The organism is Peribacillus sp. R9-11, assembly GCF_031345095.1.
GTDB lineage: Bacteria > Bacillota > Bacilli > Bacillales > DSM-1321 > Peribacillus > Peribacillus butanolivorans.
This window is the reverse complement of sequence record NZ_CP133763.1, coordinates 5,568,195-5,625,865: the sequence shown is the minus strand read 5'-3', so window position 1 is coordinate 5,625,865 and position 57,671 is coordinate 5,568,195. Positions and strand designations below refer to the sequence as shown.

Annotated in this window: 56 protein-coding genes, 1 tRNA gene, 2 pseudogenes and 1 riboswitch (2 of these 60 cut by a window edge); of the genes and pseudogenes, 35 read left to right on the top strand and 24 right to left on the bottom strand. The window is 38.9% G+C overall.

Features of this window, described 5'->3' with window-relative positions; genetic code table 11:
* The 9 genes from RE409_RS27350 to RE409_RS27310 form a co-directional block, all read left to right on the top strand.
* On the top strand, nucleotides 1-675 hold the 3' portion of the coding sequence (locus RE409_RS27350) for an efflux RND transporter periplasmic adaptor subunit (RefSeq protein ID WP_201187679.1). Its footprint begins 306 nt before the window's first position; 675 of the gene's 981 nt are visible here — the last part of the coding sequence; its start codon lies beyond the left edge, outside the window; its stop codon occupies nucleotides 673-675.
* A gap of 1 nt (nucleotide 676) precedes the next feature.
* Nucleotides 677-1,417: an ABC transporter ATP-binding protein gene (locus RE409_RS27345; protein WP_057216221.1), complete on the top strand. Its 741-nt coding sequence runs from the start codon at nucleotides 677-679 to the stop codon at nucleotides 1,415-1,417.
* The gene (locus tag RE409_RS27340; RefSeq protein WP_309558342.1) at nucleotides 1,365-2,537 is read left to right on the top strand and encodes an ABC transporter permease; all 1,173 of its coding nucleotides are present in this window, start codon (nucleotides 1,365-1,367) and stop codon (nucleotides 2,535-2,537) included. Before RE409_RS27345 ends, RE409_RS27340 begins: the two co-directional genes overlap by 53 nt.
* A gap of 108 nt (nucleotides 2,538-2,645) precedes the next feature.
* On the top strand, nucleotides 2,646-3,317 hold the full coding sequence (locus RE409_RS27335; protein WP_201187677.1) for a response regulator transcription factor: 672 nt from the start codon (nucleotides 2,646-2,648) through the stop codon (nucleotides 3,315-3,317).
* A 10-nt stretch (nucleotides 3,318-3,327) separates the two neighbouring features.
* Nucleotides 3,328-4,566, top strand: a complete 1,239-nt coding sequence (locus RE409_RS27330; protein ID WP_201187661.1) for a sensor histidine kinase — start codon at nucleotides 3,328-3,330, stop codon at nucleotides 4,564-4,566.
* A gap of 167 nt (nucleotides 4,567-4,733) precedes the next feature.
* Nucleotides 4,734-5,216, top strand: coding sequence for a hypothetical protein (locus RE409_RS27325; protein ID WP_309558341.1), 483 nt, complete (start codon nucleotides 4,734-4,736; stop codon nucleotides 5,214-5,216).
* Between the two features lie 417 nt (nucleotides 5,217-5,633).
* Nucleotides 5,634-6,818: a NupC/NupG family nucleoside CNT transporter gene (locus RE409_RS27320; RefSeq protein WP_201187656.1), complete on the top strand. Its 1,185-nt coding sequence runs from the start codon at nucleotides 5,634-5,636 to the stop codon at nucleotides 6,816-6,818.
* Between the two features lie 182 nt (nucleotides 6,819-7,000).
* A complete protein-coding gene (gene msrB / locus RE409_RS27315; RefSeq protein WP_201187653.1) occupies nucleotides 7,001-7,960 on the top strand; it encodes a peptide-methionine (R)-S-oxide reductase MsrB in 960 nt (319 codons plus the stop codon).
* 23 nt (nucleotides 7,961-7,983) lie between these two features.
* Nucleotides 7,984-8,841 carry an STAS domain-containing protein gene (locus RE409_RS27310; protein ID WP_201187650.1) on the top strand — a complete coding sequence of 286 codons (858 nt, stop codon included), beginning with the start codon at nucleotides 7,984-7,986 and terminating at the stop codon, nucleotides 8,839-8,841.
* Between the two features lie 65 nt (nucleotides 8,842-8,906).
* On the opposite strand, the gene RE409_RS27305 is transcribed toward RE409_RS27310, so the two are convergent.
* The 4 genes from RE409_RS27305 to RE409_RS27290 form a co-directional block, all read right to left on the bottom strand.
* Nucleotides 8,907-10,559 (bottom strand): glutamine--tRNA ligase/YqeY domain fusion protein, encoded by a 1,653-nt coding sequence (locus RE409_RS27305; RefSeq protein ID WP_057216200.1) that lies wholly within the window; start codon nucleotides 10,557-10,559, stop codon nucleotides 8,907-8,909.
* A gap of 311 nt (nucleotides 10,560-10,870) precedes the next feature.
* A complete protein-coding gene (locus tag RE409_RS27300) occupies nucleotides 10,871-11,611 on the bottom strand; it encodes an amino acid ABC transporter ATP-binding protein (RefSeq protein WP_056522118.1) in 741 nt (246 codons plus the stop codon).
* A gap of 11 nt (nucleotides 11,612-11,622) precedes the next feature.
* Nucleotides 11,623-12,288 (bottom strand): amino acid ABC transporter permease, encoded by a 666-nt coding sequence (locus RE409_RS27295; RefSeq protein ID WP_053348376.1) that lies wholly within the window; start codon nucleotides 12,286-12,288, stop codon nucleotides 11,623-11,625.
* 26 nt (nucleotides 12,289-12,314) lie between these two features.
* Nucleotides 12,315-13,094 carry a transporter substrate-binding domain-containing protein gene (locus tag RE409_RS27290; RefSeq protein WP_309558340.1) on the bottom strand — a complete coding sequence of 260 codons (780 nt, stop codon included), beginning with the start codon at nucleotides 13,092-13,094 and terminating at the stop codon, nucleotides 12,315-12,317.
* Between the two features lie 817 nt (nucleotides 13,095-13,911).
* Between RE409_RS27290 and RE409_RS27285 the strand changes: the two genes are divergently transcribed.
* Nucleotides 13,912-14,253: a hypothetical protein gene (locus RE409_RS27285; protein WP_201187641.1), complete on the top strand. Its 342-nt coding sequence runs from the start codon at nucleotides 13,912-13,914 to the stop codon at nucleotides 14,251-14,253.
* A gap of 163 nt (nucleotides 14,254-14,416) precedes the next feature.
* Nucleotides 14,417-15,316, top strand: a complete 900-nt coding sequence (gene purU / locus RE409_RS27280; protein WP_056527664.1) for a formyltetrahydrofolate deformylase — start codon at nucleotides 14,417-14,419, stop codon at nucleotides 15,314-15,316.
* Between the two features lie 64 nt (nucleotides 15,317-15,380).
* On the opposite strand, the gene RE409_RS27275 is transcribed toward purU, so the two are convergent.
* From RE409_RS27275 to RE409_RS27265, 3 genes are all read right to left on the bottom strand, one after another.
* Complete coding sequence (locus tag RE409_RS27275) at nucleotides 15,381-16,040, bottom strand: SIMPL domain-containing protein (protein ID WP_201222528.1); 660 nt, start codon at nucleotides 16,038-16,040, stop codon at nucleotides 15,381-15,383.
* 207 nt (nucleotides 16,041-16,247) lie between these two features.
* Complete coding sequence (locus tag RE409_RS27270; protein ID WP_053348380.1) at nucleotides 16,248-16,442, bottom strand: YwbE family protein; 195 nt, start codon at nucleotides 16,440-16,442, stop codon at nucleotides 16,248-16,250.
* A 110-nt stretch (nucleotides 16,443-16,552) separates the two neighbouring features.
* Nucleotides 16,553-18,070, bottom strand: coding sequence for an FAD-dependent oxidoreductase (locus tag RE409_RS27265; protein ID WP_201222530.1), 1,518 nt, complete (start codon nucleotides 18,068-18,070; stop codon nucleotides 16,553-16,555).
* A 364-nt stretch (nucleotides 18,071-18,434) separates the two neighbouring features.
* Between RE409_RS27265 and RE409_RS27260 the strand changes: the two are divergent.
* Nucleotides 18,435-18,687: pseudogene (locus tag RE409_RS27260) on the top strand (hypothetical protein); the annotation flags it as partial.
* A gap of 84 nt (nucleotides 18,688-18,771) precedes the next feature.
* Here RE409_RS27260 and RE409_RS27255 read toward each other — a convergent pair.
* Nucleotides 18,772-18,990, bottom strand: coding sequence for an FAD-dependent oxidoreductase (locus tag RE409_RS27255; protein ID WP_201254132.1), 219 nt, complete (start codon nucleotides 18,988-18,990; stop codon nucleotides 18,772-18,774).
* 428 nt (nucleotides 18,991-19,418) lie between these two features.
* Here RE409_RS27255 and RE409_RS27250 point away from each other — a divergent pair, with 428 nt between their 5' ends.
* Together RE409_RS27250 and RE409_RS27245 are read left to right on the top strand one after the other, a co-directional pair.
* On the top strand, nucleotides 19,419-20,612 hold the full coding sequence (locus RE409_RS27250) for a ParM/StbA family protein (protein WP_201187630.1): 1,194 nt from the start codon (nucleotides 19,419-19,421) through the stop codon (nucleotides 20,610-20,612).
* Nucleotides 20,613-20,620: 8 nt separating this feature from the next.
* Entirely contained in the window at nucleotides 20,621-21,169 is a 549-nt protein-coding gene (locus RE409_RS27245; protein WP_201187628.1) for a hypothetical protein, read from the top strand.
* A gap of 99 nt (nucleotides 21,170-21,268) precedes the next feature.
* Here RE409_RS27245 and RE409_RS27240 read toward each other — a convergent pair whose 3' ends face one another.
* Nucleotides 21,269-22,561 carry an NCS2 family permease gene (locus RE409_RS27240; protein WP_201187626.1) on the bottom strand — a complete coding sequence of 431 codons (1,293 nt, stop codon included), beginning with the start codon at nucleotides 22,559-22,561 and terminating at the stop codon, nucleotides 21,269-21,271.
* Nucleotides 22,562-22,891: 330 nt separating this feature from the next.
* Here RE409_RS27240 and RE409_RS27235 point away from each other — a divergent pair, with 330 nt between their 5' ends.
* The 4 genes and pseudogenes from RE409_RS27235 (at nucleotide 22,892) to RE409_RS27220 (ending at nucleotide 27,608) form a co-directional block, all read left to right on the top strand.
* Nucleotides 22,892-24,406 (top strand): DEAD/DEAH box helicase, encoded by a 1,515-nt coding sequence (locus RE409_RS27235; RefSeq protein WP_309558339.1) that lies wholly within the window; start codon nucleotides 22,892-22,894, stop codon nucleotides 24,404-24,406.
* A gap of 15 nt (nucleotides 24,407-24,421) precedes the next feature.
* A complete protein-coding gene (locus tag RE409_RS27230; RefSeq protein ID WP_201222537.1) occupies nucleotides 24,422-25,330 on the top strand; it encodes a phosphotransferase in 909 nt (302 codons plus the stop codon).
* A 33-nt stretch (nucleotides 25,331-25,363) separates the two neighbouring features.
* Entirely contained in the window at nucleotides 25,364-26,551 is a 1,188-nt protein-coding gene (locus tag RE409_RS27225) for a class I SAM-dependent methyltransferase (protein ID WP_242485352.1), read from the top strand.
* 104 nt (nucleotides 26,552-26,655) lie between these two features.
* Nucleotides 26,656-27,608, top strand: a pseudogene (locus tag RE409_RS27220) (RimK family alpha-L-glutamate ligase).
* A 103-nt stretch (nucleotides 27,609-27,711) separates the two neighbouring features.
* Here the strand turns inward: RE409_RS27220 and RE409_RS27215 are convergent.
* Nucleotides 27,712-29,262 carry an ABC-F family ATP-binding cassette domain-containing protein gene (locus RE409_RS27215; protein WP_201187617.1) on the bottom strand — a complete coding sequence of 517 codons (1,551 nt, stop codon included), beginning with the start codon at nucleotides 29,260-29,262 and terminating at the stop codon, nucleotides 27,712-27,714.
* Nucleotides 29,263-29,620: 358 nt separating this feature from the next.
* Here RE409_RS27215 and RE409_RS27210 point away from each other — a divergent pair, with 358 nt between their 5' ends.
* Nucleotides 29,621-31,813, top strand: a complete 2,193-nt coding sequence (locus RE409_RS27210; protein ID WP_201187616.1) for a DNA topoisomerase III — start codon at nucleotides 29,621-29,623, stop codon at nucleotides 31,811-31,813.
* Nucleotides 31,814-31,867: 54 nt separating this feature from the next.
* On the opposite strand, the gene RE409_RS27205 is transcribed toward RE409_RS27210, so the two are convergent.
* The 3 genes from RE409_RS27205 to RE409_RS27195 all read right to left on the bottom strand — a co-directional run bounded on the left by RE409_RS27205 (nucleotide 31,868) and on the right by RE409_RS27195 (nucleotide 33,618).
* Nucleotides 31,868-32,035 (bottom strand): hypothetical protein, encoded by a 168-nt coding sequence (locus RE409_RS27205; RefSeq protein ID WP_201222539.1) that lies wholly within the window; start codon nucleotides 32,033-32,035, stop codon nucleotides 31,868-31,870.
* Between the two features lie 305 nt (nucleotides 32,036-32,340).
* Complete coding sequence (locus RE409_RS27200; protein ID WP_201187590.1) at nucleotides 32,341-32,817, bottom strand: GNAT family N-acetyltransferase; 477 nt, start codon at nucleotides 32,815-32,817, stop codon at nucleotides 32,341-32,343.
* Between the two features lie 444 nt (nucleotides 32,818-33,261).
* Nucleotides 33,262-33,618: a hypothetical protein gene (locus tag RE409_RS27195; protein WP_201254130.1), complete on the bottom strand. Its 357-nt coding sequence runs from the start codon at nucleotides 33,616-33,618 to the stop codon at nucleotides 33,262-33,264.
* Nucleotides 33,619-33,914: 296 nt separating this feature from the next.
* Between RE409_RS27195 and RE409_RS27190 the strand changes: the two genes are divergently transcribed.
* Nucleotides 33,915-34,574, top strand: coding sequence for a DUF2971 domain-containing protein (locus RE409_RS27190; protein ID WP_242486083.1), 660 nt, complete (start codon nucleotides 33,915-33,917; stop codon nucleotides 34,572-34,574).
* A 148-nt stretch (nucleotides 34,575-34,722) separates the two neighbouring features.
* Here the strand turns inward: RE409_RS27190 and RE409_RS27185 are convergent, their stop codons facing one another.
* Genes RE409_RS27185 through RE409_RS27160 form a run of 6 tightly spaced genes read right to left on the bottom strand, consistent with a single transcriptional unit; the run spans nucleotide 34,723 to nucleotide 37,370 of the window.
* Nucleotides 34,723-35,331 carry a hypothetical protein gene (locus tag RE409_RS27185; RefSeq protein WP_201254129.1) on the bottom strand — a complete coding sequence of 203 codons (609 nt, stop codon included), beginning with the start codon at nucleotides 35,329-35,331 and terminating at the stop codon, nucleotides 34,723-34,725.
* On the bottom strand, nucleotides 35,274-35,960 hold the full coding sequence (locus RE409_RS27180) for a hypothetical protein (protein ID WP_309558338.1): 687 nt from the start codon (nucleotides 35,958-35,960) through the stop codon (nucleotides 35,274-35,276). Before RE409_RS27180 ends, RE409_RS27185 begins: the two co-directional genes overlap by 58 nt.
* A 33-nt stretch (nucleotides 35,961-35,993) precedes the next feature.
* Complete coding sequence (locus tag RE409_RS27175) at nucleotides 35,994-36,251, bottom strand: hypothetical protein (RefSeq protein WP_309558337.1); 258 nt, start codon at nucleotides 36,249-36,251, stop codon at nucleotides 35,994-35,996.
* A gap of 20 nt (nucleotides 36,252-36,271) precedes the next feature.
* Nucleotides 36,272-36,709, bottom strand: a complete 438-nt coding sequence (locus RE409_RS27170; protein ID WP_309558336.1) for a hypothetical protein — start codon at nucleotides 36,707-36,709, stop codon at nucleotides 36,272-36,274.
* An 18-nt stretch (nucleotides 36,710-36,727) separates the two neighbouring features.
* On the bottom strand, nucleotides 36,728-37,132 hold the full coding sequence (locus RE409_RS27165) for a hypothetical protein (RefSeq protein WP_201254125.1): 405 nt from the start codon (nucleotides 37,130-37,132) through the stop codon (nucleotides 36,728-36,730).
* On the bottom strand, nucleotides 37,098-37,370 hold the full coding sequence (locus tag RE409_RS27160; RefSeq protein WP_309558335.1) for a helix-turn-helix domain-containing protein: 273 nt from the start codon (nucleotides 37,368-37,370) through the stop codon (nucleotides 37,098-37,100). The genes RE409_RS27165 and RE409_RS27160 overlap by 35 nt, the downstream gene beginning before the upstream one ends.
* A 375-nt stretch (nucleotides 37,371-37,745) precedes the next feature.
* Here RE409_RS27160 and RE409_RS27155 point away from each other — a divergent pair, with 375 nt between their 5' ends.
* Complete coding sequence (locus RE409_RS27155) at nucleotides 37,746-37,883, top strand: hypothetical protein (RefSeq protein ID WP_309558334.1); 138 nt, start codon at nucleotides 37,746-37,748, stop codon at nucleotides 37,881-37,883.
* Nucleotides 37,884-38,563: 680 nt separating this feature from the next.
* Complete coding sequence (locus RE409_RS27150) at nucleotides 38,564-39,133, top strand: recombinase family protein (protein WP_309558333.1); 570 nt, start codon at nucleotides 38,564-38,566, stop codon at nucleotides 39,131-39,133.
* Nucleotides 39,134-39,734: 601 nt separating this feature from the next.
* Here the strand turns inward: RE409_RS27150 and RE409_RS27145 are convergent.
* Nucleotides 39,735-39,971, bottom strand: coding sequence for a hypothetical protein (locus tag RE409_RS27145; RefSeq protein ID WP_309558332.1), 237 nt, complete (start codon nucleotides 39,969-39,971; stop codon nucleotides 39,735-39,737).
* Nucleotides 39,972-40,139: 168 nt separating this feature from the next.
* Between RE409_RS27145 and RE409_RS27140 the strand changes: the two genes are divergently transcribed.
* Nucleotides 40,140-41,111, top strand: coding sequence for a hypothetical protein (locus RE409_RS27140; RefSeq protein WP_309558331.1), 972 nt, complete (start codon nucleotides 40,140-40,142; stop codon nucleotides 41,109-41,111).
* Between the two features lie 250 nt (nucleotides 41,112-41,361).
* Here the strand turns inward: RE409_RS27140 and RE409_RS27135 are convergent, their stop codons facing one another.
* On the bottom strand, nucleotides 41,362-41,727 hold the full coding sequence (locus RE409_RS27135) for a replication initiation and membrane attachment family protein (protein ID WP_309558330.1): 366 nt from the start codon (nucleotides 41,725-41,727) through the stop codon (nucleotides 41,362-41,364).
* Between the two features lie 269 nt (nucleotides 41,728-41,996).
* On the opposite strand from RE409_RS27135, the gene RE409_RS27130 reads away from it, so the two are divergent.
* Nucleotides 41,997-42,806, top strand: a complete 810-nt coding sequence (locus RE409_RS27130; RefSeq protein ID WP_309558329.1) for a Shedu anti-phage system protein SduA domain-containing protein — start codon at nucleotides 41,997-41,999, stop codon at nucleotides 42,804-42,806.
* Nucleotides 42,807-42,864: 58 nt separating this feature from the next.
* On the opposite strand, the gene RE409_RS27125 is transcribed toward RE409_RS27130, so the two are convergent.
* The 3 genes from RE409_RS27125 to RE409_RS27115 all read right to left on the bottom strand — a co-directional run bounded on the left by RE409_RS27125 (nucleotide 42,865) and on the right by RE409_RS27115 (nucleotide 46,755).
* Nucleotides 42,865-44,745, bottom strand: coding sequence for an ATP-binding protein (locus RE409_RS27125; RefSeq protein ID WP_309558328.1), 1,881 nt, complete (start codon nucleotides 44,743-44,745; stop codon nucleotides 42,865-42,867).
* Nucleotides 44,746-45,458: 713 nt separating this feature from the next.
* Nucleotides 45,459-46,502: a tyrosine-type recombinase/integrase gene (locus RE409_RS27120; RefSeq protein WP_309558327.1), complete on the bottom strand. Its 1,044-nt coding sequence runs from the start codon at nucleotides 46,500-46,502 to the stop codon at nucleotides 45,459-45,461.
* A gap of 179 nt (nucleotides 46,503-46,681) precedes the next feature.
* Nucleotides 46,682-46,755 (bottom strand) — tRNA-Arg (locus RE409_RS27115).
* A gap of 399 nt (nucleotides 46,756-47,154) precedes the next feature.
* On the opposite strand from RE409_RS27115, the gene RE409_RS27110 reads away from it, so the two are divergent.
* From RE409_RS27110 to cobD, 11 genes are all read left to right on the top strand, one after another.
* Nucleotides 47,155-47,772: a hypothetical protein gene (locus tag RE409_RS27110; RefSeq protein ID WP_201222541.1), complete on the top strand. Its 618-nt coding sequence runs from the start codon at nucleotides 47,155-47,157 to the stop codon at nucleotides 47,770-47,772.
* Nucleotides 47,769-48,383 (top strand): hypothetical protein, encoded by a 615-nt coding sequence (locus RE409_RS27105; RefSeq protein WP_201222543.1) that lies wholly within the window; start codon nucleotides 47,769-47,771, stop codon nucleotides 48,381-48,383. Before RE409_RS27110 ends, RE409_RS27105 begins: the two co-directional genes overlap by 4 nt.
* The gene (locus RE409_RS27100; protein ID WP_201222544.1) at nucleotides 48,380-49,510 is read left to right on the top strand and encodes an ABC transporter substrate-binding protein; all 1,131 of its coding nucleotides are present in this window, start codon (nucleotides 48,380-48,382) and stop codon (nucleotides 49,508-49,510) included. Before RE409_RS27105 ends, RE409_RS27100 begins: the two co-directional genes overlap by 4 nt.
* A 14-nt stretch (nucleotides 49,511-49,524) precedes the next feature.
* Nucleotides 49,525-50,523: a FecCD family ABC transporter permease gene (locus RE409_RS27095; RefSeq protein ID WP_201222545.1), complete on the top strand. Its 999-nt coding sequence runs from the start codon at nucleotides 49,525-49,527 to the stop codon at nucleotides 50,521-50,523.
* The gene (locus RE409_RS27090) at nucleotides 50,520-51,362 is read left to right on the top strand and encodes an ABC transporter ATP-binding protein (RefSeq protein ID WP_201250208.1); all 843 of its coding nucleotides are present in this window, start codon (nucleotides 50,520-50,522) and stop codon (nucleotides 51,360-51,362) included. Before RE409_RS27095 ends, RE409_RS27090 begins: the two co-directional genes overlap by 4 nt.
* 127 nt (nucleotides 51,363-51,489) lie before the next feature.
* Nucleotides 51,490-52,353 carry a polysaccharide deacetylase family protein gene (locus RE409_RS27085; RefSeq protein ID WP_201188156.1) on the top strand — a complete coding sequence of 288 codons (864 nt, stop codon included), beginning with the start codon at nucleotides 51,490-51,492 and terminating at the stop codon, nucleotides 52,351-52,353.
* Between the two features lie 87 nt (nucleotides 52,354-52,440).
* Nucleotides 52,441-52,618: riboswitch (cobalamin riboswitch) on the top strand.
* Between the two features lie 177 nt (nucleotides 52,619-52,795).
* Nucleotides 52,796-53,764, top strand: coding sequence for an ABC transporter substrate-binding protein (locus RE409_RS27080; protein WP_201222547.1), 969 nt, complete (start codon nucleotides 52,796-52,798; stop codon nucleotides 53,762-53,764).
* Nucleotides 53,727-54,782, top strand: a complete 1,056-nt coding sequence (locus RE409_RS27075; protein WP_242485353.1) for a FecCD family ABC transporter permease — start codon at nucleotides 53,727-53,729, stop codon at nucleotides 54,780-54,782. The genes RE409_RS27080 and RE409_RS27075 overlap by 38 nt, the downstream gene beginning before the upstream one ends.
* 5 nt (nucleotides 54,783-54,787) lie before the next feature.
* The gene (locus RE409_RS27070; RefSeq protein WP_309558325.1) at nucleotides 54,788-56,260 is read left to right on the top strand and encodes a heme ABC transporter ATP-binding protein; all 1,473 of its coding nucleotides are present in this window, start codon (nucleotides 54,788-54,790) and stop codon (nucleotides 56,258-56,260) included.
* On the top strand, nucleotides 56,257-57,222 hold the full coding sequence (gene cbiB / locus RE409_RS27065; RefSeq protein WP_201250211.1) for an adenosylcobinamide-phosphate synthase CbiB: 966 nt from the start codon (nucleotides 56,257-56,259) through the stop codon (nucleotides 57,220-57,222). Before RE409_RS27070 ends, cbiB begins: the two co-directional genes overlap by 4 nt.
* A protein-coding gene (gene cobD, locus RE409_RS27060) for a threonine-phosphate decarboxylase CobD (protein ID WP_201222549.1) crosses the window boundary here: on the top strand, nucleotides 57,197-57,671 show its 5' portion. Its footprint extends 599 nt past the window's final position; only the first 475 of its 1,074 coding nucleotides appear in the window; the start codon lies at nucleotides 57,197-57,199; the stop codon falls past the right edge of the window. The genes cbiB and cobD overlap by 26 nt, the downstream gene beginning before the upstream one ends.

Sequence of the window (57,671 nt, the reverse complement as noted above, 5' to 3'; positions counted from 1 at the left end):
GGAACAGTAACTACGTTGGATGTAGAAGAAGGGGATCGTGTTTCAAGTAGTGAAGTGGTTGCCCATGTGACGGATTATAAAAAATTAAAAACAACGATCAGTGTTGATGAATTAGATGTTTCAAGTGTTAAGAAAGGACAAACAGTTGAAATTACAGCTAGTGCTTTTGAAGATGAAACATTCACAGGGAAAGTAACAAGTGTAGCAAAGGAAGGTACATATGAGAATGGTGTTTCTTCTTTCGATGTAACGATTAAAATTGACAAACCAGGAGATATAAAAATTGGGATGTCGACAGAAGTGAGTATTGTGACGAATAGTGTAAAAGATGTTCTTTATGTTCCAATTGAAGCAGTCCAAATCGATGGAGAAGAGAAGTATGTGAATATCCAACAATCCGCTTCAACAGAAGATGCAACAACTAATACTACAAAGACAGTGGTTAAGACGGGTATTAGTAATGATAAGTATATCGAAATAACATCTGGACTTGAAGAAGGTCAGTATGTTTCCTTGCCTATTACCATTTCCAATGAAAGCTCTACAGGTGGCGGTGGAATGGGAGGAGGCCAAGGCGGTGGTGGAATTGGAATGCCGAGCGGTGGCGGAATGCCGGGTGGCAATGAAATGCCAAGCAGTGGTGGAATGCCAAGCGGCGGCAGGGGAGGTCAGTAACATGACGACACCCATCATTGAAATTAAAAACATGTCCAAATCGTATGAATTGGGCGGTGAAACCGTCAAGGCGCTGCAAGAAGTATGTCTTACAATAAATAAAGGGGATTTCGTTTCTATCATTGGACCCTCTGGTTCAGGGAAATCTACGTTTATGAATATGATTGGCTGTCTCGACAAGCCCGACACAGGTGAATATCTTTTGGATGGAAAAGAAGTAGAAAAGATGAAAGATAATGAGCTAGCCGCCATTCGAAACATAAAAATTGGCTTTATCTTTCAAAACTTTAACCTGTTAGCGAAATTGACGGCGCTGGAAAATGTCGAACTTCCCCTTGTTTACCGAGGTGTAAGTGTAAAGGAAAGAAAAGAAGTTGCCAATGCCTGTCTAGATAAGGTCGGCCTCAATGACCGGATGAACCATTTACCAACCCAACTTTCAGGTGGACAGCAGCAAAGGGTTGCGATTGCCCGTGCCCTTGCAGGTAACCCTCCTGTTTTATTGGCAGATGAGCCGACGGGAGCTCTTGATAGTAAAACAAGTAAGGAAGTACTGCAAATGCTGAAGAATCTTAATGAAAAGGGACAAACAATCATTTTGATTACCCATGACTTGGAAGTTGCAAAAGAGGCAACACGGGTCGTTCGGATACATGATGGTCAGTTATTTGAAAACGGAGGTGATTGGATTGAGTCTGAGCGAATCAATGAAGATGGCTATACGCAGTATCAAAACCAATAAAGTCCGTGCTTTTTTAACTATGCTTGGAATTATTATTGGAGTGGCCTCCGTGATTGTTCTTGTTTCGATTGGGCAGGGATCTTCACAGTCCGTTCAGGAGGAGATCAATAGCTTGGGGACTAACCTGTTAACGGTCAGTGTCTCAGATACAGATTCTGTAGAGCTGACGGATGACACAATTGAACAGTTTAAAGACCTGAGCGGGATATCAGAAGTTGCACCTGTGGTCACAGGCCGTGTTTATGCTAAAAACGGTGAAAATTCTACACAGGTTTCAATGACCGGTACGACGTCCTCCTATATTTCAGTGAGGGATTTAGAGCTTAGCCAAGGCCGTTTTTTAACGGATATGGAAACAGAATTACGCTCTAAGGTGGTTGTCTTAGGGTCTGATACGGCTGACACGCTTTTTGAAAATCAAAAAAAAGCGGTGGATCAAAACGTTCTTATTGGCGGTGTTTCCTATCGAGTAATCGGCGTGTTGAAATCAGTAGGTACCTCGATGGGATCAAGCGGTGATGATGTAATCATTGCACCAATCACAACTGCAAAGCGTGCTACGAGTAGCACGACCATCGGAACAGTGTATTTAAAAGCAGAGAACGAGAATATTGTAGAGCGTGCGATGTATCAAGTACAAGGTACAATGACGACATTATTCCCAGGCCAGAGTGATAACTATTCCGTGTCCAATCAAGAGGATTTAATGGATACAATGAGCTCGGTGTCAGATACGTTTACGCTCATGCTTGGTGGTATCGCAAGTATTTCATTACTTGTAGGTGGAATTGGAATTATGAATATAATGCTGGTATCCGTTTCAGAACGGACGAAAGAGATTGGAATCAGAAAGGCTATTGGGGCGAACCGGAAATCCATTCTACTTCAATTTTTAATTGAAGCGGTTGTCTTGAGCTGCTTAGGTGGGTTATTAGGAGTAGGAATTGGGCTTGGAATCGCTAAATTGGTTTCAGTTGTTTCAAGCTTAACAATCAGTTATTCGTGGTCGGTGACCATAATGGCCTTCCTATTCTCCATATTTATCGGTGTTGTCTTTGGGGTATTTCCTGCGAATAAGGCATCCAAGCTAAATCCAATCCAAGCACTGCGTCACGAATGAACATACAATTTGAGAGAAAGCAGGCGATTAAAAGCCCGCTTTCTTTTGCATATGAAAAAGGATAAAATCAACATATATCACAATTGAAGCGGTTGGGAGGTACCCTGTATGAAGGTTTTGGTGGTAGAAGATAATGTTTCATTATTAGAATCGATCCGACAAATTTTGACGGATGAATATGAAGTCGATACAGCAGATAATGGGGAAGATGGTCTATTCATGGCCAAGCAAAGTATATACGATATCATCATTTTGGATGTAATGCTTCCGGGAATCGATGGATTTGAAATCGTACGGAAAATCAGGGATGCAAAAATAGATACAAGTGTCTTGTTTTTGACGGCAAAAGATGCGCTTGAGGATCGTGTCAGAGGATTGGAAATGGGTGGCGATGATTATTTAGTCAAGCCGTTTCAGGCACCGGAACTTAAGGCCAGGATTCGTGCCCTGCTTCGAAGGAGTGGCATTATATCGCTTGAGCAGCATGTGAAATACCGTAATATTGAACTGTTGGAAAAGGAAAAGGATATTTTGGTTGATGGAAAGGTCATTAAAATGACCTTGAAACAGTTTGAATTATTGGAGTACCTAATTCAAAATAATGGGAAAATATTGACCCGTGAGCAGATTTTCGACCGCATTTGGGGGTTTGATTCAGATACGACGATTGCCATTGTGGAAGTGTTCATCCATCACCTTAGAAAAAAATTGGAACCTTTCAATTATCATAAAGATATTCAAACTGTTCGGGGTATTGGTTATATGCTAAAACAACCATAAGGGGATCATTATGTTCCAAAAAACGCGGCTTCAACTAACATTATTGAATTCTGTCGTCTTTATTGTCTTAATAGCCATATTAAGCAGAACGATTTATTTCTATACTGAAAATCAGATCTATAAGGATGTCAATGATTCACTTAAAAAGGATTACAGGGATTTCAATAATGGAGGAATGCCAGGCGGACGTCCGCAAGGTGAGTTTCTCTTAGGACCGGGACCGAGTGTCATCGTTTGGGGACCGGATGAAACGATCATTGAGCCAAGACTGAGTGAGGATCATTTTTTTAAGGTCAATGAACAACAATTTTTCCCTGAAATTTTTGATGAGATTGAAGAAATATCGGTGAATGGATACACGTATCGGGCTCTTTCCACCAAGGTCGATACGGAGTATGGAGAGATGGCCGTACAATTCATCAGGAATGTGGATACAGAAAAGGAAATGCTCGATCGCTTGTTGCTCATATTGTTTGTTGGTGGAGGAATTGGAAGCCTAGTGGCGGTAGGTGCAGGCTATCTTCTGGCAGGGCGGGCCCTGATCCCGGTCAAGAAATCTTGGGATCAGCAGCAGCAGTTTGTCTCGGATGCCTCACATGAAATTCGAACGCCGCTTGCCGTCATTCAATCGCGAGCTGATTTGCTATTTCAATCACCGAACGCGACAATCGAGGAAAAAGCGGTTGATATATCGATTATATCTAAAGAAGTCAGGAGGTTGAATAAGCTGGTAAATGGTCTTTTAACCTTGACTCGGACGGATTCGAATCAAATGGAGGTCAAAAAGGCAAACTTTTTCCTGGATGACTTACTTTTGGAAATTGTGGAACAGTATACGGATATAGCTTCTTTCGAAGAAAAAACAATTACTAGTTATGCTCCTAATCAGGTTGTTTTCCTTGGCGATAAAGAAAGAATACACCAGTTACTGGTAATATTAGTGGATAATGCCATGAAATTCACGGATGAGGGTGGTGTAATTTCCATTTCCTGCGTTAAAAATTCATCTTCGATTATTCTTTCTGTAGAGGATAATGGAAAAGGCATCCCCCAGGAAGAGATTCCAAAGATTTTTAATCGATTTTATCAAATTGAGCAGTCTCGCTCCGCAAATGAAGGTTCAGGATTAGGCCTGTCTATTGCTAAATGGATTGTCAACACCCACCAAGGGACTATCAAAGTGACTAGTGAACCGAATACAAGCACTCGTTTTGAAATAACTTTTCCTAGAAACCAAAAAAATAAATAATGGTTTTAAAAAGACCTATAACAGAAATAGATTTAAAATACTTTTTATTAAAATATAGAAATAAAAAAGACTCTTATTTTTCCCAGTCACTTAAGGAAAAATTAAGGGTCTTTTTAGATAATCTCCTTATAAGAAATAATACATTTTGTTACGAAGGAGAATTATATATGGTGAAATTTAGTAAGTTACACTTTTTGATTGGGATAGTTGCTTCAGTCCTTTTAGTTGTTCAAGCAGTTTTCGGCATCATGATGTATGTGAATGGCGGTGACACACAGGAGGAGATGGCAGGACAAAGGATGATGGGCCAGCCTACTAACAACAACACTACTGACTCGGCTACAACTGATGACTCGATAACAGAAGATTCAACGGATAGCGATACGGCAGCGACCGATGATTCAACTACCGCTACGACCCCTAATGGTGGACAGGGTAATATGGGGACACCTCCTCAGGGGGGGCCTAACGGATCTGGAACTCCAGGTGAGATGCCGAGCGGTGGGGGCTTTCAAGGCGGAGACTCTTTAGCAGGTAAAGTTATCAACTTTTATCAAGGGGTGGGTGGTTTGGCCACATCTATTATCATCCTTGTCATAGGAGGAGCTGGATTAGTCACGTCGGTGATGTCCAGAAAATCTGCAGCTTAAAAGAAATTATTATATATACATATAGATTACGGTAAACTACATGTTTTATGAATAGATGATAAGTGAACACTGTTGCCTAATTGTTTATAGCAAGTAGAGGTTTTTATAAGAACATTTCTGCAAAAAACTATACGTCTTTAGTGTTTGTGATAGGAATCAAAGCATGTAAAGAGAGGGTTCCTTATATAAAGGAGCCTTTTCTTTATGTTTGGAGAGTTAGCATTCCCGTAAATTCCCATTTTGAAAAAGAGAGAAAATAATTGCACTTGAAAAAATATTAGTATAATATATAAATTTGAAGATGTACGTACAAGTAATGTAATATGGATTAAATAGAAAACGTTTGCATAAAATTTTTGAGGGTATCCTACTATTAATGCACGATCATTAAAATTCACCTTAGTGGAGGCAGAATACATGAAATTTCTGATAGCAATTTTAGGGTTGCTTATTGTTTTTGGACTAGCCTTGTTGGCAAGCAGTGACCGAAAGAAAGTCAAAGTTAAACCGATTATCCTCATGGTGATCATGCAGCTTATTTTAACTTATCTATTATTAAATACGAAGTTTGGTTTAGTGATAATCAATTCGATTGCCGATGGTTTTGGAAAACTATTAGAATGGGCAAATGAAGGGATTACATTTGTATTTGGTGGGATTGTAAACGAAGGAGCATCGCCGTTCTTTTTAAATGTCCTTCTTCCTATCGTATTCATCTCGGCATTAATAGGGATTTTACAGCACTTCAAAATCCTTCCGTTCGTCATGAAGTGGATCGGCTACCTGCTTAGTAAGGTGAATGGAATGGGGAAATTGGAATCTTACAATGCGGTAGCATCAGCAATTGTCGGCCAATCCGAGGTTTTCATAACCTTGAAGAAGCAACTCGGTTCCATTCCGCCATCACGTATGTATACGCTTTGTGCGTCAGCCATGTCAACCGTATCGATGTCGATTGTCGGAGCTTATATGACTATGATTGAACCAAAGTATGTTGTGACGGCTATTGTTATTAACATGTTTGGTGGATTTATCATTGCATCCATTATTAACCCTTATACGGTAACGGATGAAGATGATATTCTCCCTGTTGAAGAAGGGGCAGAGAAGCAGTCGTTCTTCGAAATGCTTGGGGAATATATCATGGATGGATTTAAGGTTGCTATCACTGTAGCCGCGATGTTAATTGGTTTCGTTGCACTAATTGCAGGAATTAACAGCTTATTCGATATGATTATCGGCATCAGTTTCCAAGACATCTTGGGGTATATTTTTGCACCGTTTGCTTTTATCATGGGGATACCGATTTCAGAAACCGTGACTGCAGGCGGAATCATGGCGACAAAACTAGTAACTAATGAATTTGTTGCCATGCTGAGCTTAGGGGATGCATCAGCAGCCTTGAGCGATAGGACGATAGGAATCGTTTCGGTTTTCTTGGTTTCATTCGCGAATTTTTCATCTATCGGAATCATTGCAGGTGCTGTTAAAGGCCTACATGAAAAACAAGGTAATGTTGTGGCTCGTTTCGGCTTGAAGTTGCTATACGGTGCGACTCTTGTCAGCATTCTATCAGCAATCATCGTCAGTGTGATTCTTTAAATCACGGGATTAGACAGCTCATCAATATACTGACTAACATTCAAGGCACTTGGGTATATCCCAAGTGCCTTTTATTATTCGGCGGATTGGGAAACTCCTATTTCTTGATGGGAATTGAAGGGGATTAGCATGCTGGTATATAATACATAAACAGCATAACTAGCCATGAAAAGGGAGTGGAGATGACAATGAATAAGAGTGAAACGGCTATCTTTGCAGGAGGTTGTTTTTGGTGCATGGTTGCTCCCTTTGATGATATGGATGGGATTATTAAAGTAACATCGGGTTATACAGGTGGTAATGTAGTCAATCCCAGTTACAAACAAGTGATTTCAGGTACGACTGATCATGTAGAAGCTGTTCAAGTGGTATTTGATCCATCAATCATTGCCTATAAAGAACTATTAGAGATATTTTGGCAGCAAATTGATCCGACAGATGATGGTGGACAGTTCTCGGATAGAGGTAAGCAATACAGGGCAATAATTTACTTTCTAAATGATCAGCAAAAAATGGAAGCGGAGCAATCAAAGGAAAATTTAATGATGAGCGGGCGGTTTAAAAAGCCTATTATTACGGGTATTTTACCCTCAGGGGAATTTTATGAGGCCGAGGAATACCATCAGGAATTCTATCGGAAAAATCAATTTCGTTATGCATTGTATCGTAAAAGCTCAGGACGCGATGCTTTTATAAAAGAAAATTGGCCTAATGATAAAGCTCATCTCAGAGAAACTTTAACCGAGAGTCAGTTTCATGTCACCCAAGAAAATGGGACAGAGCCACCTTTCGATAATGTATATTGGAATCACTTTGAAGAAGGCATTTATGTGGATGTCGTTTCAGGGGAGCCCCTTTTCAGTTCACGGAATAAGTATGATAGCGGATGTGGGTGGCCAAGCTTTACAAAGCCGATCATGTCGGCAAGCGTCAATGAAAAAATGGATCTAAGCCATCGGATGACCCGGACGGAGGTACGCAGCAGGGAAGCTGACTCACATCTTGGTCACGTTTTTCCGGATGGTCCTGGTCCTAAGGGCACGCGCTATTGCATCAATTCTGCCGCCCTTCGATTCATTCCTAGAAATGAAATGGAGCGGGAAGGCTATGGAGATTTATTGTTGCTTTTTTCAATGAAATAATTAGTTGAGATAGGGGAACACAAATGGATATAAAAGATGAATTGTTATATCGATACATCCTTGATCACTCTTCCACAATTACGGAAAACTGGCTGGCTTTACGAGAGAAACAAGATGGATCCATCTATTCAGTTGATACCCATGAAGAAGTTGAGGAGATTCTTAGGAAGCAGAATACGTTGACTATCAAGACAGTGACAAGTGTCTTACTAGAGGATAAAACTGTTTTTGTAGAAACTATGGAGCAGTGGGCAACATTGGTAGCGAAAAGTAGGGTTGAGTCGGATACGCCCATATACGAAGTGTTAGAAGCGCTTAATAAAGTACGGAGAGCATACTGGGATTTTATCGCTGGCTATATGCTCCAGGTTGATGCGGGGATTTCAAAGGGGACAATTATCCGATGGAGTCGGCTTATTAATAGCGCATTTGATCAATTGAACCATGAGTTCACTGAGCAGTATTATCTTTTGACAAAAGAACGTTTACTAGCGCAACAGGAACTGATTAATGAATTAGGTGCTCCAGTTATTCCTATTGTTGATGCTATTGCGGTATTGCCATTAATCGGGGAAATTGATACCTTTCGGGCAAAGGGGATTTTGAATACTACTCCAGGCAAATGTATTAGTAAAAATGTTTCTCACTTATTTATCGACTTATCGGGTGTGACCCTTTTAGATACGATGGTTGCTCATCAAATCTATCAATTGATAAGTACCCTTAATTTATTAGGCATTCAATCTACAATTTCCGGAATTCGTCCTGAAGTAGCACAGATGTCCATTCAGCTAGGATTGGATTTTAGTCACGTTTCGACTCACAGTACTCTTAAGCAGGCACTTTCCAAGCAAGGAATCAAACTATATGAAAGAAAATGACTCAAGGGTGTATAGAGTGAAAAAGAACCAGATTCCAATAAGGGATCTGGTTCTTTTTAGTGATTTTATAACTTGAATGAACTCTTCAATCCAACAATTTGGTTGAAGACCAAGTGATCAGCTGCAGTGAGTTTTGAATCAACATTGTAATAGCCGTGTCTAAAGAATTGGAATTTATCCTGAGGCTTAACATTTTTCATGTTGGGCTCAACAAACCCTTGTAAAATTTCTATGGATTCAGGGTTTACCCGCTCCAAGAATGATTTTTCTTCTTCTTCTTCACTTTCCTTATCCAAAATTAAAGGTTGGTAGTTACGGAATTCTGCTGAAACAGCTTGTGTAGCCTCGACCCAGTGCAGTGTTCCTTTCACCTTACGACCAGTGAAACCAGAGCCGCTTTTTGTTTCAATATCGTAAGTGCAGCGAAGTTCAATGACGTTTCCAGCTTCGTCTTTTATCACTTCTTCACATTTAATGAAATAAGCATGTTTTAAACGGACTTCATTGCCCGGGAAAAGACGGAAATACTTTTTCGGGGGATTTTCCATGAAATCGTCCTGTTCGATATATATTTCACGTGAGAATGGAATTTGTCGCGTACCCATCTCCGGAACTTCTGGGTTGACCTCAGCATCCAGCCATTCAACTTCATTTTCTGGATAGTTGGTGATAACTACTTTAAGAGGCTTTAGAATAGCCATGGTCCGTGGCGCCTTCAGTTTTAGATCTTCTCGAACGAAATGATCGAGCATTTGAGAGTCTACGACACCGCTAGTTTTCGCAACGCCTATTTCAAGGCAGAATGCACGAATAGCTTCGGGTGTATAACCGCGTCTTCGTAATCCGGATACGGTAGGCATACGTGGGTCGTCCCAGCCGTCCACAAAGGCTTCATCGACAAGTTGCTTCAGTTTCCGCTTGCTCATTACGGTATTTGTCAGGTTTAGACGGCCAAATTCGTATTGCTGTGGCTTACTTTCCATTTCGCAGTTTTCAACAATCCAATCATAAAGCGGGCGTTGATCTTCAAATTCAAGCGTACAAATGGAGTGTGTGACTCCTTCAATTGCATCTTCAATAGGGTGGGCAAAGGCGTACATTGGGTAGATGCACCATTTGTCGCCGGTATTATGGTGTTCTGTATGGGAGATTCGGTAAATAACGGGATCGCGCAGATTGATGTTAGGTGAGCTCATATCGATTTTTGCTCGCAGTACTTTTGTACCGTTCTCGAATTCGCCGCTACGCATCTTTTCAAATAACTCAAGGTTTTCCTCGACTGTTCTGTTGCGGTACGGGCTATCTTTTCCCGGCTCTGTTAACGTTCCACGATATTCGCGGATTTGGTCGGCATTCAGGTCATCGACGTATGCCAGTCCTTTATTGATGAGCAGTACAGCTCTTTTGTACATTTCGTCAAAATAATCGGACGCGAAAAAAAGGTTATCCCAATCGTAACCGAGCCATTTCACATCTTCCTTGATAGAATTGACATACTCAATATCTTCTTTCAATGGATTGGTATCATCAAATCGAAGGTTGGTTTTACCATTAAATTCATCAGCCACTCCAAAATTCAAAATAATTGATTTGGCGTGCCCAATATGTAAATATCCGTTTGGCTCAGGAGGGAAGCGGGTGATAATATGATCATGTTTTCCGGACTCTAGATCATCTTTTATAATATTTTTAATAAAATTCGAAGAGTTATTTTCCAACTGAATTCGACCTCTTTCATTTATATACTTCTTTTAATTTTACCTGTATATATACCATAAATACAGATATTTTTCCATGTTCGAGCCGGAATCAGGGTTTTAGAATACGTTCTTAAACAATTCATCTAGTATTTAGTTTGCACAATCAGATCGGAAATATCCCTGAAACTTTAATCATTTATGTGAGGAAACTATCTAACTAGTATTTAATAAACAAAAAACGAAACCTATTGATGGGTTTTATCGAATCACTTTTATAAAAAATAAGCAATACAGGAATCAAGCCTGCATTGCTTAATAAAGGATTATAGTTAAAATACCGTTGTTTGTAAAAATTCCTTCGTTCGCTCTTCTTTTGGATTGGAGAAAAATTCTTTTGGTGGGCCACTTTCTACAACCCGTCCATTATGCATGAAGACAATCCAATCCCCAACTTCACGGGCAAAGCTCATTTCATGGGTAACGACTACCATTGTCATCCCTTCTAAGGCAAGTTCCTTCATCGTAGCTAGTACCTCACCGACAAGTTCAGGATCGAGAGCAGAGGTGGGCTCATCAAAGAGTAGGATATCGGGCTTCATGGCGAGAGCTCGAGCGATCGCAACCCGCTGTTTTTGGCCACCGGAGAGCTTGCTTGGATAGACATCTGCTTTATCTGATAACCCAACTTTAGCCAGTAGCGCTTTTGCTTCCTCGATGGCTTGGGCCTTTGGGATTTTTTTGACGTGAGTCGGTGCTTCAATAACATTTTCGAGTACGGTCATGTGCGGGAAGAGATAGAAATGCTGAAAAACCATTCCAACTTTCTCACGAATTTTATTAATATCGTGGGTACCCGGCTCTACTTCAGTTCCTTCGATAAGGATTTGTCCGCTGTCTTTCTTCTCCAAGTAGTTCAAGCAACGGAGCAGGGTGCTTTTTCCGGAACCGCTAGGCCCGATCAGACAGACAACGTCACTATCTAATACCTTCATATCAATATCTTTTAGCACGTGAAGGTTTCCATAAGATTTATTTAAATTCCTAATGCGAATCATTTCTTTTTGTTCCATTTCAATTCCCCCTATCGATCACTAATGGACAGTTTCTTTTCAAATGTATTGACGATAATGGTCAGGAATGCCACAAGAATTAAATAGTAGACCGCTACAATCAATAAATATGTCATTTCATCAAAATTATTTGAACCTAACGTAGTGGCTACGTTAAACAACTCATTCATGGATATGAAGGCGGCTAGTGATGAATCCTTCAGTCCGATGATGAATTGGTTGCCTAGTGGCGGCAATGCGCGTCGGAAGGCTTGTGGTAGGATGATTCTTCTTAATGCGAGTGCATTGCTCATTCCAAGGGAACGTCCAGCTTCCATTTGGCCTTTGTCAATGGATTGAATTGTACCGCGTAAAATTTCAGAGATATAAGCTCCGTTATGAAAGGCTAGGGCAAGTGACGCTGCCCAGAAGTCTGGTAGGAGGAAGAGATTGCTGATACCAAAATAGAGAATAAATATCTGTACGATAAGCGGTGTTCCTCGTACCAGGAATACGTATGTATCTGAAATCCAAGCAAGAATTTTTATATTAGAAATTTTTAAAAGTGCGAAGAGTAACCCGATGATAATTCCTACTAATATGGAAACTACCGTAAGCTCCAATGTGAGGAGCATGGCTCGGATAAACACATCCGATGAGCTAAATAATGTATCAAAAAAATGAGAAAAGCTTGGCAATGTAAAAACTCCCTTTCTATCAATCTTTATTCAGGTTTAGTAGTGATATCTTCCCCAAAGTACTTTTTGCTAATTGCTGCAAGTGTTCCATCTTCTCGGAGGTTTTCAAGTGCTTCATTAATGCGTATCAGCAGCTGGGGGTTATCATTCGGTAGAACTATGGCCTGCTCACTGCGTTCTATCAATTGACGCCCTTTGATGTCGAATCCTTCTTTGGTCGCTTCTTTACCGGTTACAAAGTCGGTAATAACGGCATCATGACGACCTCCGCTTAATGCTTTAAGAGCGGTGATATCACTGTCGTAGGTTTTTACATTGGTTGTATACTTTTCTGCTGTGGTTGCGTATGTGGATCCTTTAGAAGCGGCAACTTCCTTTCCCTTTAAATCTTCGACTGTTTTGATATCACTATCGGATCGGACGAAAATTTGTGGACCTGAGTAGTAATACGGGGTGGAAAAAGCAACATGTTTACTTCGTTGTTCATTAATTGTATGACTGGCAACCGCGGCATCTGCCCGACCGGTTTTGACACCCTCGACGATTCCCTTAAATTTAATCCGCTTTGGGACCGGTTCTAGACCAAGTTCATTCGCGATTGCTTCTCCGACTTCAATATCAAATCCTGTTATGGTCATGTCATCATTAACGTAACTAAATGGCTTGAATTCACCTGAGGCAGCGAATACAAACTGGTCCTTATTGATCAGCTTACTACCATCCTCTAGCTGATCTTTTTCAGCACAGCCGGACAGAAGACCAAGAATAATCAGTAATACTAGAATGAATTTAACTGATAATTTCATGATTATTTCATTTCCCCCTTTGAAAAAAACTAATAGAATGGTCTATACCCTAATGAGATCGTGAATAACCTTATTTTACAGGAAAAATAAACCAAATCAATAAAAAGTCGACCCTGAATAGGCCGACTTTTCAATGATTAATTCCTTTTTAATATGCAAATTAATGAGGATAATATTGATTTGTACTTCATTTGATTTAACGATAATTAAAGATTACAAAGATGGAGAAATCACACCATATGTAAACCTTTAATATGGATTGAAGGAATTGGATTAATTTTAATTATTGGTTAATTTCTTTGGGATAGTTATCTAACTCATGCAGTAAAAATGGCTTCTTTTTAGGTATTTCTCTAAAACGTAAAAAACGGTAATTCAGTCCTTTTTAACTGAATTACCGTCATATCTTCTAACTGCTGCACGTCTTTTGATTGAGTCATCTTTCATCGACCTTTCTTTAACTATAAATCCTTTTCAACCAGCGGTTTGAATGTACGATTTTTCTTCTATTTTGAGTATAAAGAGAATAAACGTGAGGTCAATGAAATCAAAGATTTGAATGTATGATATTTACACTTAACATACATTCATTAAAAGAGACAAAATTCTAAGAATAATGTATTGCCTAAATGCAAAAACATAATAGACCTAAGACCTGCTTATACAATTATATATAGTTAATGGAAAGTATTTGTTGTAAGTATTCGATATTTATAAATTAATACTATTTGTTCTGAATATTTCAATTTAATGATAAAGTAATAAAAGGTAAAATATCAAATATATTACATTTTAAAATTCTATTTTGGAGGCAAATATGAAAAAAGCACTTTTTATTTTATTGATTGTTTATCTAGTTATTTTAACTGGGTGCAATCAAGAAAGCACAGACTCAGGTAGTTCTGCTGTAATTGTTATAGTTAATAATAAAGAATATAACGGAACTGAAGATAAACTAGACAAGAGTAAAGAGCTTGGAGAAGAGATTGGTACAGTAGAAAAGAAAACAAAACCAGATGAAATGCCAAAAGAAAATCAATCAAATTATTTTGAAGTTGGATCGAAAATCTATTCTGTTAAGGGAACAGAAGATTACATTATTGTGGTAGATAACAACAACGAAAAAGAGCTTTTAAAAAAGGTAACAAAAGAAGGATAATGAGCCTTCTTTTGTTACCTTTTTTTATAAAAAAACACAATTATTCTAAAAGTTAAGGGGCAAGTTAGCTTCAGGCAGGGTTTTTCTGAATAGACTGACTTTAACTTTGCCTATGTGTTGAAGTATAATATAGCAAAATAGCAGAAGGGCAGTTGGGAAAATAGTGAGCAACTTTGTGCAAGAACAGTTACAGGAATTTCGTGTGAAAAATCAAGATAGAGGTCGTTTAATTATAAAATGTCCGGACCAACCAGGAATTGTTGCGACGGTTACGGCATTCCTTAAAGAACATGGAGCTAATATTGTTGAATTGAGCCAGTATTCCATGAACCCAGAGGGCGGCACCTTTTTTACCAGGATAGAATTTGATTGCCCGGGCTTAAAGGAAAAGGCTTTGGATATGGAAGTAGCCTTTCAGGAAATTTCGACAAAATTTTCGATGCAATGGACATTTAACTATGTGAGTGATTTAAAGAGGACGGCAATCTTCGTTTCTAAGGAGCCACATTGCCTTCTGGAATTGCTATGGGAGTGGCAAAGCGGGGATCTATTGGCTGATATTGCGCTTGTCATCAGTAATCATGAAGATACGAGGCAAATTGTCGAATCCATGAACATTCCTTTTTATTATATTCCTGCTAATAAGGACATACGTAAGGAAGTGGAAGCACAACAGCTTAAACTTCTGGAAGAATTTAATGTCGACCTAATTGTACTAGCAAGATATATGCAGATATTGACGCCTGATTTTGTGGCTGCACATCCGAATAAAATCATCAATATCCACCATTCGTTTTTACCTGCGTTCATCGGGGCCCGACCTTATGAAAGAGCTTATAATCGAGGTGTTAAGCTGATTGGGGCAACTTCGCATTATGTAACAAACGATTTGGATGAGGGTCCAATTATCGAGCAGGATATTGAACGTGTCGATCACCGTGATTCTGCAGAAGATATGAAGAAAGTCGGTCGTTCAGCTGAACGCAGGGTACTTGCCCGTGCTGTTAAATGGCATTTGGAGGACCGTGTACTTGTTCATGAAAATAAAACAGTAGTCTTTTAATAAGAGCCCCCCATTTGGCATTGAAATTTGCTGAAGGGGGGTTTTTGTATTGAATAAGTAATGATTAATACGTATATTCTACCCTTACTGAGGCCGTGATGTTTAATTCTCCAGGCTGAATAGGGGTAGAGGCCATTTTTGTATAGGAACTGGTTTGGAAAAGGGCGGGTGGCGAAGTTTCTGAGAGTTCCTCAACCTGATTAGGGACTGGATTCAATGAGATTCCTAACGTTCGAGCCATGGAAAGGGCCTTTTCGTATGCATTTTTTAAAGCAAGCGAAAGTGCCTGGTTATAGTAAGCTTCTGGATTGGATAAGGAAAAGCGAATGCTTGTAATGGAATTGGCACCACTTCTGACTGCTGTGTCGATTATGCTGCCTATTTTTTCAATGTCAGTCGTTTTGGCCTGGATAATGTGCTGGACTTTATAGTTTTTAAACAATTCTTTTCCTTCGATATAATCATATTGTGGATCAATTCTGTAATCACTTGTTTTTAATTGCTCTTCTGGAATGCCAATGGATCTAAGAGATGCAATGACTTTCGCTATTGCCTGAGAATTGGCCTGCTGAGCTACCTGAGGGTCCACATCCTCGGATATAACTCCAAGGGTGATTACGGCTTGGTCAGGAGCAGCCTGGAGCGTTTCTGAACCGGAAACTTTCAAAGTATGATTCCTGCTATGTTGATAATCCCGGTCAGGAACAATAAATTCTTGATTCATTTTGACACCAACCTTTTTAAAGAGATAATCTCAACCCTATTGTACGAAGTATTAGGGGGAAACATGATTGAAATATGAAATATCCCGGCTGCTATTAATTCTTTCGGCACATTTAAAGAAAAAAGGGATGTCTAACAGAATGTTTTTTAATCTGTTTTAGCTTAAAAAAAGATACAAAAAAACACTCGGCCTAAAACCGAGTGCGTTTTATTTATGAATGACTTGAACCCTGCCAACCTGGCCATCTGTCAATCTTACTTTAATTCCATGCGGGTGGCTGCTGGAGTTGGTTAAAATATCTTTTACTGTTCCACGTGTTAGCTTTCCGCTGCGTTGATCTGCTTTAAGAACAATGTCCACAGAGGTACCTGGAGTAATATCTTTTCGATTTTGACCGTTCATGTTTAATTCAGTCCTTTTTAGAGTTATTTGCAACCTTTGATAGTGCAGTAACTTCAGTATAAGGAAAACAGCAGACCTAGTCGACTTTTAGATAACAATCTCGCAAAGCTCTATTGAATCTTTTTAAGCGGCTCGACAGCAGGGCCATTTAATACTTCACCAGTGATAGAGTAACGAGAAGCATGACATGGACAGTCCCAGGTGCGATCGCCGCTATTCCACGCCACCTCACAACCCATATGAGTGCATGTGGAATCTACAATATGAAGCTGGCCTTCATGATCTCGGTAACACCCGGCTTTATCTCCATTTACCTTGACGATGGCACCTTCATCTATCCCTAAATCTTCTGGCGTTTTATGAATAACTGCCAATTTACTTTTAATCAAATGCTTCGCTACATCAGCGTTGTCTTCGACTATATTTTTCATTCCTTTTATACGGGCTGGATTATATAGATCTGCATATCGGTTGTCCTTTTGCAGAATATGATCAGTTAAGATTTTTGCAGCAATTGATCCATTCGTCATACCCCATTTCGCATAGCCGGTTGCAATGAGAACGTTTGGATGATTAGATGTTACTGGGCCGACGAATGGCAGATTATCTGGTGTCACAATATCTTGTGCTGACCAGCGATAAGGAATATCTTTTACATTGAAATATTGGGAACTAAAGTCCTGTAAGGCTTCATAATGTTCAATTGTCGAGATACCCTGACCGGTTTTATGGCCTTCCCCGCCTACAAGTATAAGTTTTTCCCCATTGTCCTCTGTATAACGAAGGGAACGGGTAGGGTTGTCAGCGCTGTAATACATACCACCGGGGTATTCCTGTTCGGTCTTAATTCCAAGAACATAGGATCTTTTTATATGAGTACGAGCAAAGTATAATCCCATTTCATCATTAAATGGGAAGTGAGAGGCAACTATTATATGGTTGCTTTTGATTGTATGCCCCGTTTCAGTTATAACGGTTGGTGGCTTGCCGTCTTCAATTTTCATAGCCGTTGTACGTTCATAGATATTCCCTCCAGCTTCCAGAATAGGGGGGATGAGGGCTGTTAAATATTTTAATGGATGAAACTGGGCTTGATCCTTCATAATCACAGCAGCTTTACATGGAATAGAGAAAGGGATCTTTTCTGCATAATCCCCTCGAATGCCAAGTTTTTGATAGGCCTTTAGTTCCTCTTGGATTTTACTTTTATATTCATCGGTATTTGCGTATACATAAGCATCTTGAACATTCAAATTGCATTCAATAGAATGTTCTTCTATCAATCCTTTGATAAGCTCCATTCCTTCAGTGTTGGCCTGATAGTAAAGTCTGGCCTTCTCCTCACCGTGATCAGTAATCAACTGGTTGTAAATCAAGCCGTGCTGGGCCGTGATTTTTGCGGTTGTATGGCCAGTTGTTCCATTAAGTATCTCGCTTGCCTCAATGAGTGTGACTTTCACACCTTGCTTGGCTAATAGATAAGCTGAAGTGATACCCGTAATTCCTCCACCAACAATTAAGACATCAGTTGTTATATCTGTTTCTAGCTTAGAAAACGAAGGAAAGGATAAAGTACTGCGCCAGTATGGCTCCGGATATTGAGGAAGTTCTGTATTTTTTTCAGTCATTTGAATACCTCCATACGTTTCATTAGTGGTTTGTCCATTTATTACCATGCCCAAATTCTCTTTTTTTACGCTTATTTTTATAAGAAGAAGACTATTAAAAGTTAGTTTTTGTGCTTGTTTACAATATTGTATACACGTAAACAAAAGTAGATGGTTTGTACACAAATAAGTAAACATGTTTACAAATGAGTACACATGGCTATATATATGGTGTGTACATATTTGTTCCTGATGTATACGAAAATGTATACAATTCGACAAATAAGGCTACAATTTATGAAGGATTGACTAGTATAGAAACACCTTTTCTATGCTTAATAGAGTGCTCCACCTAAATTTTTTATGAAAAAGAAGATGTTTTTAGATGAGTTCTAGAATCGCAGCAGCAGACGTAGGAAATGATGCAATTAAAGCTATTTTTGGAAAGCTAGAGTCTGTGAACTATATATACCAAATGTCATTGCAAAAAACATTGGAAGGGATACATATTAGAGTCCATTCACAGCACTAAAAGACAATAATGCCATTTATCGTGTGGGAATTTAGCGACAAAAAGTGATAACCCAACAGAACTAGATTTGGGGAGCAGTAAATCAGAGGGAGACCAAACATTAGTATTTGCGTAAACTAAACATCTTGTACATTCAATAGAATGTTCTTCTATCAATCCTTTGATAAGCCCCATTCCTTCAGTGTTGGCTTCATAGTCTAGCCTTTTCCTCACCGTGGTCAGTAATCAACTGGTCGTAAATCAAGCCATGATGGGCCGTGATTTTTGCGATTGTCTGGCCAGTTGTTCTATTAAGTATTTCGCCTGCCTCAATGAGTGTGGCTTTCACACCTTGCTTGGCTAATAGATAGGCTGAGGTGATACCAGAAATTCCTTCAGCAACAATTAAGACATCAGCTGTTATATCCATTTCTAGCTTAGAAAACGAAGGAAAGATAAAGTACTGCGCCAATATGGCTCCGGATATTGGGGGAGTTCTGTATTTTTTTCGGTCATTTTTAATATCTCCATTTATTACCGCTCCCAAAATTTCCTTTTATATATACGCTTGCTTTTATAAGAAGAAGATTTATAAAAGTTAGTTATTTTATTTGTTTACAATTATGTATGCAAGTAAACAAAAGTAGATGGTTTGTACACGAAAAAGTAAACAGGTTTACAAATGAGTACACATGTTTATATATAACGTGTGTACATATTTGTTCCTAATGTACACAAAAATGAATACAATTCGACAAATAAAGCTACAACTTATGATGGATTGACTATTATAGAAACCTTTTCTATGCTTAATAGAGTGCTCCACCTAAATTTTTTTATAAAAGGGGATGTTTTTAGATGAGTTCTAGAATCGCAGCAGTAGACGTAGGAAATGATGCAATTAAAGCTATTTTTGGAAAGCTAGAGTCTGAATTATATATACCAAATGTCATTGCAAAAGACATTGAAGATCGGCCGGTCATAGGAATCGAAGAACTCGATGAAAAAAACCCATTAGAAGGGATACATATTAGAGTCCATTCACCTGCCCTGCAAGACAATAATGCCATTTATCGTGTGGGAAATTTAGCGACAAAAAGTGATAACCCAGCAGAACTAGATTTGGGGAGCAGTAAATCAGAGGAAGACCAAACATTAGTAATGCTTTTTGCGGCTCTTGCATTGGATGCTGCCAAGCAAGGGAATAATGATAAGTTCAAAAAAGTAAATAACGTTGTCGAAGCGAATTATACGCTGGGCACAGGTCTACCTCTTCGGGAAGTTAAGGAAGGGAAAGATGTTGGATACCGTTCGAAGTTACTGGGTTCCGTTCACCAAGTAGAATTTTTAATTACACCCAAATACCAAGGTATGAAGGTTAATATCAAATTTGATGAAGTGAAAGTCTATCCAGAGGGCTTCGCCGCATACATTAATTTAGTCATGGACAATGATTTGAATATCATTAACCGTGAATTAATAGACAGAAGAATTCTCATTCAAGATATTGGCGGACTATCGACAGATATCGCGGTCATTAAAAACCGTAAAGTTGACGATGATAAGGCGCAAGGATTCAATCTTGGAGTAGCTGAGGCTCTTGAATCTATTCGTGAAGAAATCAGAAAAAAACACGGTGTCGAGTTGGATAGCAGACGCGATGTCGTTGAAATCATCACGAAGAAAAACGACCGTAATCATATTATGGTTCGCGGAAGCCGGACAAGCGTCCATGATATCATCGACCGGATTTTAGGAGAACTTGCGAAAAAGCAATACCGTCACCTACGTAACGTATGGCAGAAAAACTCGCAAACGGAAATCTGCTATTTTGTCGGCGGAGGATCGATTGTCTTGAAAGATTATCTGAAAACGCTAAATCAAAATTTTGATGGCTACAATATAGACTTTTTTGAAGATGAACGGGAAAGCGTTTGGATGATGGCCAACGCCTATTATAAATTGATTTCGGATTTTAATCGCCGGAATTCAAAGGAACAACATCAATCCCAGCAAAAGAAGAAAGAACATAGATCAGGTGCTGTTAAATAGGTGAGAGAATGAAAAAAACAGCTTCTTCTGAAATCAAAAGAGGACAAGCCATCACTTTTCGTATCCCTTCAGATGTATCAGATTATACGTTAAGACAGCTGCAGAAATTGAAGGAAACAGAAAGAAGGAATTTTTCCAGTAAAATTGCCGAGTATGTTCTCGATGGAATCGGACAATCCACCCATCAGGAACGGGAAATGATTGCTCTACCCATGCCGAACAAGCTTAGCAAATCTCAGCGTGACTGGCTCAAGCATTCCCACTCAGAAGCTATGCTTGGAACGATTATGTACCATCTTTTATCCGATCCTTTACGCGCGACTGCCTTGCTAGCCTCATTGAACAGTAATGTAATTAATGAGGAGATTTATTTGCAGGATGGGCCCGAAGAACAGGAACAGGATACTGAAGTGGTGCAGAAGGAAATATCTAAGAAAGATTTGGATGACTTTGATTGGAGTTTGGATGAAACCACACAACAAGTGGAGGAACCAGAACCTGAAGAGGAAAACCTTGATGATCTTCTTGGTGATTTTCTTGATCAAATGAATCAATAAGTATGTAGAAGGGTATCTGACAACATGTTGGATATCCTTCTTTTTTATTAACGGGGACTTTCAAAAAAAGAAGGACCTCAGGGCCCCCTCTTGAATGAATTAAGCTAGGAAAATTAATTGATAGAGGAAAAGAATTGCAAACATGTACACTAACGGATGCACTTCTCGGAACTTTCCTCTAGCCATTTTTAAAATAGGATAAGTGATGAATCCAAGTGCTATCCCATTGGCGATACTTGATGTTAACGGCATTGCGACAATGACCAAAAAGGCTGGGAAAGATTCATCAAAATGCGTCCAGTCAATCTCGTTAATGCTTTTAATCATCATACTTCCTACAATAATCAGGCTTGGTGCGGTGATTGCCGCTACATTTGAGACAGCTCCGATAAGGGGGCTGAAGAAGGCGGTTATTAAGAAAAGAATAGCTACGACAAGAGCTGTTAATCCTGTTTTACCGCCTGCACCTACGCCAGCAGAAGACTCAACTGAGGCAGCAGTAGGGCTTGTACCGAACATGGCACCAACAGTTGTACCAATGGAGTCTGCAAAGAAGGCACTCCCAGATTTCTCAAGCTTCCCATTTTTCAACAATCCAGCTTGACGTACAATTCCAAGTAACGCTCCGGTTGTATCAAATAGCATGACAAGTAAGATTGAGAAGACAACTCCATATAGCCCGTAGTTAATGACATCTGCAATAGATGTGATTGGATTAGCGACGATTATTCCCTCAGGTAATGACGGTGTCGAAACAAAGCCATCAATTTTTAACTGTCCAGTAAAGAAGGCGATAATGGCTGTGACGATCATTCCAATGAATATTGCTCCCTGCACATTACGTACAATTAACACAATCGTTATAACCAAACCAATTAACGTAAGTGCCACACTAGGGTCTCTAAAACTTCCAAGGGTAACTAGATTGGATTCATGACTTGTAACAACGCCTGACAAACGAAGTCCAATAAAGGTGATGAAAAGTCCAATTCCAGCACTGATTGCGTGCTTCAAATTATTGGGGATGGCTTCAATCAATCTTGATCGGAAAGAGGTAAGTGATAAAAAGATAAAAATAATCCCTGTAACAAAGACTGCCGAAAAGGCAACTGTATATGAGATATTATGAGTGCCTAGCACTGAGTACGCAAAATAGGCATTCAATCCCATCGCAGGTGCTATGACAATTGGATAATTGGCTAAAAGAGCCATGCAAAGAGTACCTACTATGATTGCGATGATGGTTGCTGTGAAGGCCTGGTCAAAGGGGACCCCGGCATCAGAAAGAATCATTGGGTTTACAACTATGATATAAGCTAATGTTAAAAAGGTTGTAAGCCCCGCAAGTACTTCCGTCTTAATATTTGAATTCCGTTCTTTTAATTTAAACATGCGGTTACTCCTCTTTTTATATACAAAAAATCCTTGTACTAATCATTACAAGGAGGAGGTGCTTACCCTTTTTTCAAGTAAGTAGCTCGGTAGTATAATTTATTTGATAATAAAATCTTATAAATTATATTAGAAAAACAACTAAAGTACAATAGCATGTAAAATTTACAGTGACAGGTTTTCTCGAAATTAGATAATGATATACTAACAAATAGCTTAGATTAAGGAAGTTTCCCTTAGAGTGTAACTCCGCAACGTTCCTTAAGACGATTTACAAGTTTTTTAATGGGAAAAACAAGGGAATGACAAATTTAGAGAGTAGGTTTATATATGACAAATTTCATCGACTTGGGCGTTAGCCCGGCGATTAACGCGATATTAAAACAAATAGGAATTTCTAACCCGACACCTATCCAGGAGAAATCCATACCAGATATTCTTGCGGGAAGGGACGTCATCGCGAAGGCACAGACAGGGACTGGGAAGACCTTGGCGTTTTTGTTGCCTATTTTAGAAAAAGTAGATCCGACAGCATCCCACATCCAATCGTTAATTGTTACACCAACTAGGGAATTAGCTTTGCAAATCACAGCGGAACTGAAAAAGTTTGCTAATGAAATTGAGGAGCTGCAGGTGCTTGCTGTATATGGTGGACAGGATGTCGAACAGCAAATGAAAAAGTTGACACGAAATATTTCTGTCGTGGTTGCCACGCCAGGGCGGCTTTTAGATCATTTACGAAGAGGCACCATTGATTTATCGCAAACACAGACACTCGTTCTGGATGAAGCTGACCAAATGCTTCATATTGGCTTTTTACCGGAAGTAGAAGAGATTATGGGGCAGCTTCCAGAAGAACGGCAGACATTGCTCTTTTCTGCCACAATGCCTGAACAAGTTCATCAGCTAGCTAAACGCTACATGAATAAACCATTAACTGCGGCAGTAAAGGCTGATCAAGTTACAGTCGAGCAAATCCGTCAACTTGTTATCGAGACGACAGATCGTGCCAAACAGTCTTCATTAATTACCATAATAAAAGAAGAACAGCCTTACCTAGCCATTATTTTTTGCCGCACTAAACGCCGTGTTTCAGTCTTGAATGATGCTCTAAAATCCGCTGGTTTTAATTCTGAGGAACTTCATGGGGACCTTTCACAGGCTAAACGAGAACGTGTTATGAAAAACTTCAGAGATGCAAAGCTCCAATATTTAGTGGCAACGGACGTTGCGGCGCGGGGGCTGGATGTAGAAGGAGTGACCCATGTATTTAACTATGATGTCCCTGAGGATGCGGAAAGTTATATCCACCGAATTGGTCGTACAGGACGAGCGGGTGAGAATGGTCTAGCCGTAACCTTTATTGCCACTAAGGATTTGCAGCTGTTAAGTGATATCGAAAAAGGAATTTCAATGAAAATTGAACGAAGAACAATTGAAGGCGTCAAAATGTTCCAACCTGATGAGACGGGTCATAAAAAGAAGCGTTATGAAGAATCTTCAGAAGAGGGAACTCGTCGCCCACGTACAGGAGGAGGTCGCCGCCACAGAGAGCGTATAGATACAAGAGGGCCTAATCGAGGAAGTCACCGTTCTGCTAATCAAGCAGACAACCGTGAATTAGAGCTAGAGAAACCACGCGGAGGTCGTACGGAAAATAGTCGTGGACCGAAACGTGAGAAACCAAGTGGAGGTCGTACGGAAAACAGTCGCGGGCCGAAACGTGAGAATTCAAGGGGAGGACGCCCAGAAGACAGCCGGGGAGCAAAAGGGGGAAATACCCAAGGGCCAAGTAATAGGAGAGGCGGGTCTGGGGGCTTTTCAAATAGAGGAAGAAACCGGTAAAAGGAGGCGATGGAAGTGGAAAAGCCTTGGTTGGCGGAATATCCAGTTTCCTTAGAGCTAGCAGAGAAATTAATCAGGCTGCAGTTTCCAGAAATTGAGTTGAAAGAGATAAACCAACTTGGGGAGGGGTTTGATAACACGGTCATTCAAATTAATGAGCAATATGTATTCCGTTTCCCTCGACGCCCTATTGCAGTTACGTTAATCCAAGTGGAAAATCAACTTCTGCCCTCGATAGCAGGTAACTTTCCACTTGCTATACCTGAGCCGATTTTTTTTGGAAAACCAAGTAGCATTTATCCATATCCCTTTACAGGTTATAAAATGGTAAAGGGATACTTGCCTGTGGAAGAATCAGTTGAAAATAAGATTATATCGGCAAAAAGATTTGCCCATTTTTTAAAAGAACTTCATAGTTTTCCTGTTGAAAAAGCGAAGCGATTAGGTGTAAAGCCTGATGGAATGATGAGGCTCGATATATCCTTTCGCCAGAAAATGCTAATGGAAAATGTCTCAACTCTATTAAAACTAGGTTACTCTGAGCAGGCGTATGCCGTTAAGGATTTTTTTGAAAAACTCAAACCATTGAATGTTCATCATCCAATCTCACTCGTTCATGGAGACATTCATATCCGGAACGTTTTACTCGATAAAAAAGGTGTTCTCGCTGGAATTATTGATTGGGGAGATGTTCATATCGGAAACCCAGCTATTGATTTTTCCTTTTTATACAGCTATTTTCCAAAAGAAGCACGCCAAGTATTTTTTGGGATTTATGGTGACATCGATAAAGAGATGGAGTGCTTGGCCCGGTTCAGAGCAATATATATGCTTGTTACTTTACTCGTTTATGGCATTGATCGTCAGGATGAACAGCTGATTGCTATAACGAGCACTGGTTTGAAATTTGCTATAGAAGAATAATTGTTACTTTCTTTTAATGATTGGGAGGTTAATATGAAAGCAAGTTATTTTCATACAATTACGTTAATTGGGAAAATGTTGGATAAATCTAACGTTCCTTATCAATATACAGGTCAATCTGCTCTGTTTGTGCAAGGAGTGGAGGTTGATGAGTATAAGAACATCACCATTGATGTGCAATGGGATGTCTTTAATGAGGTTTTTGAGCTGTTTTCCAAATTCGCCCCTACGCAGCCTGAAAAAAATCCTGAGAGTTCTTCTTTTCTATTGGGGATTGATGGGGTTACAGTCACAGTTCGCTGTTTGTTTAACATGACTATTAAAACAGATCCTTATCGATTGTCTATAAAGATTGGAGAAATGGAGATTTGGTGCCGGTCATTGTACAGTTATTTATACGACGAGGAAATGAAGAAGTACAGTGCTGAAATTCATGCCTACTTATCTGCCGAGCAGCAGGGCTTCACAGCTGAAAATGAACAGGCATGGAACCAGAATAATTATTTAGCGCTTGTCAATCGTTACGGAAAACCCAAAGAACTGGCATCTAAAATCAGACAAAATCCCAAATGGAGACTGCATCCATTTTATAAATATATGGGAGATGTAACAGGCAAAAAAATCACTCATTTAATGGGGTCAAATGGCGTTAAAGCGGTTGCCATGGCCATCATAGGGGCCAATGTCAAGGTAGTTGATTTTTCTCAGGAAAACGCGACTTTTGCAAATGAATTGGCAAAAGAGGCCGATGTTACGATTGAGTATATCATCTCTGATGTGCTGTCATTATCATCAGAACATGTATCTGAGAAACAGGATTTGGTTTTAATGGAGCTGGGTGTGCTTCACTACCTAATTGATCTTCAACCATTATTCGAAAAAATTAAAATGATTTTAAAGCCAGGTGGACGATTCATTTTACATGAATTCCACCCGATTTCAACAAAACTCATTACCTCTAATGGTAAAAAGCATAAGGTGGCAGGCAACTATTTTGCTCCAGCAATTGAAAACAACGAGGTCGCTTTTTCCAAGCATATGCCGGATGAAGAAAAAGAGAGCCTTTCAAAAGTGGTTCAGCGTAAATGGACAATAGGAGAACTTATAACGGCAGTAGGTCAATCAGGGCTTGCGATCAAGGTGCTTGAGGAAGAACCAAACCATAAGATCCACGATATCGGTCTTCCGAAAACATATACCTTGGTAGCGGAACGAGTGTAAGGATGCAGTCAAAAGTGTTATGCATATAAAAAGGATGTTTGTATTAATGTCTCTATGCCCTCAGATAAAAAAATTAAATTTTAAACAATCAGGAGGAACCTTTTATGAGTAAAATTTATATCATTCATGAAAATGAGGAATGGACTGCCCATTTAACCAAAAGAATGAATGAGTTAGAACTTCCCTATGAAGAATGGCATCAAATCATGGTGTGGTGGATTTAACAGAGGAACCGCCAGAGGGCGTTTTTTATAGCCGTATGAGTGCAAGCTCACATACTCGTGGGCACCGATTTGCTCCTGAAATGACAGAATCTGTGCTAGCGTGGCTTGAACAGCATAATCGTACAGTCTTCAATGGGACACGAGCGCTTCGTTTGGAGGTCAGCAAAGTCAATCAATATACGGCACTGACAAAGGCTGGAATTAAGACTCCGCAAACGATCGCAGCTGTAGGCAAGGAAAATATCATGAAAGCAGCAGAGAAATTAAATGCCGCTTCGTTTATCACGAAACATAACCGTGCAGGTAAGGGACTCGGTGTTCAATTATTTCATTCAGTAGAAGCATTGAAACATTATGTGGAAGGTCCAGAATTCGATGAGCCAGTTGATGGGATTACATTAATTCAGGAATACATAAAAGCACCGGAGCCATTCATCACCCGTTGTGAATTCGTGGGTGGCAAGTTTATGTATGCGGTAGAGGTTGATACATCCGAAGGTTTCGAGCTTTGTCCGGCAGATGCCTGCCAAATTGGTGACTTGTTCTGCCCGATCGGTGAAGAGGTAGTAGAAAAACCAAAATTTCAAATTGTGCAAGATTTTCATGATCCGATTATTGAAAAATATGAAGCGTTTTTACAAGCAAATGAAATTTCGATTGCAGGAATTGAATTCATTCGTAACAGCGATGGTGAAATCTATACTTATGACATCAATACCAATACGAATTATAACAATGACGCTGAGGAAGCAGCAGGCCAATATGGCATGCTTGAATTAGCGAAGTTTCTAGGATCCGAATTGGCGAAACAAAACATGAACAAAAATAAATAATAAAAAGTGATGCTGACTGAAAGGGGATTTTATAACCATTTCAGTCTTTTTTTTGACATACAAAGAAGGTGCCCCTTCTCAAGCGGGCACCCTCTAAAAAAAATTAATTTTGGTTCGACCATTCTTCTACATCCCATACTTTGGTAATCCAATCTTCATAGAAATCAGGTTCATGACAGACAAGGATAATCGTTCCCTTATACTCTTTTAATGCACGTTTTAGTTCTTCTTTCGCGACAACATCCAAATGGTTCGTCGGTTCATCAAAAAGCAGCCAGTTACTTTCTGTAAGCATGAGCTTACACAAGCGGACCTTCGATTGTTCACCACCACTTAAGTGACTCATTGGACGTGTAATGTGCTCGTTTTTCAAACCAACTCGAGCAAGGATGGCGCGTACCTGTGGTTGATCGAGATGTGGGAATGCATTCCATACTTCATCGATCGGTGTCGTGTTGCCTGCTTTCACTTCTTGCTCAAAATAAGAAGAGAAAAGGAAATCGCCAAGGGATCTTTTTCCGCTTAGAGGATCAATTTTACCAAGAATCGTTTTTAACAGCGTAGATTTTCCTACTCCGTTACAGCCGACTACGGCAATTTTTTCCCCTCGTTCGATGGTCATCGATAGCTTTGGAAGCAATGGACGGTCGTAGCCAATTTCCAAATCCTCCCCTTCAAATACATAACGGCTGCTCGCACGTGATTCTTTGAAGTCAAAAGTCGGTTTCATTGCAGTCTCCGGACGATCGATGCGTTCCATGCGGTTCAATTGCTTCTGACGACTCTTTGCCCGACCGGTCGTTGAGTAGCGGGCTTTATTTTTAGCAATGAAATCTTCCTGCTTTTTAATGAATTCACGCTGTTTTTCATATGCATTGATGTGTTGATTTTTATTCAATTCGGCAAGCTCCAGGAATTTTTCATAAGTTGCCGTGTAACGGGTCAATTTTGAAAATTCAAGATGGAAAATGACGTCGACGACCCCGTTCATGAACTCGGTATCATGCGAAATTAATAAGAATGCATTAGGATATTCCTTTAAGTAGCTGCTCAACCAGCGGATATGCTCCACATCCAAGTAGTTAGTCGGTTCGTCAAGGAGCAGTACTTCAGGCTGTTCTAAAAGTAACTTGGCAAGTAAAACTTTTGTCCGTTGTCCACCGCTTAGGGCAGAAACGTCACGGTCCAATCCGATTGCATCTAATCCCAAACCGCGTGCTGCCTCTTCAATTTTAATATCTAGATTGTAAAAACCACCGGCTTCAAGCTTGTCCTGGATTTCACCCATTTGTTCTAAAAGTTCTTCAAGTTCTTCAGGAGTAGCTGTCCCCATTTTCTCTGTTACTTCATTCAATGCTTTTTCTTGCTCGAATAACGGTAAGTACGCATCCCTTAATACGTCGCGAATCGATTTACCTTTTGAAAGAATCGTATGTTGATCAAGATAGCCGTATTCGACACCAGGTGTCCACTCAACCCGTCCTTCATCGTGAATCAGTTGTCCTGTAATGATATTCATCATTGTTGACTTCCCAACACCATTTGCCCCGACTAGACCTACATGCTCGCCAGCCATTAGACGGAAGGAAACATCCTTGAATAAGGTACGATCGCCAAAGCTGTGTGCTAATTTATCTATAGAAAGTAAGCTCATTTATATTGAACCTCCCAATTAATTTGAAAAAATCTCTACGTTTCATCATACTAAAATCTGTACTAGATTGCTATCTAATCTTATTTACATATGAGCCCTCTATTAAACGGAGTGAGTGAAAGGATCATGTTCGAAAACTTATATAGATTGGCTTATAACTACTGACTCTTGACCAATCGAAAAACGGGTTACGAATCTTCAGGCAAACAGTGGCTGAGGAATAATTGTTTCTTAATAATGAACATGAAACAGTATTGGGAATCATGTTTTTTGCGTGTTATGTCTTTGTACTTTATCGCTCCTGCATAAATTATATGAGATAATGAGGGAAGCAGTTTAAAAGGGAAAGGATGTTATTATGAGTAAAACAGTCGTACTGGCCGAGAAACCATCGGTCGGAAGAGATATAGCAAAAGTGCTGAATTGCGGAAGAAAGGGTAATGGCTTTTTTGAAGGCGATCAGTATATCGTTACTTGGGCACTCGGTCATTTGGTGACCCATGCCGACCCGGAAACTTATGATGAAAAATATAAAACGTGGCGTCTTGAGGACCTGCCTATGCTGCCTCCTTCCTTAAAATTAGTCGTGATCAAACAATCAGGCAAGCAATTTCAATCGGTTAAAACGCAATTGAACCGTAATGATGTCAAGGATGTCATCATTGCGACTGATGCAGGTCGTGAAGGAGAACTTGTTGCACGCTGGATTCTCGAGAAAGCGAATGTGAAGAAGCCCATCAAGCGGCTTTGGATCTCCTCTGTAACGGATAAAGCTATTAAAGATGGCTTTAAAAAGCTCAAAGAGGGAAAAGAGTATGAAAACCTATTCGCCTCTGCGGTAGCTAGAGCGGAAGCAGATTGGATCGTAGGTATGAATGCAACACGGGCGCTCACAACCAAGCATAATGCCCAGCTATCCTGCGGTCGGGTTCAAACGCCAACGCTTGCGATGATTGCCAAAAGAGAAGAGGAAATCAAACAATTCCAGCCTAAGAAATATTATGGTGTTTCGGCAACAGCAGAGTCTAAGTTGCGACTCGTTTGGCAGGATGCTCAATCAAAAGATGTCCGCACATTTGATAAAGCGAAGGCAGAAAAGGTTCTTACAGCTGTTAAAGGGAAACAGGCGGAAGTGGTGGAAGTGAACAAATCCCATAAGAAAAGCTTTGCGCCTTCTTTATATGATTTAACGGAGCTTCAACGGGAAGCCAATAAGAAATTCGGCTATTCGGCGAAAGAAACGTTATCGATCATGCAGCGCTTATATGAGAGCCATAAGGTCTTGACTTATCCAAGGACGGATTCACGCTTTTTATCAACGGATTTGGTTGATACGCTAAAAGAACGATTGCAGGCGGTCAGCATCAAGCCGTATGCCCAGTATGCTTCGAGAATTCTGCGCAGCCCGATCAAGGCCAATAAATCGTTTGTGGATGATAGCAAGGTTTCCGATCACCACGCAATCATCCCGACTGAGCAAACGCCGCTTCCGGGGAAACTGAGTGACAAAGAATCGAAGATCTATGACTTGGTTGTCAAAAGATTCCTGGCTGTATTAATGCCTCCGTTTGAATATGAACAAACGACTATCACCGCTAAGATAGGTCAAGAAACGTTCATTGCTAAAGGGAAGGTCGTCTTGAAATCAGGTTGGAAGGAAGTCTATGATCATCACTTCGATGAAGAAGAGGCTAAGGATGGCCTTGTTGAGCAACTGCTTCCTGCCGTTCAAAAAGGTGACAATTTAGTTATCTTAACTGTGAAACAAACAGATGGGGAAACAAAACCACCGGAACCATTCAATGAAGGATCATTGCTATCAGCAATGGAAAACCCTGCTCGCTTCATGGCAGGGGAAAGCAAGGAACTCATCAGGACTTTGGGAGAAACAGGCGGGATTGGTACCGTTGCGACCCGGGCTGACGTTATTGAAAAATTGTTCAATAGCTTCCTGATTGAAAAGAGAGGGAAGGGTCTTCATGTTACGTCGAAAGGGAAGCAGCTCCTCGAGTTGGCTCCTGAAGACTTACGTTCTCCGGCATTAACAGCACAATGGGAACAAAAGCTAACGGCCATCGCAAAAGGAAAGCTGCCAAAACAAGCTTTCATCGGCGATATGCGTACCTATGCCAAAAATATCGTTCATGAAATCAAAAATAGTGATCAAAAATTCAAGCATGATAATGTTTCAGGAACGAAATGCCCGGATTGCGGCAAGCTTATGCTTGAAGTGAATAGTAAAAAGGGGAAAATGCTTGTCTGTCAGGATCGTGAATGTGGACACAAAAAAGGTGTTTCACGTGTAACAAATGCCAGATGCCCGCAATGTCACAAAAAGATGGAAATGCGCGGTCAAGGAGAAGCACAAACATTCACATGTAAATGCGGTTTTCACGAAAAACTTTCTTCGTACAATAAACGGAGAGGGCAAAATAAAAACCAGCGGGTATCGAAAAATGAAGTCTCCAATTATATGAAAAAGCAAAATAAAGAAGAACCGATCAACACAGCCCTGGCGGATGCCCTGGCTAAACTGAAATTCGATAAATAAAAGAAAAAGGATGGAGCAATCGCTCCATCCTTTTTCTTTATATTACTGCTTCGACTAAATTTCATTCAGTACGGTGCCATGTAATTCATATTCAAGTGTGTTGTCCATTTTTTGTGTGTGTTTACCCGAATCTACTCGTATGAGCGTACTGAATGGCTGCTGATCACCTGGACTGAAAATCGCTTCATCATTCTCTGGATTCCATAGGCTGTAAATACTCATAATCTGTATCCTCCTTTGGGTGAGAAGACTAGTAATTCCCTTCTTGATTATCATCTAACTTTTCAATTAACTCTAACGCTGATCACCGGGACTAAACACCGCTGCGTCATTCTCTTTGTTCCATTGGCTTCTGATTGTACTCATCGTGCACATCATCTCCTTTGGTGAGAATGTCTTACAGTATTTGTATACCCGGCTAGGACAGGTTAAAACATTTATTTTCAAAAAAAGGTGTAATTATATATTCGATGTAAGGTATATCCATTAATTTTCAGCAGATATATATTCAAAAAGGTAAAGATGAATTAAATGGTCAATTTCATAATGTATTGTTCGCCAATCATTCCGACCCTTCTCATACCGGTATCTTGAAATCCAACCTTTATATATAGTTTTTGTGCGGGGATGTTCTTATGATTAACAGCTAATACAATTTCATCACAATTAGGAAATTCTGATTTAACAAACTCGGCCAGTAGGAGCATGCCTTGTTTTGCATAGCCCTTTCCCTGCTTAGCATGATCAACTGATAATGCAGTTAGCAACATGGCATTCGGATTAGTCGAATATTCAATTACGCGATCTGTTGAATGCAGTAAAAAGAAACCTACAGGTTCATCATCACTTAAAATGACGATACGATGCTGTCCTTTTGTTACTTCAGTAAAATTGTTGGGCAAGGTAGTAAATAGTCCTTGTTCTTCAGGGAGTTCAAAATGATTTAGTTTTTCGGAATATTCATCTGAAAAATGCTTTAACTCAATGAAATTTACCATTTCCATAAAATGATTCCCCTAACCTTTTTGCTTTACATTACCATAAAATAGTCGATTTTTTGCATATCTTTGATAATTTCAAAAAGAAAAATCACTTGAAATGTAAAACCATGAGAGGCTGCACGATCGATAACTAAAATTTGGATAGAGCCATACCAAAAGAAAAAACCCTGTTACGACGCAGAAGAACCGCATTGTAACAGGGTTTTAAAATTAGCGTCCCAGATAGGAATCGAACCTACGACCTACAGCTTAGGAGGCTGTCTAAATAAACAGTTCTCCTTAGCATTTAGTCGGAAAGCTAGTATATATTGATATATAGGGCATTTCACAGTATTAACTGAATACCCTACGTAATTACATAATAAAAGTTTCTGACATTCAGGAAACAATAGTACCAACTTTTATTATATATGGATGAAATGCTAATAATCAACAGATTTTGCTTAACTATTTTTTAGGAACAAGTTTTACTGTATCATCAAACTCGATAGCCAATTCAATCATCCTTTGTTTTAATAAATCCAACCTATTTTCTTCTTTGGAAAAACAATAATCATAAATTAAGTCCTGTGCAGGTTCATCATTAGTTTCGAATTCACAATAACTTAATAACTTCTCTGAAAACATTTCTATGCTATTTATCCCCAAATCTTCCAAGTGGTTTAAATAATCTATTTCAGCCGAATCGCCAAACCTATCATAAAGAGTAGTCAATGTTTCATAGATTTTCAGCAAAGTTAAAGGCAAAATTTCTGAATCAATTTTACTTATTCGTTCTATTCTATTTATAGTTTTTATTTCCATCACCCTAATCACCTCAATAATATGATAACAGACATAATTGGGAAATAAATGGTAAGCAATTTTGCTTAATCAAACTTTTTTTAAAAGTAGAGTTCTTATGCAAATTGTAATGCCATAATTTATTGAATATTAATAGTCAAACAGGGGACAAAACAGACCTGTTACAAATTCCTTTATGTAGGAAGGGAAGAGAGTTAGAACTAGCCTGTTGCCACTCTTTAACAACTATCTCTGTATATTCTGACCATTTATAAGGTGTTTTCGTGCTAATATCTTTAAAAGGAGAGTGGGATATATTGACTAAATTGGAATACGGTAAAGGCTATGATCTTGAAATGTGGAGAAAACGAAGCAAGGAACGTACTGATATAACTGGACACCTTACACATTTAACTAGGATACCAAGAGATAATTCTGAACCGCTGAATGTAGTTATCAAAAGAGGTGTAGACATTCTTATAAAGATATTAAAAGAACGAAAAATAATAGGTAGTAATCCAAGCCAGGGATTTATTGTCGGGAACAATCCGGCTGTGTGTTTTCAAGAAGCACCTTTATACGGTGTCTGTCAGAATATTTATCATGAACAAGAGAATAGGCAAGCATTGGGCGGAAAAAATAGATATGATGCTTTAGGATTGTCTTTTGCAAAAAGATATGTTTTTGAAAAAGGTGGGCGACCTGTTTTATATGAAGATAAGGATATTGCAAAAAAAATTCTCCCTATGGAAGAATGGTGGAGAATAGTAAGCTTTAATTTAGCTGATGAAGGAAAAATTATTGATTGGACACATGAACGTGAATGGCGAGTTAAAGAAGATTTTAAATTTGAACTTTCTGAAACATATGTATTGTTACTCAATCAAGCAACATATCGATATTTTATTGAAGAAATTGATAAAGATACACTAAAAGAATTAAAGGGAATAGTTGTTTTACAACCTATTTTAGAATGAAAATGAAAGCTGAAGAATTAAATGAATACTTACAAAACAGATATAAAAATCATAAATGATGGTGCAGCCGTCAGAATTAAACAAAAAAAAGACACCTTCCCACTGTTTCAGTCCGGTTAAAAACTGATTCAATGAAAAGGTGTCTTTTTTATATTTTTCCGTAATAAGCTTTTTTAATGTTTTCATCTGTGATGGTAGCATCAAGTGAAGACCATACCCCAAGAAAATTATCTAGGCTTCCACCAGCAAGATGATGCGTTGTGCGGTCAATTCCAATACTTCTTTCTAATTCAGCAATTCCAACATAAGGCAGGTTGGATTCTTTATAATTCTTTGAAGCATCTAGTACAACTTGTAGATACATTGTTTTTGCTTCAGCGATTTGTTTCTGTAACAATTCCTGAAATTCCCTTCGTTCTTTACTGAATTCCGGACCAACTTCTCTAATTTCTTCACGGACTTTTTTCAAGTCTTCGATTTCGTACTGGTCAACTAGGGAAATCTTTGCTTCTGCATCACGCACTTTTTCAGTAATGACTTCAAGATTCTTTTTCTCAACATTATAAGAATCACTGGTAAGCTTATTAAGGATATAAAGTTTGTGGGTTGCTTTTGTGTGTTCCTGCTGTTCGGCATGTTCTTCTTTCAAGGCTTCCAGTTCTTCCTGTGCCTTTACTTTTCCTTCAGCATAATCTTCCTTTATTTGTTCAGCCTTTTGAAGCAATTCTTTAACTTTGTCACTTGGTTTTTTAGCCATGATTTAATTCCCCTTTTCTCTTTGCCTTCGTTATGATCTTGATTTGATGCTTGGATATTTTCCACGTTTGATGCTTGGATAACTTCACCTTGTTCAACCTTCAGAACACCATTAAAAAAAGGCTTTAAGGATGAACTTAAAACCGGTGCTGTATTCAATCCAAGTTTCTGAAATAGGCCAACTTGACCGGCTTCTGCTGCTTGAATTCTTCTATATTCAGTATTGCTTTTTGAAAGTGCGATTAGATAACGATTCTTTGCAGCAATGACTTCCTTTTCAAGCTGTTCTGCTGCTGTAAGCAATTCGTCTTTAAACTGGTCATGAACTGCTGAAATATCACCAGCAACTTCAAGTAAGTCTTCACGTAAATAACTTTCTACTATTCTTAGTTCAGAACCCAAAGAACGAACAGCATCTTCTTTTTGGTGTGCTGCTGTTTCCAGTTCAGATAATACTGATTCAGGTTTCTTGAAACGTCTTGCGTCCATGAACTCCTTATAGGCTGCTTGATATTCTTTATCTGCTGCCTGATACTTGGCAAGTAATTCTTTACTAGTCTTTTCATAACCGGCAACAGTTTTTTCAGTTTGTTCATTAAGTCCTTCAACCGTTTTTACAAAGTTTTTCATGGACGCTTTTCACCTTCCTTTGTCAGTATGATCTTAGAATATTCGGGTGCCACCAGTGGCCGATTTTTTAAATTGGAACTGTCGATTCGCTGCTGCAACTCGTTCAGCTTCATACTCTTCCATTGTTTGTACTTTTTCTTCAACCACCGTTTCCATGCTATCTCGGTATGCATCCACCATAGCCTGTTTGAATGCTTGCTGTTCTGCAATACCCTGTTCAATCATCTTTCTTGTTTCACTGTATTCTGATTCTGTTCGTTCCCCAAAAAATGGTCCACTGTAATTTGTCATTATTCATTCATCCCTTCAAATTATGATTGTAGTCTTGCTAATAATGATTGTTTGCGGTCTTCTACATCGGATTCAGTTGATGCTGCTGGTTTATCTTGCTTTCTTAATTGACGTTCAGCATCGGCCTTCAGTACATAATCAAATACACGTGTAAATGTATTGATTTCATTAAGTGACATGGAATCTTTATCAGCAAGGCGTAGAACATGCTTTTTCACCTTATCCCATGCAGCAAATTCACTTTCTGGTATGCTGGCATCTATGAGTGCAGACACGTAAGAATTCCATATTGGATTATCAAAGAATTCAGAAGTGTAAAGTGTCTTTGATGAAATGGCTTCTTGCTTACAAAGGTTTTCAATAGAAATACCTTTAACTTTTGAATTTGCATATGCCCGTGCAATTTTAATTTGTCTTTCTGTTAATTCCTTTGGTGCTTCGATTTCTTTGTTTTCCATAATGAACATTCTCCTTTTCTAGTAAACTGTTAATAGCAGCACATCAGGATTTAATTGCCCTATGTTTGGTTTGAAACTGCTGATAGATTTTAGAACTCTATTTTGGTAAAGGTTTGCATCCAGTAAAGTATTAATAATTCCTAGAATCCTTTTTTCATCAGGTACTTTCCGACCTAGTAGAAACTGAAGTTCCTGCAAGTCACACAAGGCTTTGAACTTTGCCTGTTTCAACATCTTCTTGAAAGTAGATATGTGGGATTGGTCTTCCAGCTTTTTAAAGGGAACTTCATATTCCTTTTTACCGGTCCGAACTTCTTGAATTGCTTCAGCAACTAAAACCAATAGCATCGGCTGATCTTTGAAAATGGAACCTTCTTCAGTTGCCTTTTTAATCTGATTTAACGCTGTATATATTGCTTGCACTTGCTTCACCTTCTTTCCTTAATTGTGTTAATGCATTATGTAATACCGTTATATCCTTTTCAGAGATTCCAGCTTCCTTGAAAGCTTGTTTTATTCTTTGTGCTGTATCTGGTTGCATCTGATTAATACCGGCTTCAATCTTACTTATTGATGCTTGATTAACACCGACTATTGCAGCCAGTTCAATTTGCGTGTAATTAGCCACTTGTCGAATGTGCTTTAATAATTGACCGTCCATCTTATCACCTCAATCAATCATCCTTTCGGTGGGCATAAAATATGCTTAATGGGTAAAAAAGAAACAGCACCACCGATTAAAGTAGTGCTGGAACATTCTTTTTGCCATGGGGTTGTAAGCTGTTCAATAGAAAACGAAAAGAAAAAAGGGTAATCAAACGAAAGTCACTCAGTTTCTACAATTACATTTTGCTAGGTTCAAAACTCAATCCGTTTATCGTTTCAGGATTCTATTATCTTGTACCTTTCTATATATAGGGTTTAGTTCGGACACCTAAAGTAAGACAGAAAATTTTCTATATAATTTCATACCGGTTTTTCAGTTTTAGCTGCGGGTGAAACCCAGGGTACCCCCACCAATAAAGGAGTGTTGAACATGGAAGACAAAATACATAAAGACAAAATTTATAATCTGGTTGTTGCTATGTCTGAAGATATGAAGGAACTGAAGGAACAGGTGAAAAGGATTGAAGATAATCAGAAGGGAATTGTGGAAACCTTGAAAGGGAAGTGATTGCTGTTCAAGTAGGTGTTCAAAGGTGAAGGCAGTGTGAAATCAGGGTAGCTGTTTAAATAAGGCCAACCACACATAAAACTAGGGGGTGGCCAACCCGTTACCCCGTACCTTTGAATTCTTGAATATTAATAATCAATTATCACTGAATACAAACCTAAAAGAATCAGTTGCTTCAAACATATATACAAATTGTTTTTAACTATTTAAGAAACATGATCTTGAATTAACAAAGCATTTAATAAAGCAATTAATAATCATTTCATTAACCAATTCAATTAGTCTTTATGTTGTTGTTCATTCAATGCTTAATACTTTATTGTTTATTATCAATGGAGATGCTGAAGAACTGAAGAAGATAAGAAGCTAATTGTCTTTGTCTTTGCTGTACAACATCAGCACATAAGCAGCAACCAGCACACGCTGCACACACTTTAATAGATACATGAAGCCTTTACTATTCAGCTACATCTGATAAGCAGCACGGCATGAATAAGCTGATATACCCCAACCAATAAACAGCAGCACCCCCCATTTAAAATAAGGGTATTCCCTAAAAGTATAAAAAGGGGGAATGAATAAAAACCCTTGATTTTACTAGGTTCAAACGTTCCCTATTTTCATTCCCTAAATGTGATGGTATAATCAAGATACAAATTACATAAAAGGGTTGGTTAATAATGATTTACGGATATGCAAGGGTTTCAACTAAAGAACAAAACTTAGATACTCAACTAGAAAAACTAAACAGCCATAAATGCGATATTATCATCCAAGAAAAGTTTACCGGTGCTACTTTAAAACGTCCTGAACTAGAAAAGCTACTGAAGGAAATGAAAGCCGGTGACAAGCTTATAATTACCCGCGTGGACCGTCTAGGAAGAAATACAAGGGAATTGCTTGCACTGGTGGAAGAATTGCAGGAAAGGGACATAACGCTGTTTATAATGGAACTTGGAATGGAAGCAACACATCGGAACGGTAAAATGTTTCTTACAATACTTTCAGCACTAGCAGAAAATGAACGGGAACTACTTGCTGAAAAACGTACTGCTGGAATTAAGAACGCAAAAGAAAAAGGTGTGAAGCTTGGAAGGAAAGGTAAATCAAAAGGACAAGTGGAACAAGCTATTGAACTATGGAAACGGAATGATAAAACAATAAAGCAAATTGAAGAAGCAACTGGTGTAAGCAAGTCCATCCTTTACAGAGAAATACAGAAAAGAGAATTGAAACGTGAAGTAGTATGAACTGGTGAAAGCCGGTTCTTTTTTTTGGACTAATAAGAAGAAGCAGCACCTTATCAGCAGCAAACAAGCCAGCTAAGAAGTTATAGGAAGTTATAGATGTATTTACACCTGAAGAAGTTAAAGCAGCGTACAAAGGGAAACTGAAGCACTGATTAATTGCGTAGGAAAAGCAAGCGAAGGGTGCATTTCTTTCCTTGCACAAGGTTCATTCCATGCTGTTTTTCACCGTCCAAAACCGTCCCCAATCACCCTGTTCCTTTACATTCCTGTAATATTTGAACCAATTACTGTAAGTATCTAATTACATACCGATAAGCATCTAATTACCCCATAGGTAGCAACCTGTTCCAGACCTATCCCCTACGGTTAAACACTAGTACCATTTCCTTGAACCTGTCTATCTGGTAGCGAATTATTCCCTACGGTTAAACACTGATAAAAGGAAAGCAAGAAGTATGATCTTGAATTTAGGTACCGGTCTTTATGCTTCGCACTTGTTCGAATCTCCGATTCTCCAAGAACTAATTCAAAAGATAATAGTCTAATCTGTTTGGTAGCTGCTAAAGGTCTGGTCTATTTATCAGCGTATAAAGAAAAGTGTTTAGTTCTTTGAAATAACTGAAGGATTGGACAAGGTGCTTTTTCCTTGTTCAAGGCTTTTGCCGGTAGGCAATGTGTTTAAGGTCTTCTTCTTATCGAATAGATAAGAGGTACGAAACTGCCTTAAAAGTGCCTTCGCCCTTACTCCACCAAGGGTTTCAGCGTATTTTTTCAGGGTATGTTTTGGTGCAATTCTTGTAGTTTCAGGGTATGTTTTGGTGCAATTTTTGCACACCATGGACCACCCCTTTATAAAATACTTGGTTGGCTTGGTCGTACTTTACCCCTTGCTGGTGTACCTAAAGATACACAAAACAACAATTAAAAAGTCTGTAACCTCTATGAAGTTGTTTAAGAGTTACTTGGTGTTGTTTTCTGAATCAAAAATATTAAGGGGAAAAGGGAAATGATTAAATCTAAAACAGATATTGAAATTATAAGAGAAGTGGACGAAAATGGAGAATTTGAAGATTTTGCTGTTGTCAGGAACCTATCTAATAAAACCATTATAGATAAGTCTGATTTACAGAAGATGAAAAAATACCAAGCAGAAAAAAGAACTTATGATAATTTCGTAGACATTGCAGGGGGTTTTTCGTTTATGCTGGTTGACACATTGAAAGCATTACACAAAGATAATCAATTTACAGACATTGAAAAGGCTAGAATCATGTTTCTTGGAACGTTCTGTTCTTATGAGACATCAGGAAGATATCTATTCACCAACAATAATCAGCCCCTACTTAAGAAAGACTTGCAGGAACTACTGGAAATCACCAATAAAAAAGAATTCTATAAGTTTTATAACATGCTGATTGAAACAGGAATCATTGAAGAAGAAGTACTTGGCAGGTTTGAGGTGCGGTTAAAATGGAACAGCAAATACCATTTCAAGGGGAAGGCAGCAAAAGCCGGCACCAAAAGTACTGAAACGGTTAAAGCCTATGATAGACAAATTCAAACACTGTACAAAGAAAAGAATGCAAAAGGGAAAAGCATAAACACCCCTAAAAATCTATATGTCTTGTTCATGGTGCTGCCATTCATCAATAAAGAATCCGGTGTACTTTGTAACCAACAGCACAACCCCATTGAAGAAGATTGTGAACCACTGGAATTAAAAGACTTGGCCGAGATGTTCGGATATGCAAGAATGACAACACTAAAAACAAAACTGATGAACTGCAAACTTTATGGAACTAACGTTTTCTTCATCGGTGAAGGCATGAAGGATAGAAAGAAATACACCCGTATTTATGTAAATCCATTTGTATCTTGCAGAAGTCCGAAAGCACCGAATGCATCACTTCTTGCAATGTTTCCGGATACAGAAAAGGCAATAGTAAAACAGCTTCAAGCAAAACGAAAAAAGAAATAATCCACACCCTGAACAGTTGGTTTAATGCCTTCCGTTTGGGGTGCTTTTTTTATGGCCACTTTTAAAGTGTTGCAGTATGATCTTGAAAATTACTATTCAAAATTCACTTGGTTCCAAACAGTTCTTCATGCAATTTATCCACTAAATATTTAAATGCTTCGTCGTCCGTCTTAAAGCCATTGTGCTGCACGAGTTCAGTAAACTTTCTGTATGTATCGTGATAAGTAAACATCTTTATGTATCGTCCATTTTAAGCCATTACGGAAGTTTTTCGGCTTCCTACTAACCACCCCTGAAACATACGGTGTTGCTTTTGAAATAAAACCATAGCTTCTTTGGCAGTGGAGATTCGTAATCTTGCTAAGTGACCGCCAAGTTTTTCTGCAATAACCGGTGAAAACTTCACATCCGTTTTCAACATTACATATTCAATAAGCACATTAATTACCGGTGTTGGCAGCCTGTTATCTTTTTCTAGGCTTGTTAGTGCCTTTAATTGTGCATCAGTGGGTGCTACACCGTTTGATAATTGGGTTAACCGTTGTACGGGTGTAATAGTTGAAAGAAGATGTATTAATTCTTCTTCTTTACTAGCAAAAGTAGATTTTTCAGTCATGTTTACCACACCCCACATTTTATTTGGTCGGCAATGTTTCTTTCAATTTGTTCAACTGACAATACACCAGTTCTTTTTGCTGCTGGAACTTTACTTAAATCAGTAAGCAAAGAACAGCAGCATTGCTTTTAATTTCGGTATGATATGTATGATCTTGAATATTCATATAAAGCAGTTCCTTAATAAACTGTTATTTTTATCCTTGGTTGTATGTTAATAACACTCATTATTATACAATAGGGTCATATGATAAAAGGGCGGGATGAAGAATGAAAGTATACCAAAGAGATTATAGAACGTTAATGGAAGACGAACAACTAGAATGGGACAGATTAAAAAAAGAAGAGATAATCAAAAGTGTAGGAAATTTAGAAATAAAACGAAGCCTGTTTCATAAATATCCTAAAGCAGCAAGACACTTTAGAAGCCTGTTTCCAAATAATTATTTAGACCCTATTGAATTAAAGGATGAAGCAAAAATAAATAACATGCTAAGTAACTTTCTAAAAGTTATAGAAGACCAAAAGTCTAATGAATTAAGCATACTAAACTTTATTAATAATAATGAAGCTTATCCATTAATTGCTTCTATACTGAAAAAGTATAGTTTCGGGCATCATGATGCCTATATTTTCCCGGAATTTCAACTAGGTAATTCATATCGTGTTGACTACTTACTAGTCGGAAAAAGTTCCGGTGGATACGAATTCTTATTTGTTGAATTAGAACACCCGAATGAAAAGATATTTTTAAAGGATGGATATTACGGTGAAGCTTTTAGAAAGGGATTAAAGCAAGTTAAAGATTGGAGAAGGTGGCTTGATAGTAACTTTGTATCTTTACAGGAAACTTTTAGAAAATCAAAAAATCTAGATAAAGCACTTCATGAAGAATTTTTAGTTTCTGATAGTACACGATGGCACTTTGCGGTAGTAGCAGGGAGACGTTATGATTTTGAAAAAAATAAGGAATATACCTATAAACTTCGAAGAGAAGAAGTGGTGAATAAAATTGATATATTACACTACGATAACCTTTACGATATGGCTAAAAATATAATTGGAGAAGCTACTTATTAAAAAATATTCAACCCTGTTAACTTAAAAAATTGACCGTAACAGGGTTGATCTTCTAATTTTAATTTGATGCAACTGATTCGAGACAAAAGTTAGATATTGTTGATAACCAATGTTCTACCTCTTTATCTATATCTACTTCGCATAATTGTTCATATGTCATTGCTTGAACAACTTCATTATTTAGTCTTTTCTTAATTTTACTTTCCTTTTGTTTAACTTTTTCAGGCTTTAACTCATCCCAAGGACTGGAATAGACATCATCTTCATGAATTTTTTTAGCAAGTAAATTAGGTACGTTGCATTGACTTGTGAATGCAATATCTATATCTAATACTGATTTAATTGCTTTGTGACTAATGTAATTCTCCATTTCCCTTTTATTCGTACTAAATGCTTTTGAACCATCTCCACGTGCATTAACCATATTACAAGATTCTTGATATTTAGGGGGCGACATATTGTCACCATCATAAATATGAACTTCAGGTAAACCTAAAGATTTAAGGTAATGCTTTTCAACCCATCCTTTAAGAGTGCTACCACCTAAAGGTAAGACCACAACCCTTTTGGTTTCTCTTAAATTAATAATACCTTCATTTACTTGACTAATTATTTCACTAAAAGTTTTTAGCGTCTCTACATCATGAATACCTTCAACAAAAACTAGTAATTTTACATTATCTTCTATAGGAGACCGTAATACTCCCAATGCATTTGCAACGTCTTTTATGACATTCATATCATTACTAGCATTATGAATCATTTTTCCCAAATCTGTCTTTTCTATATACCGTAAAGAATCTATTGGTAATAAACCAGCGAATCCTGGCACATGTGTGGTTAAGATTACTTGTGTATTTTCAGTTTCAGATAATGTTTTTAATGCTTCTGCCAATAGCATTTGATTATTTGGGTGTTGTGCTGTTTCAGGTTCTTCAATCGCATAAATTACACCTCGACCATTAGACTTAGACATCTTTCTTTCGGCTTCAGCCCTAAAAAAGTTTAATAGAATTAATCTTCTAACGCCACTACCTCTTTTATTAATAGGTATATTTTCATCACCATCTAAAGAAAGTTTAAATATCTTGTCCCACTTAGGTTCTTCAGTAAACTTAGGTGTTAGCTGTTTAGCCAGAGTTTCGTCCATTTCTTTCAATTTTTCAACTGTATGTCCTGCTACTTCTAAGACTTTTTTCTCTATATTTTCTTTTATCAAGTCAAGTTGTTCCTGCACTGTTTCTAATGCTTCTTTTACAGCTAATTTCATGGGGTCCTGAACTTCTGAATCCCCATCTAGACTTGGCCTATCTGATTGAAAAAGAGAATACAAAGGTAGCTGCCCCTTTATTTTTTCCCATAATGGTTTACCTTCCCCTTTAGCTAGTGAAATTTCTTTTAAAGAAAACTCAGGATTAACTAGTGATCTATATATAGCTTGTCTAATACTTACATTTGAACTCATAACTATTTGCTTTTCATCCAAAGCTGATTCTTTCACTAGCTTTTTTAATTGAGTATTATTTAATTGAATTAGGTCAGTTGAAAGTTCTGTAGAAGGGTAGTTGGCAATAATAAATACTTCTGGATTAATAGTTTTTTTACTGCAATCATAAATTTTATGTATTTCAAGTTGATTATCGATATTTAGTAAATATTCTTGTTCCAACGTTGTTATAGCACTAGAATCTATAATAATATCTTTAGGTAAATCTGAAAAAACACAACCAATCCTAACAAAATTATTATTACTATGAACACATAAATCTTCTTGTTCAATTTTAACCACTGTATTATTAAAGAAAATTTCTAAAGCTTCTAGGATTGTTGACTTGCCAATATCATTTTTCCCTATAAAAGATGTTAAATCGTTTATATCCACCGATATTCTTTCTTTATATGACCTGAAATTTTCTAAAATTACTTTTTCTAATTTCAATTGAATTCCCCCTTAAGCTTAAGTGATTATTATCCTATAATCTTACCATCAAATTCCATTTTATTGATTAAAATATATGAAAATTTAATCATTATTGTATATTTACTCTTTTTTTTGACTTTGTTTTGGTTTTTCGTCTGAATTTTTTGGAAGGGTGGAAAACGGCTGGACAGAAAAATGACTACCTTTAGCTAACAGAAAAACAAATCTGAAAGCTAAAAGCAGCCGTTTATTGATTACTGAATTTCCCGTCAGGGAATTGAATCCGTATGTATCACCTTATTTAAACGCTGTACTTTCATACACAACAGACTTTTTACATGCCAAGCTTGTCCAACATGCCGAATGTTATCGTTTGTCTATTGCTACCTGCACCATAATGCACCAAGCAACCTTACCGAACCGTTAATGGTCGTCCGCACCTAGACTTCCCACAACAGAAATAAGGAACTGTCATACGTGGAAACGCTGAACTTTATGCATTGGCTTCGCTTACCTGTCAAGGTTTGATTTACTTGCTATAGTAGGCATTCCAGCAAGTGAACGTTTACCAGAACCTTATGTAAAAAAGGCAATAATTAAGAAGCCTTGCATCATCAAAATTTTTTCGATAAAATGAAGGTAATTAACAGACTGGTAGCTGTTCAGTTATTCAGTTTTATATGTTGTTTGGGTCACCTACTGCGAATAGGTGGCTTTCTTTTTGTTTAAAATTATCTATTACGCTTCATATACTTTCTGACAGGTGAGAATTTATTGTGCTGATCTTTGATGTGTATATCATCCAACTGCACATATTTTCTTGTTGTTGTAATATTTGAATGGTCAACAATCTTCTGCAAAGTAAATAAGTCCCCACCATTTAGAATGTAATTCCTAATGAAAGTATGCCTGAATCTATGTGGATGCACTTTGGGTATTCCCAACGCAGTTCCTACTTTATTTAACCTTCTTCTGATTGTGTCACCAGTTAATGGTTCACCATAAGCGTTCATGAATAGTGTTTCATGGTCCCCGAAGTATCCGATACACTCATTATGAAGCCTTCCTAGTTCCCGCATTACATCTCGGCTTAATGGGATGTGACGACCTTTTCTGTTCTTATTTATTTCTGGTGGTATAAAGATTGATGATTCTTTAAAATCCATATTAGGAATCTGAATAGAGGTAGCTTCGTTAATTCGCATTCCAGTATCAAGCAAAAGCAGAACTAGCAGTTTATCCCGCCATTCACCATAATTTCGTTCATTAAAATAATTCAAAATCATAGTTACTTCTTCATCTGAAAAACCCTTTACTTCTTCTTCAGCATCCAGTTTAAGGTTTTTAATATTCTTCATAGGATTTTTAGACGTTAAACCTTCTTCAAACCAAAACTTACACATGGTTCTCAATGTGCGTAACCTGATATTGATTGTGTTTACTGATAAAGTGGTATTTTTTTCACGTTGTTCGTCCCCTGCATAAGCCTTTTTGCTTTTTAAATAAGTAATATAGCCTCTAATTAAAGAAGGGGTAAGGTCATCAACATAGTTAAAAGATGGATGATGCACTGTTAAATAGCCAGTTAAATAGCTAATGTGACGATTGTATTCGACTAATGTGCTGTCTCGAAGACCTTCAGCCACTTTTGCCTTGAGGAAAATTTCTAAAGATTCTTGTATCGTATAATCAATCTTTAAATTATCAGTTGAATTACTGCTTTGCTGCCGTTCCTTTATAAGAGTTCCCCGTTGTTTAATTACAGTTTTAGCCACAAAAAAAAGCACCCCCAAACGTTGAAAACATTAAGTGAATTGAATCACTATTGTTTCCTACATTCAGAAATGCTTTTATCCTACATACGTAGTACAGCCATTACGTTTTAATCAATAAATACTTACCCTGCTATAAAACCGGCTTTAACCGGATTATAACAGGGTCTTCCATACATTAGCGTCCCAGATAGGAATCGAACCTACGACCTACAGCTTAGGAGGCTGTCGCTCTATCCTACTGAGCTACTGGGACATATAAAAAGTTCAACGACCTATTCATTATATTTCTTATAGGCAAACTTTTCAAGTTAATAGCTTATACTTATGAAAATATTCATCATAATAGCTTAACAAGTGATGATGTTCAGTGTTAATAGTCGGAGAAAGCTTGGTAATGATGGTGTCTAATATAAGAACCTTGCTTGAGTTCAAGTAGGGGAGGCAAGCTATTTATTAAAGCAGGGAGAGACTATGTTTCCTGAAGATTCATAATATATTCATTGACATTGATAATCATTATCAACTATACTGAACCCATAGTAAATACTCTATTTCAAGAAAATAAAATTAGTAATAGACATTAGAAGAGTGGCGATTTTTCAATTATTACCAAATGAATATATTATATTAATATAAGAAAAGTGAGTGAGTTATGAAACCTATTGCATATATAAGTACGGATATTCAATTTACAAGGCTTCAGGAGATTGACTACAAAAGAGGGTTAGTATTTCTGCAATTATATGATATTCCATACGCTGATTTATCTGCATATGCGGGAATCCTGATCACGAATTTTGTAGAAGAGGCCTTCTTACTTGATCATAAAAACATCCTTGAAGACTATTTAAATGATGGTGGCGTCATTTTTTCACAAGCTGAAAATTTCCTTCCTTGGCTACCTGGTTGTGAGAATTGGAAGCGATCCCCTATTTCCTTACGAGACCGTGAAATCCGTCTTACCGAGCCCGTGCATCCAATGTTCTATGGAATTGATCCTTATGATTTGAATCATAAAAAAGGAGTTCGGGGCTTTTTCTCAAGAGGATACTTAGAGGCTCCTGAACATTCGGAAGTCATTGTGGAGGATCAAGATGGGAAAGCGATCATTTATATCGATCGGAAAACGACGGGTGGCACGATTGTTGCTGGAGCTGGAACAGACCTTTACCGTTTCGGTATTGAAGAAAATAGTTCACGCGTTTTAAGCACTCAGATGCTAAATTGGATTCGTCAAGAATATGAAGCAAACAAGGAGGAACAGAAATGAAAGTAGCAATTTTAGATAACGGTTACAGCTTTCATCATCGCTTCTTTCAAATGGAAGAGTTCGCTTATATGTATGACGATGTGCTCCAAATTCGGCAGCTACATACCTATGACTTAAATCAATATGACACGCTAATTGTTAATGATCGGATGTCGCTACTACTTTTAAAACGTTACCAATCGTATTTCATTAAATTCCTTCAGGAAGGAAAACGATTAGTCGTTTTCGGCGAAGTACTGGACAATTGGCTTCCGGGAGTATATTGGGAGAATTCAGAAGTGGATTTTAGTTGGTGGGTGAAAGAGCACGGAGACCTGCCGTTAACAGCTAATAATATAGATCATCCGTTGTATCAGTATGTAAGTCTGTCAGATATGAAATGGCATTATCATGGAACGTTCAAAGTTCCGGAAGGTGCAAAATCACTAGTGGATACACCGGACGGCCGCTCAATTATTTATACAGATGACGTGTCATATAACGGAGAATTAGTTATTACTACACTAGATCCAATCTTTCATATCGGATTAGGATTCATAGATCAATCCAAACCATTTTTACATGGGATGGCGAAATGGCTTAGAAAAGAAGTACGGGAGAGAACATCATGAAGAAAAAATGGACAATGTTAGCGGCAACAACTGTGGTGGCAGCCTTGATTACAGGCTGCGGCAATACAGCGGAAGAAACAAAAGGAGATACAGCTGAAAAACAAACGACGGCTGAGGAGAAAGTCATTCAAGATCAGCTTGGCCGTGACGTAACTGTACCGGGTAAAGTCGAGCGTATTGCGGTTGGTGGTATTCTTCCATACTTTTCTACATGGTATGTAGCTACAAACTCAACGAAGGAAGTTGTTGGATTACATCCGAATGCTTATAATGCTGCGGAGAATTCCATTCTTGCTGACATGTCGCCGGATATTTTAAAAGCGGATACGTCGTTTATTAAAAATGGTGAAGTGAACGTAGAAGAATTATTGAAAATCAATCCGCAGCTTTATTTTGAAAACTCACAGAATCAAAAATCTATTGATAAATTAGAGGATGCAGGCGTTTCTGTGGTGGCCTTAAGTGCTATTGATGTAGCGGCAGCTGAACCATTAGCGACTTTTAACAGTTGGTTGAAAGTGACGAGTGACATTACTGGAACAACTGAGAGAACGGACATGTTCTTGAAAAAAGGCAAAAAGGTCCAAGCTGAGTTGGATGAAAAATTGGATGGTATCAAAGAGAAAGATAAGCCAAGAGCATTAATACTATACCAACACAGCGATAAAAGCATTATGGTTGGCGGTAAAAACTTCTTTAGTAATCAATGGCTAAACGCAACAGGAGCATACGACGTTACGGCAGAAGAAGTTACCGGAACAAAAGAAGTGAATATGGAGCAAATTTATAAGTGGAATCCCGATATTATTTACATTACAAACTTTTCAACTACACAACCTGAAGACCTAACAAACAATGTATTTGAAGGTCAAGACTGGAGTCAGGTAAAGGCTGTGCAAGCAGGAAATGTTTATAAAATTCCTCTGGGTATTTACAGATGGTTCCCGCCAAGTGGGGATGCGCCGCTTATGTTGGAGTGGATGGCACAGAAAAATCATCCTGAACTATTTGACTATGATATGAAGAAAGAAATCACAGACTATTATTCAGAATTCTATGATTACGATGTAACGGAAGAACAAGTAGAGAATATTCTGCACCCTTCTTCTGATGCTGCAAAACAGTAAAGTAGGGAATGAATATGAAAAAATGGAAAACGCTCCTGTTCTGGATTTTACCAATTGCTATGGTTATTTTGTCTCTAAGCATTGGACGTTACGGAATGGATTTAGGGACTCAAATCAAGATATTACTATCAACTTTTCTTCCAATTGACCATACTTGGACGCAGATGGAAGAAACAGTGGTCCTGCAAATACGCCTGCCGCGTATTTTGCTTGCCTTGTTAATAGGTGCTGGTCTTTCAATCGCAGGTGCCTCATTCCAAGGTATGTTTGGCAACCCGTTGGTTAGTCCGGATATCCTTGGGGTTTCGGCTGGTGCCGGGTTTGGGGCTTCCCTTGGGATTCTATTACTAGGTCATGGCTTCGCTACACAAGTGATGGCACTTGGTTTCGGCCTAGCGGCAATCGTCTTTACCTTCGTGATTAGCGGAAAAAAAGATTCACCTGTTTTCATGCTTGTTCTGGCTGGTGTCGTTACATCGGCATTATTCCAGGCGTTGATTTCCTTGATTAAATTCGTCGCTGACCCGGAAGCAAAACTGCCAGCGATTACTTACTGGCTGATGGGAAGTCTTGGTACGGCAACATATAAGGACTTGTATATCGGGGGACCGATTATCCTTGTGGGCATTCTGATTCTATATTCCCTTCGTTGGAGAATAAATTTATTGACGTTGCCTGAGGATGAAGCTAAATCACTTGGTATTCCAGTAACACGTTTGAAATGGACAGTTATTTTTGGCGCAACACTTATTACTGCTGCCTCAGTTGCGATAGGCGGTATCATTGGCTGGGTTGGGTTAATTATTCCTCACGTTGCAAGAATGCTAGTTGGTAATAACAATCAACTAGTCTTACCAGTATCTCTTTCAATCGGTGGAGCCTATTTATTGTTGATTGATAATCTGGCTCGCTCGGTAACGGCTACAGAAATTCCACTCTCAATCTTGACGGCAATTATAGGTGCACCATTTTTCGCAATATTGCTTAGAAAAACAGGAGGTGGCTGGTCATGAGAATTGAGGTGCAGGGAGGAAATTACTTTTATGCTCGGAAAAAAGAAGAAGTTCCTTACCTTTACCAAACAGACATTAACTTTTCGCTGAATGACGGAGAGATAATGGCGATACTAGGACCAAACGGTGCAGGAAAGACAACGATGTTAAAATGCATCACAGGTCTTCTGGACTGGAAAAAAGGTCAAACGCTCATTGATGGAAAGCCGCTTCCTTCGCTTTCACGCAAAACCGTCTGGAAACGGATTGGTTATGTTCCGCAGGCGCATAAAATGGTATTTGGTTTTACACTCGAAGAATTGGTCATTATGGGAAGAGCCCCATACATCAGTGCGCTTGCCCAGCCTTCCGTGAAGGACCGTGAAGCCGCTCACCTAGCCCTGGAAACTGTAGGGATTGGCCATCTTGCTGGGAAGTCCTGCAATACAGTCAGTGGTGGTGAGTTGCAACTAGCGTTGATTGCACGTACGCTGGTATCAGACCCGGAAGTGCTCATTCTCGATGAACCGGAATCCCATCTTGATGTTCAAAAGCAGGTTGTGATTTTACAGACATTAAAGCGTTTGTCACAAGAAAAGAAAATCTCTTGTATCATAAACACGCATTACCCAAACCATGCGTTTTTCCTTGCTGACCATGTGTTAATGACAGCCAAACAAAAGCCGGTCGTTTACGGAGAAGTCCAGGAAGTCATGACAGAATCCCGGATGAAGGAATACTTCGGAATTGAAATGAAGAAGATTATTTATGAAGAAGATGAGAACTTTTTTATTGAAACGATGGTGCCGAAAGATTTAGGCATTCCGCGTGATCAAAATACTTGTCGATTTACTAGTTAAAAAAAGGCAGCCACCGGGTTGCCTTTTTTTTCGCTAAATGGAATACTTTATTATTTACTAGTTTTCTGGTACTATTATGCTAGAAAAAATTAGGAGAATGATAGTGGGAAAATACAGAGTTTTATTGATGGTAGCATTGCTGGGAATTTTAATTTTGCCTTCATGCTCACAAGGGGTTTTAGAGAATATAGGTACAAAGACGGCTGCACCGATTGCGGAAGATAACATTGAAGTGGTTGCAGCAGCGGAGAATGACGTCGGGCAGAATTCGGAGGACAGATTATATCCTGAACAGATCGATACGAGAAACTGGATAAGAGCCGAGTCCACGGTTCAACTTCCAATATTGATGTATCATAGTATTTCTGAAGGTAATAACCTTCGGGTACCAAGAGAGGAATTTCAATCACAAATGAACTGGCTTCGGGAGAATGATTACTATACATTATCCCCTAGGGAAGCATTTCTTGTTTTAACGGAAAATCGGATGCCAAGTGAAAAGTGTGTCTGGCTTACTTTTGATGATGGCTATACAGATAATTACACGGAGGCTTTTCCTATATTAAAAGAATATAATATGAAAGCTACTGTTTTTATGATCGGGAAATCTATTGAAAAAAGTCATCACCTGACGGAAGAACAAATGGTGGAGATGAGCGAGAATGGGATTTCTATTGAAAGTCATACTATCAACCATCTTGAGCTTAACCGTATGACGGTAGGGCAGCAGGAAGCTGAAATGGTACAGTCAAAGGATTTATTCGATCGTATTCTCCAACAGGACACGACAGTACTTTCATATCCTGTTGGTCGGTATAACGAGGAGAGCCTTAGGTTGTCAGAAGAAGCTGGATACAAGATGGCAGTAACCACCGAAGCTGGTGGAGCTTCAAGGGACCAAGGGATGCATGCACTGCACCGAGTTCGGATTTCACCCGGATTATCAGTCGATGGATTTGCAGCGCTGATTGAAAATGCATCACGTTATTAATTGAAGACAAGGTATTTCGGAATCAGTCTGAAAAATCATATAATAATCATTTCTTACATAGTGTATAATGAAAAGCAGTGAAAATTATATACATATGAACGATTTGGTGTCTTAATGACTTAAAAGGGAAGTTGGTGAAATACCAACGCGGTCCCGCCACTGTAAATGGGAGTTAGCGGCTGTGTACCACTGTATGTGAGATATGGGAAGGTGCCGTTGACGATGACCATTAGCCAGGAGACCTGCCAAGATTCGTACACCTGTAACCTACGCGGATGGGAAGGTGTGTGGCAGACCTTCTGAGTCCGTAATTATATTGTTGCCATACAAGCATCTTCCGTTTGACGGGAGATGCTTTTGTTTTGAAATTCGCTTCTTCACTTCAGGGTGCGTTTTCTTTAGGTGGTCGGAAATTGAATTAAAAGATTGTGGGGGATGTAAAATGAAGAAAATCTATGGTCTGATTCTAGTGATGTTACTAACTGCAGGTATGATGGTTGGTTGCAATGATACATCAAAAGAAGGAACGAAAGAAAAGCAACAAACGAATCATACTGAAAACCAAGCTTTCCCGATTACGATAAAAGATGCAACGGGTGAAAAAGTAACGATAGAAGAACAACCAAAGAAAATTGTTACATTGATACCAAGTAATACAGAAGTGGTCTTTGCACTTGGTTTGGGTAAAAAGGTTGTTGGTGTATCCGACAATGATAATTACCCGGAAGAAACGAAAGAAATTGAAAAAGTTGGCGGAATGGAAATGAACACGGAGTTAATCGTTTCCTTAAAGCCTGATCTTGTTCTTGCTCATGCATCCAGTGCCCATAATTCGAATGAGGGATTGCAGCAGCTTAAGGATGCTGGAATAGATGTCCTTGTAGTCAATGATGCACAAAGCTTTGACGAAGTGTATGAGTCTATTGATATGATTGGACAGGCAACGGGAGAACATGATAAGGCAAAAGAAATCGTTGCGAATATGAAAACGAAACTGAAGAAAATTCAGGAAAAAGCTAAATCCGTTAAGGATGAGGAAAGAAAAACCGTTCTAGTAGAGGTTTCGCCATCACCGGATATTTATACACCTGGAAAAAATACATTCATGAATGAAATGCTTAACATAATTTCAGCGAAAAATGCAGCAGCCGAATTGGACGGGTGGGCGAAAATTGACGAAGAGTCTATGATTGCTGCAAATCCGGATGTCATTATTACAACATATGGTTATTATACAAAAGATCCAATCAGTGAAGTGACGGGCCGAAAAGGATGGGAAGATGTAGCTGCTGTTAAGGATGGTCAAGTCTTTGATGTCCATTCTGACTTAGTGACCCGTTCTGGTCCACGCTTAATAGAGGGAGTAGAGGAACTTGCCAAATCAGTCTATCCGAACCTATTTGACAACTAAGTGGGCGTTTGCTTATTTGATTGCGTTATTGTTTTTGCTTTTCGCAATGACGATTGGCATTTCCTTTGGTTCGGTGTCAGTACCGATTCCCGCGCTTATACAAATTATCGGCAAGGAATTTTTTCATTTACCAATCTCAGTTGAGCCAGATGTGATGCTGACGAATATCGTAATGAACATCCGCCTGCCACGTGTATTACTTGCAGGTTTGGTTGGGGCTTCGCTTGCGATTGCCGGGGCAGCCTTTCAGGGACTGCTCAGGAACCCGCTTGCTGACCCCTACACATTAGGGATTTCATCAGGAGCATCAGTAGGCGCTGTATTGACATTGTTTTTGAATATATCATTGCCGTTGATCGGTTTATATACCCTACCGGCGTTAAGTATTATGTTTTCATTGCTTACGATTTTCTGTGTGCTAACTTTTGCGAGAAAAATGGATCGATCGATGAAAGTAGAAACAATTATTTTAACCGGAATCATTTTCAGCTCGTTTTTAAGTGCCTTCATCTCATTAATGATTGCGTTGACGGGCGAGGAATTAAGACAAATCATCGGATGGCTGATGGGAAGCGTTTCAATGCGCGGCTGGAATTATATCGCGATTATTTTGCCGTTTTTTATCATTGGTTCGTTGATCTTGATTATGAATACCCAAGAATTGAATGCGATGACGTTTGGGGAAGATCGTGCAAAGCATTTGGGTGTGAATGTTCAGCGGAGAAAAATGTGGATTCTGATAGCTGGTTCGATATTAACTGGGGCAGCTGTTGCTGTTTCGGGAACGATTGGCTTTGTAGGATTGGTTATTCCTCATTTGGTTCGTAGGATTTGGGGGCCAGATCATAAGCATTTGTTGCCGTTATCTTTGCTCGTAGGAAGCGGATTTTTAATTTTGGCTGACCTTGTAGCAAGGACGATTATTGCACCTTCGGAACTGCCGATTGGTGTAATTACCTCACTTATCGGGGCCCCGGCATTTGCCCTGATTTTATTAAAGAGACGGAGAGAAGGGTAGAATTCATGCTTGAAGTTAAAGGGTTAACAGGTGGATATGGCAATAAAGCTGTTTTGGACTCTGTCTCTTTTGACGTACATAAAGGGGAATTATTTGGGATTCTCGGTCCAAATGGCAGCGGAAAAACGACGCTATTAAGTATGCTTAGCGGGGTTCTCGATTATAAGGTAGGAAGCATACGAATAAGGGGAAGAGACTTGAAGGAGTATTCGGCCAAACAACTTGCACAAGTTATAGCCGTGTTGCCTCAACATTCCTCATTAGCCTTTTCTTATACGGTAAAAGAGACTGTTTCTCTTGGCCGTTATGCTCACCAAACAGGCTGGTTTCATAGTTGGACTTCTGAGGATGAGGTGATTGTCCAACGTGTGATGAAGCAAACGGGAGTCGCGGATTTTCAGGATCTTCATTTTGAACGATTATCAGGCGGTGAGAGACAGCGGGTCTTATTGGCACAAGCACTTGCCCAAGAACCGGAAATTCTTTTTTTAGATGAACCAACGAACCACTTGGATCTTTCCTATCAAAAGGAGCTTCTTGATTTAATGAGGAAAATGGCCAAGGAGCTGGAGCTAACAGTTATCTCAATCTTCCATGACTTGAATTTGGCCGGCTTGTACTGTGATCGGCTGATGTTGCTTGAAAAAGGACAAATTCAAGTCATTAATGTGCCGAATGAAGTGCTCCAACAGGAACGGATCCAGGAGGTATACCGGACGACGATTGAAAAACATCCGCATCCTGCCCTACCGAAGCCGCAAATGTTCATTGTCCCGGAAAAGCATGTCTGTGATTTCGCACCTTTGGAAATTGATGAAACCTATTTGACGGTGGGCAACGAAATAATTCAATTGAATTCACCAATTCCGCTTAGAACGATGTCTTCTGGTGTGACCGGTTCAGGAACGGGCTGGCATCAACATTTCGTGAATAGGCATGTCCATCGTGATTATAATTACGAGGATCATTTTGCTGAAATGGCTGACTTTTTAAAAACACACGGTTTTGAACCGCAGGAAACGGTCGGAATGATGACAGCTGTCTTTCTCGATACGGTGGCCTTCAAGTTTTTAAGAGATGATGATTTCTCGGTTTTTATCATTGTGACGGCTGGAGTAGGGAATGCCATCGACGCCTCTTTAGCTGACCAACATTCTTGGATTTCCACTCCAGGAACCATAAATACATGGATCTTTGTAAATGGGCACTTGGCAGAAGAGGCCTTTATCCACAGCATTGTCACCGCGACCGAGGCAAAAGTAAAAGCGCTTCATGATTTGCGTGTTTTGGATAAGGTGACAAATACAGTGGCGACAGGAACTTCGACAGACAGTATTTTGATTGCCGCAATCCAAAGAGGGAAGGCACTTCAATATGCAGGCACCATTACTCCGCTAGGGAAGTTGATCAGTCGCGGTGTATATGATTGTACCGTAGAAGCAATAAAGAAAAATCGGAAACGGATTGAGGAACTATGATTTACCATCACCTTTTTGCTGTTACACTGGCTTTTTTCTTTGATCTATTAATAGGTGATCCACCAAATTGGCCACATCCCGTTAAATGGATAGGAACGTTGATAAGCAAGTTGGATCATGCATTCAATAGAGGTACACATAAAAAGCGAAATGGCCTCTTCATGCTGGTAATTGTTTTAACACTGGTGTTATTGGCAACAGGTCTAACTGTCTATTTAGCTTATCTTATCCATCCGCTTGCGGGAATTTTATGGGAAGCTGTTGTTATTTCTACGACGATTGCTCAGAAGGGCTTAAAGCAGGCAGGAATGGATGTGTGTCATCCACTGAATAAACAAGCTTTTCCTGAAGCGAGGCTAAAGCTTTCCTATATTGTCGGTCGTGATACTGCTGATCTTGATGAATCCGAAATAGTCAGAGGCACTGTAGAAACCGTAGCTGAAAATACGAGTGATGGAGTTACGGCTCCACTGTTTTGGGCAGCAATTGGCGGTGCTCCACTCGCGATGATGTACAGGGCAATTAATACCTGCGATTCAATGGTTGGTTACAAAAATGATAAATATGGACAATTTGGCTGGGCTTCAGCTAAGCTCGATGATATCGTGAACTGGATTCCTAGTCGCCTCACTGGTTTCTTGATGCTGCTAAGCTCGAAATCCAGCTATCATAGCTTGGGGGCTAGATGGAAGATTTTGTTCAATGATGCGAAAAAGCACCCAAGCCCGAATAGTGGGTGGTGTGAAGCAGGCGTTGCTGCAATTTTGGGTGTACAGCTTGGCGGCCGGAATATGTACAAAGGAGTAGTTTCTGACCGTGCTAGGATGGGCGTTCCACTTGTTCCATTAGAAGCAATACATATACAAAAAACGATTACCATCATGCATCGGACATCTTTTATATTTTTACTGATGCTTTGGTTAGGGGGACTTACGCTTGGCATTACCTTCTCATGGCTCTAATCCGCATTATCTTTACGAAGCGCTGGAAATTGAAATGCCTGAATCGGTTCTCGATTTTAGTGCTAATATCAACCCATTGGGTCCTCCTTTATGTATAAAGGAACGGTGGTCCGAATTCTTCGAAGGAATCTTAAATTACCCAGATCCGCATGCCGTTGAATTGACAAAATTAATTGCAAAAAAAGAAGCGCTTCTTGAGCAATCCGTTTTGGTAGGTAACGGTGGTGCGGAAATAATAATGTTGGTAGCGAACAGGTTAGCCAATAAAAAGGTCTTAATCATTCAGCCTGCATTTGCGGAATATGCAGAAGCTTGTTTAGCAGCCGAATGCGAGGTAGACTTTCATCAACTTGATGCACCTGAGTGGCAACTAGATCTCGATCGATTGATTCCTCAATTACCTGAATATGACGCGATTTTTTTATGTACGCCTAATAATCCGACAGGGA

What these genes read in the sequence shown, in the direction of transcription:
- RE409_RS27345 (WP_057216221.1), top strand. Translation starts at nt 677, where the DNA reads ATGACGACACCCATCATTGAAATTAAAAACATGTCCAAATCGTATGAA.
- RE409_RS27335 (WP_201187677.1), top strand. Translation starts at nt 2,646, where the DNA reads ATGAAGGTTTTGGTGGTAGAAGATAATGTTTCATTATTAGAATCGATC.
- RE409_RS27330 (WP_201187661.1), top strand. Translation starts at nt 3,328, where the DNA reads ATGTTCCAAAAAACGCGGCTTCAACTAACATTATTGAATTCTGTCGTC.
- RE409_RS27325 (WP_309558341.1), top strand. Translation starts at nt 4,734, where the DNA reads ATGGTGAAATTTAGTAAGTTACACTTTTTGATTGGGATAGTTGCTTCA.
- RE409_RS27320 (WP_201187656.1), top strand. Translation starts at nt 5,634, where the DNA reads ATGAAATTTCTGATAGCAATTTTAGGGTTGCTTATTGTTTTTGGACTA.
- msrB (WP_201187653.1), top strand. Translation starts at nt 7,001, where the DNA reads ATGACAATGAATAAGAGTGAAACGGCTATCTTTGCAGGAGGTTGTTTT.
- RE409_RS27310 (WP_201187650.1), top strand. Translation starts at nt 7,984, where the DNA reads ATGGATATAAAAGATGAATTGTTATATCGATACATCCTTGATCACTCT.
- RE409_RS27300 (WP_056522118.1), bottom strand. Translation starts at nt 11,611, where the DNA reads ATGGAACAAAAAGAAATGATTCGCATTAGGAATTTAAATAAATCTTAT.
- RE409_RS27290 (WP_309558340.1), bottom strand. Translation starts at nt 13,094, where the DNA reads ATGAAATTATCAGTTAAATTCATTCTAGTATTACTGATTATTCTTGGT.
- RE409_RS27285 (WP_201187641.1), top strand. Translation starts at nt 13,912, where the DNA reads ATGAAAAAAGCACTTTTTATTTTATTGATTGTTTATCTAGTTATTTTA.
- RE409_RS27275 (WP_201222528.1), bottom strand. Translation starts at nt 16,040, where the DNA reads ATGAATCAAGAATTTATTGTTCCTGACCGGGATTATCAACATAGCAGG.
- RE409_RS27270 (WP_053348380.1), bottom strand. Translation starts at nt 16,442, where the DNA reads ATGAACGGTCAAAATCGAAAAGATATTACTCCAGGTACCTCTGTGGAC.
- RE409_RS27265 (WP_201222530.1), bottom strand. Translation starts at nt 18,070, where the DNA reads ATGACTGAAAAAAATACAGAACTTCCTCAATATCCGGAGCCATACTGG.
- RE409_RS27255 (WP_201254132.1), bottom strand. Translation starts at nt 18,990, where the DNA reads ATGGATATAACAGCTGATGTCTTAATTGTTGCTGAAGGAATTTCTGGT.
- RE409_RS27250 (WP_201187630.1), top strand. Translation starts at nt 19,419, where the DNA reads ATGAGTTCTAGAATCGCAGCAGTAGACGTAGGAAATGATGCAATTAAA.
- RE409_RS27245 (WP_201187628.1), top strand. Translation starts at nt 20,621, where the DNA reads ATGAAAAAAACAGCTTCTTCTGAAATCAAAAGAGGACAAGCCATCACT.
- RE409_RS27240 (WP_201187626.1), bottom strand. Translation starts at nt 22,561, where the DNA reads ATGTTTAAATTAAAAGAACGGAATTCAAATATTAAGACGGAAGTACTT.
- RE409_RS27235 (WP_309558339.1), top strand. Translation starts at nt 22,892, where the DNA reads ATGACAAATTTCATCGACTTGGGCGTTAGCCCGGCGATTAACGCGATA.
- RE409_RS27225 (WP_242485352.1), top strand. Translation starts at nt 25,364, where the DNA reads ATGAAAGCAAGTTATTTTCATACAATTACGTTAATTGGGAAAATGTTG.
- RE409_RS27215 (WP_201187617.1), bottom strand. Translation starts at nt 29,262, where the DNA reads ATGAGCTTACTTTCTATAGATAAATTAGCACACAGCTTTGGCGATCGT.
- RE409_RS27210 (WP_201187616.1), top strand. Translation starts at nt 29,621, where the DNA reads ATGAGTAAAACAGTCGTACTGGCCGAGAAACCATCGGTCGGAAGAGAT.
- RE409_RS27205 (WP_201222539.1), bottom strand. Translation starts at nt 32,035, where the DNA reads ATGAGTATTTACAGCCTATGGAATCCAGAGAATGATGAAGCGATTTTC.
- RE409_RS27200 (WP_201187590.1), bottom strand. Translation starts at nt 32,817, where the DNA reads ATGGAAATGGTAAATTTCATTGAGTTAAAGCATTTTTCAGATGAATAT.
- RE409_RS27195 (WP_201254130.1), bottom strand. Translation starts at nt 33,618, where the DNA reads ATGGAAATAAAAACTATAAATAGAATAGAACGAATAAGTAAAATTGAT.
- RE409_RS27185 (WP_201254129.1), bottom strand. Translation starts at nt 35,331, where the DNA reads ATGGCTAAAAAACCAAGTGACAAAGTTAAAGAATTGCTTCAAAAGGCT.
- RE409_RS27180 (WP_309558338.1), bottom strand. Translation starts at nt 35,960, where the DNA reads ATGAAAAACTTTGTAAAAACGGTTGAAGGACTTAATGAACAAACTGAA.
- RE409_RS27175 (WP_309558337.1), bottom strand. Translation starts at nt 36,251, where the DNA reads ATGACAAATTACAGTGGACCATTTTTTGGGGAACGAACAGAATCAGAA.
- RE409_RS27170 (WP_309558336.1), bottom strand. Translation starts at nt 36,709, where the DNA reads ATGGAAAACAAAGAAATCGAAGCACCAAAGGAATTAACAGAAAGACAA.
- RE409_RS27160 (WP_309558335.1), bottom strand. Translation starts at nt 37,370, where the DNA reads ATGGACGGTCAATTATTAAAGCACATTCGACAAGTGGCTAATTACACG.
- RE409_RS27155 (WP_309558334.1), top strand. Translation starts at nt 37,746, where the DNA reads ATGGAAGACAAAATACATAAAGACAAAATTTATAATCTGGTTGTTGCT.
- RE409_RS27150 (WP_309558333.1), top strand. Translation starts at nt 38,564, where the DNA reads ATGATTTACGGATATGCAAGGGTTTCAACTAAAGAACAAAACTTAGAT.
- RE409_RS27145 (WP_309558332.1), bottom strand. Translation starts at nt 39,971, where the DNA reads ATGGTGTGCAAAAATTGCACCAAAACATACCCTGAAACTACAAGAATT.
- RE409_RS27140 (WP_309558331.1), top strand. Translation starts at nt 40,140, where the DNA reads ATGATTAAATCTAAAACAGATATTGAAATTATAAGAGAAGTGGACGAA.
- RE409_RS27135 (WP_309558330.1), bottom strand. Translation starts at nt 41,727, where the DNA reads ATGACTGAAAAATCTACTTTTGCTAGTAAAGAAGAAGAATTAATACAT.
- RE409_RS27130 (WP_309558329.1), top strand. Translation starts at nt 41,997, where the DNA reads ATGAAAGTATACCAAAGAGATTATAGAACGTTAATGGAAGACGAACAA.
- RE409_RS27110 (WP_201222541.1), top strand. Translation starts at nt 47,155, where the DNA reads ATGAAACCTATTGCATATATAAGTACGGATATTCAATTTACAAGGCTT.
- RE409_RS27105 (WP_201222543.1), top strand. Translation starts at nt 47,769, where the DNA reads ATGAAAGTAGCAATTTTAGATAACGGTTACAGCTTTCATCATCGCTTC.
- RE409_RS27100 (WP_201222544.1), top strand. Translation starts at nt 48,380, where the DNA reads ATGAAGAAAAAATGGACAATGTTAGCGGCAACAACTGTGGTGGCAGCC.
- RE409_RS27095 (WP_201222545.1), top strand. Translation starts at nt 49,525, where the DNA reads ATGAAAAAATGGAAAACGCTCCTGTTCTGGATTTTACCAATTGCTATG.
- RE409_RS27090 (WP_201250208.1), top strand. Translation starts at nt 50,520, where the DNA reads ATGAGAATTGAGGTGCAGGGAGGAAATTACTTTTATGCTCGGAAAAAA.
- RE409_RS27085 (WP_201188156.1), top strand. Translation starts at nt 51,490, where the DNA reads ATGGTAGCATTGCTGGGAATTTTAATTTTGCCTTCATGCTCACAAGGG.
- RE409_RS27080 (WP_201222547.1), top strand. Translation starts at nt 52,796, where the DNA reads ATGAAGAAAATCTATGGTCTGATTCTAGTGATGTTACTAACTGCAGGT.
- RE409_RS27070 (WP_309558325.1), top strand. Translation starts at nt 54,788, where the DNA reads ATGCTTGAAGTTAAAGGGTTAACAGGTGGATATGGCAATAAAGCTGTT.
- cbiB (WP_201250211.1), top strand. Translation starts at nt 56,257, where the DNA reads ATGATTTACCATCACCTTTTTGCTGTTACACTGGCTTTTTTCTTTGAT.